The sequence below is a fragment of the Flavobacterium luteolum genome (assembly GCF_027111275.1).
GTDB lineage: Bacteria > Bacteroidota > Bacteroidia > Flavobacteriales > Flavobacteriaceae > Flavobacterium > Flavobacterium luteolum.
The window spans coordinates 1,268,773-1,326,443 of sequence record NZ_CP114286.1; the positions used below are offsets into that span (position 1 = coordinate 1,268,773).

Annotated in this window: 50 protein-coding genes (1 of these 50 running past the window's edge); 23 read left to right on the plus strand and 27 right to left on the minus strand. The window is 32.9% G+C overall.

The features are described 5' to 3' along the window. The 7 genes from OZP10_RS05245 to OZP10_RS05275 all read right to left on the minus strand — a co-directional run. On the minus strand, positions 1-945 hold the 5' portion of the coding sequence (locus tag OZP10_RS05245; RefSeq protein WP_281633799.1) for an endonuclease/exonuclease/phosphatase family protein. Its footprint begins 108 nt before the window's first position; 945 of the gene's 1,053 nt are visible here — the first part of the coding sequence; it begins with the start codon at positions 943-945; the stop codon falls past the left edge of the window. 18 nt (positions 946-963) lie between these two features. Further along, the gene (locus tag OZP10_RS05250) at positions 964-1,827 is read right to left on the minus strand and encodes a rhomboid family intramembrane serine protease (RefSeq protein WP_281633800.1); all 864 of its coding nucleotides are present in this window, start codon (positions 1,825-1,827) and stop codon (positions 964-966) included. Positions 1,828-1,869: 42 nt separating this feature from the next. Next, on the minus strand, positions 1,870-2,682 hold the full coding sequence (locus OZP10_RS05255) for a rhomboid family intramembrane serine protease (RefSeq protein WP_281633801.1): 813 nt from the start codon (positions 2,680-2,682) through the stop codon (positions 1,870-1,872). Beyond that, complete coding sequence (gene mutL, locus OZP10_RS05260; RefSeq protein WP_281633802.1) at positions 2,679-4,619, minus strand: DNA mismatch repair endonuclease MutL; 1,941 nt, start codon at positions 4,617-4,619, stop codon at positions 2,679-2,681. The genes OZP10_RS05255 and mutL overlap by 4 nt, the downstream gene beginning before the upstream one ends. A gap of 159 nt (positions 4,620-4,778) precedes the next feature. Beyond that, positions 4,779-5,459: a DUF6624 domain-containing protein gene (locus OZP10_RS05265; protein ID WP_281633803.1), complete on the minus strand. Its 681-nt coding sequence runs from the start codon at positions 5,457-5,459 to the stop codon at positions 4,779-4,781. 136 nt (positions 5,460-5,595) lie between these two features. Continuing rightward, entirely contained in the window at positions 5,596-6,168 is a 573-nt protein-coding gene (gene ribH / locus OZP10_RS05270; RefSeq protein WP_177212179.1) for a 6,7-dimethyl-8-ribityllumazine synthase, read from the minus strand. Between the two features lie 78 nt (positions 6,169-6,246). After that, the gene (locus OZP10_RS05275) at positions 6,247-7,026 is read right to left on the minus strand and encodes a tetratricopeptide repeat protein (protein WP_177212178.1); all 780 of its coding nucleotides are present in this window, start codon (positions 7,024-7,026) and stop codon (positions 6,247-6,249) included. Positions 7,027-7,268: 242 nt separating this feature from the next. Here OZP10_RS05275 and recF point away from each other — a divergent pair, with 242 nt between their 5' ends. The 11 genes from recF (at position 7,269) to OZP10_RS05330 (ending at position 17,416) form a co-directional block, all read left to right on the plus strand. After that, positions 7,269-8,348 carry a DNA replication/repair protein RecF gene (gene recF, locus OZP10_RS05280; RefSeq protein ID WP_281633804.1) on the plus strand — a complete coding sequence of 360 codons (1,080 nt, stop codon included), beginning with the start codon at positions 7,269-7,271 and terminating at the stop codon, positions 8,346-8,348. Positions 8,349-8,475: 127 nt separating this feature from the next. Further along, positions 8,476-9,153, plus strand: a complete 678-nt coding sequence (locus OZP10_RS05285; RefSeq protein WP_281633805.1) for a DUF2461 domain-containing protein — start codon at positions 8,476-8,478, stop codon at positions 9,151-9,153. A gap of 103 nt (positions 9,154-9,256) precedes the next feature. Next, positions 9,257-10,303 (plus strand): glycosyltransferase, encoded by a 1,047-nt coding sequence (locus tag OZP10_RS05290; protein ID WP_281633806.1) that lies wholly within the window; start codon positions 9,257-9,259, stop codon positions 10,301-10,303. Positions 10,304-10,461: 158 nt separating this feature from the next. Beyond that, on the plus strand, positions 10,462-11,565 hold the full coding sequence (locus tag OZP10_RS05295) for a pyridoxal phosphate-dependent aminotransferase (protein WP_281633807.1): 1,104 nt from the start codon (positions 10,462-10,464) through the stop codon (positions 11,563-11,565). Between the two features lie 109 nt (positions 11,566-11,674). Beyond that, positions 11,675-12,688 carry a UDP-N-acetylmuramate dehydrogenase gene (gene murB / locus OZP10_RS05300; RefSeq protein WP_281633808.1) on the plus strand — a complete coding sequence of 338 codons (1,014 nt, stop codon included), beginning with the start codon at positions 11,675-11,677 and terminating at the stop codon, positions 12,686-12,688. Positions 12,689-12,814: 126 nt separating this feature from the next. Then, positions 12,815-13,429, plus strand: a complete 615-nt coding sequence (locus tag OZP10_RS05305; protein WP_281633809.1) for an FMN-binding negative transcriptional regulator — start codon at positions 12,815-12,817, stop codon at positions 13,427-13,429. 84 nt (positions 13,430-13,513) lie between these two features. Beyond that, positions 13,514-14,620 (plus strand): glycosyltransferase, encoded by a 1,107-nt coding sequence (locus tag OZP10_RS05310; RefSeq protein ID WP_281633810.1) that lies wholly within the window; start codon positions 13,514-13,516, stop codon positions 14,618-14,620. Continuing rightward, entirely contained in the window at positions 14,611-15,162 is a 552-nt protein-coding gene (locus OZP10_RS05315) for an RNA polymerase sigma factor (RefSeq protein ID WP_281633811.1), read from the plus strand. Before OZP10_RS05310 ends, OZP10_RS05315 begins: the two co-directional genes overlap by 10 nt. A gap of 159 nt (positions 15,163-15,321) precedes the next feature. Further along, positions 15,322-16,146 carry an energy transducer TonB gene (locus OZP10_RS05320; protein ID WP_281633812.1) on the plus strand — a complete coding sequence of 275 codons (825 nt, stop codon included), beginning with the start codon at positions 15,322-15,324 and terminating at the stop codon, positions 16,144-16,146. An 89-nt stretch (positions 16,147-16,235) separates the two neighbouring features. Next, positions 16,236-16,973 carry a DUF4184 family protein gene (locus OZP10_RS05325; RefSeq protein WP_281633813.1) on the plus strand — a complete coding sequence of 246 codons (738 nt, stop codon included), beginning with the start codon at positions 16,236-16,238 and terminating at the stop codon, positions 16,971-16,973. A 62-nt stretch (positions 16,974-17,035) separates the two neighbouring features. Next, complete coding sequence (locus OZP10_RS05330; RefSeq protein WP_095929421.1) at positions 17,036-17,416, plus strand: PH domain-containing protein; 381 nt, start codon at positions 17,036-17,038, stop codon at positions 17,414-17,416. A gap of 57 nt (positions 17,417-17,473) precedes the next feature. On the opposite strand, the gene OZP10_RS05335 is transcribed toward OZP10_RS05330, so the two are convergent. Both OZP10_RS05335 and OZP10_RS05340 read right to left on the minus strand, forming a co-directional pair. After that, positions 17,474-18,349, minus strand: a complete 876-nt coding sequence (locus OZP10_RS05335) for a M48 family metalloprotease (protein WP_281633814.1) — start codon at positions 18,347-18,349, stop codon at positions 17,474-17,476. A 198-nt stretch (positions 18,350-18,547) separates the two neighbouring features. Then, positions 18,548-19,420 (minus strand): M48 family metalloprotease, encoded by an 873-nt coding sequence (locus OZP10_RS05340; protein ID WP_281633815.1) that lies wholly within the window; start codon positions 19,418-19,420, stop codon positions 18,548-18,550. 299 nt (positions 19,421-19,719) lie between these two features. On the opposite strand from OZP10_RS05340, the gene lipA reads away from it, so the two are divergent. The 3 genes from lipA (at position 19,720) to OZP10_RS05355 (ending at position 23,858) form a co-directional block, all read left to right on the plus strand. Next, the gene (lipA, locus tag OZP10_RS05345) at positions 19,720-20,586 is read left to right on the plus strand and encodes a lipoyl synthase (RefSeq protein WP_281633816.1); all 867 of its coding nucleotides are present in this window, start codon (positions 19,720-19,722) and stop codon (positions 20,584-20,586) included. 75 nt (positions 20,587-20,661) lie between these two features. Continuing rightward, positions 20,662-21,660: a type I glyceraldehyde-3-phosphate dehydrogenase gene (gene gap, locus OZP10_RS05350; protein ID WP_281633817.1), complete on the plus strand. Its 999-nt coding sequence runs from the start codon at positions 20,662-20,664 to the stop codon at positions 21,658-21,660. A 26-nt stretch (positions 21,661-21,686) separates the two neighbouring features. Continuing rightward, positions 21,687-23,858 (plus strand): tetratricopeptide repeat-containing hybrid sensor histidine kinase/response regulator, encoded by a 2,172-nt coding sequence (locus OZP10_RS05355; RefSeq protein WP_281633818.1) that lies wholly within the window; start codon positions 21,687-21,689, stop codon positions 23,856-23,858. Between the two features lie 16 nt (positions 23,859-23,874). Here the strand turns inward: OZP10_RS05355 and lpxK are convergent, their stop codons facing one another. Next, a complete protein-coding gene (lpxK, locus tag OZP10_RS05360) occupies positions 23,875-24,903 on the minus strand; it encodes a tetraacyldisaccharide 4'-kinase (protein ID WP_281633819.1) in 1,029 nt (342 codons plus the stop codon). 98 nt (positions 24,904-25,001) lie between these two features. Between lpxK and OZP10_RS05365 the strand changes: the two genes are divergently transcribed. The 5 genes from OZP10_RS05365 (at position 25,002) to rluF (ending at position 29,433) form a co-directional block, all read left to right on the plus strand. Continuing rightward, positions 25,002-26,096 carry a Nif3-like dinuclear metal center hexameric protein gene (locus OZP10_RS05365; protein ID WP_281633820.1) on the plus strand — a complete coding sequence of 365 codons (1,095 nt, stop codon included), beginning with the start codon at positions 25,002-25,004 and terminating at the stop codon, positions 26,094-26,096. 3 nt (positions 26,097-26,099) lie between these two features. Next, positions 26,100-26,879 (plus strand): zinc ribbon domain-containing protein, encoded by a 780-nt coding sequence (locus tag OZP10_RS05370; RefSeq protein WP_177212160.1) that lies wholly within the window; start codon positions 26,100-26,102, stop codon positions 26,877-26,879. Positions 26,880-27,053: 174 nt separating this feature from the next. Beyond that, the gene (locus OZP10_RS05375; protein ID WP_281633821.1) at positions 27,054-27,914 is read left to right on the plus strand and encodes an alpha/beta fold hydrolase; all 861 of its coding nucleotides are present in this window, start codon (positions 27,054-27,056) and stop codon (positions 27,912-27,914) included. An 83-nt stretch (positions 27,915-27,997) separates the two neighbouring features. After that, complete coding sequence (locus tag OZP10_RS05380; protein ID WP_177212158.1) at positions 27,998-28,342, plus strand: antibiotic biosynthesis monooxygenase family protein; 345 nt, start codon at positions 27,998-28,000, stop codon at positions 28,340-28,342. Between the two features lie 227 nt (positions 28,343-28,569). Further along, positions 28,570-29,433: a 23S rRNA pseudouridine(2604) synthase RluF gene (rluF, locus tag OZP10_RS05385; RefSeq protein WP_281633822.1), complete on the plus strand. Its 864-nt coding sequence runs from the start codon at positions 28,570-28,572 to the stop codon at positions 29,431-29,433. A 41-nt stretch (positions 29,434-29,474) separates the two neighbouring features. Here the strand turns inward: rluF and OZP10_RS05390 are convergent, their stop codons facing one another. From OZP10_RS05390 to OZP10_RS05440, 11 genes are all read right to left on the minus strand, one after another. Beyond that, the gene (locus tag OZP10_RS05390; RefSeq protein ID WP_281633823.1) at positions 29,475-30,866 is read right to left on the minus strand and encodes a DUF4153 domain-containing protein; all 1,392 of its coding nucleotides are present in this window, start codon (positions 30,864-30,866) and stop codon (positions 29,475-29,477) included. A gap of 59 nt (positions 30,867-30,925) precedes the next feature. Then, positions 30,926-31,216, minus strand: coding sequence for a winged helix-turn-helix domain-containing protein (locus OZP10_RS05395; protein ID WP_057114812.1), 291 nt, complete (start codon positions 31,214-31,216; stop codon positions 30,926-30,928). Between the two features lie 4 nt (positions 31,217-31,220). After that, on the minus strand, positions 31,221-31,835 hold the full coding sequence (locus OZP10_RS05400; RefSeq protein ID WP_281633824.1) for a hypothetical protein: 615 nt from the start codon (positions 31,833-31,835) through the stop codon (positions 31,221-31,223). 314 nt (positions 31,836-32,149) lie between these two features. Beyond that, complete coding sequence (locus tag OZP10_RS05405) at positions 32,150-33,076, minus strand: magnesium transporter CorA family protein (RefSeq protein ID WP_281633825.1); 927 nt, start codon at positions 33,074-33,076, stop codon at positions 32,150-32,152. Between the two features lie 255 nt (positions 33,077-33,331). Then, positions 33,332-34,219 (minus strand): bifunctional 5,10-methylenetetrahydrofolate dehydrogenase/5,10-methenyltetrahydrofolate cyclohydrolase, encoded by an 888-nt coding sequence (locus OZP10_RS05410; protein WP_281633826.1) that lies wholly within the window; start codon positions 34,217-34,219, stop codon positions 33,332-33,334. A gap of 137 nt (positions 34,220-34,356) precedes the next feature. Further along, positions 34,357-35,721: a signal recognition particle protein gene (gene ffh / locus OZP10_RS05415; protein WP_095929402.1), complete on the minus strand. Its 1,365-nt coding sequence runs from the start codon at positions 35,719-35,721 to the stop codon at positions 34,357-34,359. Positions 35,722-36,005: 284 nt separating this feature from the next. Next, complete coding sequence (locus tag OZP10_RS05420) at positions 36,006-37,688, minus strand: MBOAT family O-acyltransferase (RefSeq protein ID WP_281633827.1); 1,683 nt, start codon at positions 37,686-37,688, stop codon at positions 36,006-36,008. A gap of 1 nt (position 37,689) precedes the next feature. Then, a complete protein-coding gene (locus OZP10_RS05425) occupies positions 37,690-39,111 on the minus strand; it encodes a GDSL-type esterase/lipase family protein (protein WP_281633828.1) in 1,422 nt (473 codons plus the stop codon). Then, positions 39,108-40,586: an SGNH/GDSL hydrolase family protein gene (locus OZP10_RS05430; RefSeq protein WP_281633829.1), complete on the minus strand. Its 1,479-nt coding sequence runs from the start codon at positions 40,584-40,586 to the stop codon at positions 39,108-39,110. The genes OZP10_RS05425 and OZP10_RS05430 overlap by 4 nt, the downstream gene beginning before the upstream one ends. Positions 40,587-40,865: 279 nt before the next feature. Beyond that, positions 40,866-41,492 carry an HmuY family protein gene (locus tag OZP10_RS05435; protein ID WP_281633830.1) on the minus strand — a complete coding sequence of 209 codons (627 nt, stop codon included), beginning with the start codon at positions 41,490-41,492 and terminating at the stop codon, positions 40,866-40,868. A gap of 26 nt (positions 41,493-41,518) precedes the next feature. Next, a complete protein-coding gene (locus tag OZP10_RS05440) occupies positions 41,519-43,585 on the minus strand; it encodes a TonB-dependent receptor plug domain-containing protein (RefSeq protein WP_281633831.1) in 2,067 nt (688 codons plus the stop codon). A 105-nt stretch (positions 43,586-43,690) separates the two neighbouring features. Between OZP10_RS05440 and OZP10_RS05445 the strand changes: the two genes are divergently transcribed. Then, on the plus strand, positions 43,691-44,593 hold the full coding sequence (locus OZP10_RS05445; RefSeq protein ID WP_281633832.1) for a DUF6607 family protein: 903 nt from the start codon (positions 43,691-43,693) through the stop codon (positions 44,591-44,593). A 418-nt stretch (positions 44,594-45,011) separates the two neighbouring features. Here OZP10_RS05445 and argS read toward each other — a convergent pair whose 3' ends face one another. Continuing rightward, positions 45,012-46,790: an arginine--tRNA ligase gene (argS, locus tag OZP10_RS05450; protein WP_281633833.1), complete on the minus strand. Its 1,779-nt coding sequence runs from the start codon at positions 46,788-46,790 to the stop codon at positions 45,012-45,014. Between the two features lie 329 nt (positions 46,791-47,119). On the opposite strand from argS, the gene OZP10_RS05455 reads away from it, so the two are divergent. Continuing rightward, complete coding sequence (locus tag OZP10_RS05455; RefSeq protein ID WP_281633834.1) at positions 47,120-49,540, plus strand: TonB-dependent receptor; 2,421 nt, start codon at positions 47,120-47,122, stop codon at positions 49,538-49,540. 94 nt (positions 49,541-49,634) lie between these two features. On the opposite strand, the gene OZP10_RS05460 is transcribed toward OZP10_RS05455, so the two are convergent. Beyond that, on the minus strand, positions 49,635-50,306 hold the full coding sequence (locus OZP10_RS05460) for a copper homeostasis protein CutC (protein ID WP_281633835.1): 672 nt from the start codon (positions 50,304-50,306) through the stop codon (positions 49,635-49,637). 136 nt (positions 50,307-50,442) lie between these two features. Further along, on the minus strand, positions 50,443-51,450 hold the full coding sequence (locus tag OZP10_RS05465) for a 3-oxoacyl-ACP synthase III family protein (RefSeq protein WP_008464493.1): 1,008 nt from the start codon (positions 51,448-51,450) through the stop codon (positions 50,443-50,445). Positions 51,451-51,711: 261 nt separating this feature from the next. Between OZP10_RS05465 and OZP10_RS05470 the strand changes: the two genes are divergently transcribed. Then, positions 51,712-54,123, plus strand: a complete 2,412-nt coding sequence (locus OZP10_RS05470; protein ID WP_281633836.1) for an alpha/beta hydrolase family protein — start codon at positions 51,712-51,714, stop codon at positions 54,121-54,123. Between the two features lie 108 nt (positions 54,124-54,231). On the opposite strand, the gene OZP10_RS05475 is transcribed toward OZP10_RS05470, so the two are convergent. Then, positions 54,232-55,182 (minus strand): ABC transporter ATP-binding protein, encoded by a 951-nt coding sequence (locus OZP10_RS05475; RefSeq protein ID WP_281633837.1) that lies wholly within the window; start codon positions 55,180-55,182, stop codon positions 54,232-54,234. A gap of 179 nt (positions 55,183-55,361) precedes the next feature. Between OZP10_RS05475 and OZP10_RS05480 the strand changes: the two genes are divergently transcribed. After that, positions 55,362-56,207, plus strand: coding sequence for a thioredoxin family protein (locus OZP10_RS05480; protein ID WP_281633838.1), 846 nt, complete (start codon positions 55,362-55,364; stop codon positions 56,205-56,207). Positions 56,208-56,279: 72 nt separating this feature from the next. Here the strand turns inward: OZP10_RS05480 and OZP10_RS05485 are convergent, their stop codons facing one another. After that, positions 56,280-56,975: a YiaD family glycine zipper/OmpA-like lipoprotein gene (locus OZP10_RS05485; RefSeq protein ID WP_111424469.1), complete on the minus strand. Its 696-nt coding sequence runs from the start codon at positions 56,973-56,975 to the stop codon at positions 56,280-56,282. 19 nt (positions 56,976-56,994) lie between these two features. Next, the gene (locus OZP10_RS05490; RefSeq protein WP_177212132.1) at positions 56,995-57,501 is read right to left on the minus strand and encodes a lipocalin family protein; all 507 of its coding nucleotides are present in this window, start codon (positions 57,499-57,501) and stop codon (positions 56,995-56,997) included. Positions 57,502-57,671: the final 170 nt, after the last annotated feature.

The window sequence follows — 57,671 nt, forward strand, 5'->3', positions numbered from 1 at the left end:
ATAGTCAATTCTGGCTGGATAATACTTAAACTTATACGTTGCACCAAAACCTTCTCCAGCCTCTTCAAAAGCATCTTTAAGTTTTCCTTTTATGTTTCTGTAAACATAAGAAAACGGACTATTATTCATGTCTCCACAAATAATAATTGGGTAATTGCATTTTTTAATATGCTCTTTAAAAATTTCCGCCTGTTCTTGCTGCTGCGTGAATCCCTTGCTAATTCTAGCATAAATACGCTGTGATTTCTTCTGATTTACATTATCAATATCATCTGAAATTTCACTTACATCTGGAGATATCTTAATAGACTGCAAGTGCATATTATAAACACGAATAATATCCTTTCCACGCTTAATATCAGCATAAACTACATTATTATCCGACTTAGGAAAAATAATCTTTCCCTCGTCTATAATAGGAAATTTAGAAAAAATAGCCTGCCCTGTCTTAATTTTTTTGCCATCAATAAAAATATAACGGTGCGGATATACTTTTAAATCTAAATGTGCCGAATTTGAATATTCTTGAATACATAGAATATCTGGATCTTTTTCGTCTATAAAAGCTTTAATGTTTGACGGAATATCATCTCTATCCAACCATTTAAAAACATTAAACAGACGCACATTATAACTCATTACAGAGAAATCCTTTTCGTCTTTGACATACTCTTTTCCAGAAAACTTATAAAATTTACTAATAAATGTAATTCCGGTCAGTAGAACCAAACCAGACAAAATAAGACGTTTTTTAAATTGAATTCCCCAATAGACAAAAAAAAGTATATTGGCCACAAAAAAAGCAGGCATAAACAAGGTCAGCACCGATAAAAGCGGAAAACTTTTAGGTGCTAAAAAAGGTAAAACATAAATGCTAAATGTAAGCACAGTCAACACTATGTTCAAAAAGAACATTATTTTATTAAACCAAGAAAGGTTTTTCATATTTAGTCTCCTACAAGTTTATTTTCCAGCTTTAAATAAAAACTCTTTTTCTTCCTTTGTCAGGCAATCATATCCTGACTGGCTTATTTTGTCTAAAATCTCATCAATCTGCTGTTGCGTTTTATCTTTCGTAACAATTCTTGACGTAGTTTTTTCTGTAGGTTTTCTGTAATTTTTATGAACTTTTGTAAATGGGGTCGTAGGAGATTTTTTAAAAAGATTTACGAAGAAATCTAACGTTTTAGAAACAATGATACTTAAATCAGTGCCATTCTGAAGCAATTTAATATAGGCAAATCCGAAGAAAGCACCAGCAAGATGTGAAATGTGTCCACCCATATTTCCAAGACGAAACTGCATTAAATCTAAAATTATAATAACAGCAGTAATGTGCCAAAGTTTCACATTTCCGAAGAGAAATAATCGCACATTCATTAAAGGAGAATAAGTTGTTGCGGCCACCAAAATAGCCATAATAGCAGCAGAAGCTCCGACAATAGAACCGCTGATATTAGAAAAATAAAAACTCAGCGCAAAAACTACTCCTGCGAAAAGAGCGCTTAGAAGATATAATCCTAAATATTGCTTTTGAGTAAAATAAGTCAAGAATAAGGTACTTGCAAAATTAAGCACCATCATATTGAATAACAGATGAAAAAATCCGTCATGAAAGAACGCATACGTTAAAAAAGTCCAAGGTTTAAACATAAAAACCTGAGGATCTGACGACAAAGCCAACCAGTTCGGAAAAGCAAACTGACCTACTGAAAATTGATAGAAAAAGATAAGCGATACAATAAAACATGCTATGTTCCAATACATAACTCGCATAGCGATACCACCCAATCTATACTGTAATTTTAAATCGTCTAGAATATTCATAAAAATTCTTCTATTTTAGAATTCGTACTTTAAAGTTAAAAATTAATTCCAACGGTTGTTATTAAACTGATTTTTTTTCCAGTACAACATCATTAAAAAGCCAGCAATTGCACCGCCAACGTGTGCGAAATGTGCAATTCCAGTTCCGCCGCTTCCAAACAAAGAACTTCCTTTAAAACCTAAAAACAAATCGATTGCTAAAATTCCAGGAACAAAATATTTGGCCTTGATTGGAACAGGAATAAACAATAGCGCCAACTGAGCATTTGGAAACATAAATGCAAAAGCTGTAAGCAAACCATAAATTGCGCCAGAAGCTCCCAAAACAGGTGACTGAACAATACCACTAGCTTGCGCCAAAGCATTAAACTGTTCTTGTGTACAATGCGCTTTATTTAAGATTGTTGCAACTTCACCCTGAACCATTCTTCCGCTAGCGTCAAACAAAGAAGAATAATTCGCATTCAAAATCGTATGCAATTCCGATTTAGATAAATTTAAATCAGAAACCGAACTTAAAAAAGATTGCAATTGAAAATAATTTACACCCGTATGAAGCAATGCCGCTCCTAAACCACAAGAGATATAGAAAAACAAGAATTTTTTTCCTCCCCAAAAATGCTCTAAAGCCGAACCAAAACTGTATAATGCAAACATATTAAATAGAATATGAGCAAAGTTTGGCAATGGCGCATGCATAAACATATGCGTAATAATCTGCCAAAGCCTGAAATTATCACTTTCAGGATAATACAACATTAAATAGTCATAAGAAACTGGCACTAACTGAGAGCCAATAAAAAATATAATATTAATAATTAGCAGTTGTTTAACTACTGGCGTGATATTCATCATAAAGCAAACTTTTTATCTATATCTTCAACACGCATGGTAATGAAGGTAGGTTTTTGAAAAGGTGAAATATTTGGATCTTTGCAGGCAAACAAACCGTTTACCAAATTATCTTGTTCTTTTTCGGTTAAATAAGATCCTGTTTTAACCGCTAAACTTTTAGCCATCGACTTGGCAATTGTATCGTTCTGACTGTAGCTGTTTGCTGGAATTCCGTCTTGCAAATCACTTAATAATTGTTCAATTACCTGCGAAACTTCACTTTCCGTAATATTTACAGGGATTCCAGAAATTACAACGTGATCTGTTTTACTTTCGTCAAAAACAAATCCAGTAGTTTCCAAAGAAGGTTTCAATTCTTCAATCAGTTTCATTTCTGAAGCCGAATAAAACAAATCTAAAGGAAAAAGCAACTGCTGACTAGAAGCTTGATTTACGGTCATATTCAACAAAAATTGTTCGTACAAAATTCGCTGATGTGCACGCTGCTGATCCACAATAATCATTCCTGATTTTATTGGCGATACAATATATTTTTTATGTATTTGATACGTTTTCTGCGTTGCTTGTTCGAGATCTTCATCATCAAATAAAGAAGAAGTCACTTCTTCATTTTCAAATGTAAAAGGCGAACTTTCTATGCTTTCTGGATTTTCAACATCTAACCCAACATACAAACTTTCCCAACTTGCAGTTGGTTCCACTCTCTTAGAAAAACCAGAATACGACGATCCAGAAGATGATGATCCTGATGAAGACGAAAAAGAAGAACCCGAACTATATCCAGATGATCCCGAAGCCCCTTTGCTATAATGCTGATTGGTTTTATCATCTGTAAAAGGATTAAAAGTTCCATCAACCTGAATGGTTGGAATCCCCACTTCTACATCTTTATAATGATATGGCGTATCTAAATTAGCATCGCGATCAAAATCTAAAACTGGAGCAACATTAAACTGCCCTAAACTATGTTTTATTGATGCTCTTAAAATAGCATAAAGAGCCTGCTCATCGTCAAACTTAATTTCTGTTTTAGTTGGATGAATATTGATATCAATTGTATTTGGCGGAACCTGCAGATACAGGAAATAACTTGGTTGAGAACCATCTTTCAGCAATCCATCATAAGCAGACATAACCGCATGATGCAGAAAACTACTTTTTATAAATCGGTCATTTACAAAAAAGAATTGCTCTCCCCTATTTTTCTTTGCAAACTCAGGTTTGCAAACAAATCCTTGAACATTTATAATTTCTGTATCCTCATTTACTGGAACTAATTTTTCATTTGTTTTCCCTGACATAATACCAACAATTCTCTGACGATATCCTGCTGCTGGTAGATTATACATTTCGCTTCCGTTATGGTAAAAACTAAAATGAATATTTGGATGCGCCAATGCCACACGCTGAAATTCATCCATTACGTGACGAAATTCAACTGTATCTGACTTTAAGAAATTACGTCGAGCGGGAATATTAAAAAATAAGTTTTTAACGGCAAATGATGTTCCTTTTGGCAAAACTGCCACTTCCTGCGAAACAAATTTACTTCCTTCAATTACAATATGCGTTCCTAGTTCATCTTGATCTTGTTTTGTTTTCATTTCCATGTGCGCAATTGCAGCGATCGAAGCCAGGGCCTCTCCACGGAAACCTTTTGTACCAAGCGAAAATAAATCTTCGGCCTGACGAATTTTGGAAGTTGCATGGCGCGCAAAACACAAACGAGCATCAGTAACGGTCATTCCGACTCCATTATCGATAACTTGTACCAGCGATTTACCAGCATCTTTTATAATTAATTTGATATCAGTTGCTTTGGCATCAACAGCATTTTCTAACAATTCTTTTACAACTGAAGCTGGTCTTTGAACCACTTCTCCAGCAGCAATTTGGTTAGCAACGTGATCAGGAAGCAATTGAATAATACTCGACATTAAGCAATAATAGTTTTAAAGTTTAGATTAGGTTTTTGCAAACCAAGAAGTACAAATTTAGTGAATTTTGATTGGCTTTTAGAACAAGAACAATCATAAAAAAAACAAAAACCACAACAATCTATAAAACAGAATGATTGCGGGTTAGACACAAAAAAACTAGTTCATCTTCTTGATTTCATCTAAGGTATAAACCTTGTATTCCATTCCCATTACTTTTGCATTTTCTTCAACTGTGGTTGTAAAACCTGCTTTCTTTCTACGATCGTTAACTTTAGCAGGATTTTGAATTGGAGAAACATAATTGAAAAACTCTTTTTTTCCTGTCTCTTTATTTGTTATTTGTTTCATCTGACCCTGCGTTCCATAAATCTGCTCCTTTCCTTGTTGTGTTAGATAGCGGTCTTGCATTTTAGCAAAGTAGGTAAAAGGGATTTCCTTTTTTTTAGCTTCCTGCTCAATCATTAGCAAATATTCTCCAATTTTTGAACTGTGCTGAATAACATACCACGCCGCAATATTGGTTGGTTCGCCAACTAAACTTTTTCCTGGATAACCATACTGCTTAATAATTTCTTCAATCTTAATCAAGTTAAGAGAATCACGTTTTTTCATTTCAAGCCAAATTCCTTTTCTAAAATTCGGATCATTTTCACGTCCCAGTTCTTTTACTATTTCTTGTTTTCGACCCTCAGAAGTATCAAAATTGATATATTCCCTAAGAATCTGATCAGATTTCATAATTGAATCGAGCTCCCTTTTCAAATTTTCATTGATTTTTTTCTGAGCATAACTTTGAACAAAACATAAAACAAAAGCGTAAAGTAAATATTTTTTCATAGAAAGTAAATTAAAGATCAATTCAAATGTAATATAATTCTGAACTTGACATAACTTAAGACAATCACAAAAAAAACATAAAAAAAACCTATACATTTAACAGTATAGGTTTTAATATTTTTTAAAACAAACGTGCTTATTCGTTTTCTATTTTCTTCGGCGAATCTTCAATTTGAATCGCACCTGATGTCAATAACGGCTGATTAAAAACGTGCGCTATTGAAGCCTGCTGGCGAATATATGCCATTTTGATTGCCGCAATTGCTGCTTCAGTTCCTTTATTGCCGTGAGCTCCTCCGCTTCTGTCAATTGACTGTTGCATATTATTATCTGTCAATACACAGAAAATAACTGGAATATCGGTTTGAACATTTAAGTCTTTGATTCCTTGCGTAACACCTTCGCAAACAAAATCGAAGTGTTTTGTTTCTCCTTGAATTACACATCCAATTACAATAACCGCATCAACATTTTGAGTCTGAAGCATTTTTTTAGCTCCATAGATGAGCTCAAAACTTCCTGGGACATTCCAACGGATAATTTGCTGTGCAGGAACATCGCAATCAACCAAAGCGTCAAAAGCACCATTATAAAGTCCTTCTGTTATAGTATCATTCCATTCAGAAACAACAATCCCAAACCGAAAGTCTTTCGCGTTTGGGATTGTGTTTTTATCGTATTCTGATAGATTTTTATTTTCAGTAGCCATCTGTACTATTTTTGTTATTAAATTTCAGACTGCTAAAATACGAATCTAAAATCTAAAAACTGAACTCAAATAGTATAATTATTGTGCTAATCCAATCAAAGCATCAACAGATGCTGCTTCTGGAGTACTGTCGTAATTATCTTTAATGTCATTAAAATATTTCAATGCATCTTCTTTTTGTCCTAAAGCTAAAGCAGTTTTTCCAGCTTTTAATAAGAAACGAGGCGTTGTAAAATCGTTTTTGTTAGACTCAGCAGCTTTTACATAAAAATCTAAAGCTTCTTTTTGCTGATTTTTTTGAGAATAAGCATCTCCTGTCGCACCTTTTGCCAAAGCACTTAAGATTACATCTTCAGATTTAAATTCACCTAAATATTTAATTGCCTCATCAAATTTACCAGTATTTAAGTAAGCGATACCAGCATAGTAGTTTGCTAAGTTTCCAGCATCTGTTCCAGAATATTCGTCAGCAATTTTAATAAATCCGAATTTACCTTCAGAACCATTCAATGATAATTTGAATAATGAATCGCTAGAAACACCGTTTACAGCTTTTTCAAAGTTTTGCTGTGCAACAAACATTTCACTTGCAGCTTCTTCTTGCTTAGGAGTTGCAATGAATTTTTGGTAAGCCAAATATCCAATTGTTGCAACTGCAATACCAGCAACTAAACCAATAATGATTTTTTGATTTTTAGCCACCCAGTCCTCAGTTTTTGAAGCTGTCTCATCTAATTTTGAGAAAACGCCAGCTGTAGTACTGTCTTTTTCGTCAATAATTACTTGTTGTTCCTCAGTAACTTCTTTTACTTCCTTTTCTTTTGGTGTCTTATATCCTCTTTTATTGTAAGTTGCCATTTAAAATTTATTTAGTGAACGGCAAAAATAAAATTTTTATTGAAACTGAGGTAAAAAATTTCAATTTTATCACTATTTTAAAAAAAATATTTTTGCATTTCGCTTGTCCTTTCGCGAAAGCGCTAAAATAAATCAGTTTGAAACACCTCCAAAGCCAATTATATCGATAATTTTCGGTAATTTGCACCCTCAAATTTTTACTGCTCAAAAACAGCAATTTTTATACTTGGAGTCTCTAAAAAATGCATTTAAACAAAATCTCATTATTCAATTACAAAAACTTTTCAGAGGCAAGTTTTGATTTCGACATCAAAATCAACTGTTTTGTTGGAAAAAACGGCATTGGAAAAACCAATGTGCTCGATGCTATTTACCATTTAGCATATGGAAAAAGCTATTTTAATCCGTTGGCAGTACAAAATATCAAACACGGTGAAGAGTTTTTTGTTATTGATGCTGAACTCGAAAAAAATGAGAGAACAGAACAAGTTGTCTGCAGTTTAAAAAAGGGGCAAAAAAAAGTGCTAAAACGAAACGGAAAAGCGTATGATAAATTTTCAGATCATATTGGTTTTATTCCGCTAGTAATTATTTCGCCCGCAGATCGTGACTTGATTATTGAAGGAAGCGAAACGCGCCGTAAATTTATGGATAGTGTAATTTCACAATTAGACTCCACGTATCTGCACGAACTCATTCAATATCAAAAAGTAATTACGCAGCGAAATGCTCTTTTAAAATATTTTGCTTTAAATCATGTTTTCGACAACGACACCTTATCTATATATAATGAACAATTAAATGGTTACGGAAAGTCTATTTTTGAAAAACGAAAAGATTTTCTGGAACAGTTTATACCTATATTTAATAAGCACCATCAAGTAATAACCGGATCGGAAGAAAGTGTACAGCTCGTTTACGAAAGTCATTTGTTTGAAAAAGATCTTTTAGCGCTTTTACAAGAAAACATCAATAAAGATCGCGCACTTCAATATACCAGTGTGGGAATTCATAAAGATGATTTATCTTTTGAAATTGATTCGCATCCGATAAAAAAATTCGGATCGCAAGGACAGCAAAAATCTTTTTTGATTGCTTTGAAACTAGCGCAATTTGAATTTCTAAAAAAGCAAAGTGGCGTAAAACCTATTTTATTGTTTGATGATATTTTTGACAAACTAGACGAAACCCGTGTTGCCAAAATTGTAGAAATGGTAAATAGTGAAACGTTTGGACAGCTTTTCATCTCAGATACTCATCCTGAAAGAACCGAAGCGATTGTAAAATCGACACATCAGACTTATAAGATATTTAATTTGTGATTTTATCCGATTCCTTAAAAATTGATATAATTTGTATCAGCTTTTAGAATCAATTCCAAAATAGAAATCATTAAATTAGCCTAAACAAAAAACTTAAAAAATAACTGCAATAAAATCTATAAGAAATATGTTAGCGAAAGAATCATTGCAATTTTTAGACGATTTAAAAAAGAACAATAACCGAGAATGGTTTCAGGAAAACAAAAAACGATATGAAGTTTTCAAGAAAGACTACCATCAATTGGTAAACGATTTTCTAGATGCAATGAAACCGCTTGATCCTTCTTTAGAATTATTAGAAGTTAAAAACTGTACTTTTAGAATTAATCGTGATATTCGTTTTTCTAAAGACAAATCTCCTTACAAAGCGCATTTAGGAATCTGGATGTCTGGCGGAACCAAAGGTTTAAACCGCGCTGGATATTATGTGCATATTGAAAAAGGCGCCAGTTTTATAGCAGGCGGATTTTATTCTCCTGAATCTGAAGATTTGAAAAAAGTTCGTAAAGAAATTGCTTTTTTCTATGATGATTTGCAGGAAATCTTAAACAATAAGGATTTCAAAAAAGAATTCGGAAGTTTAGACATCAACGAAAACAATTCACTTAAAAGCATGCCTCGCGGTTACGAAAAAGATCATCCTGCAATTGAGTTTTTAAAACTGAAAAGTTTCACCGCAACTCAAAAATACGACATCTCCGAAGTTACCCAAAAAGACTTCGTGAAAAAGACAAGCCAGAAATTGATTGCTCTAAAACCTCTAAATGAATTTATAAACCGAGCTTTAGATACTGAAGAATTTTAGTTTTATTTGCCACAGATTTCACAGATTTGCACAGATTAATTTTTCGCAACAGCAAGAATCCTTTTAATCTTTTAATCTGTGGCAAAAAAAAAGCAACAATTAAATGAAAAGGAAAATACTCTTTCTTGGAGAATCTTATCGTGCCGATGCTATAACCTGGATAAAAGGTTTAAAAGAATTTGGCGATTTTGAAATTATCACGTGGGAACTTCAAACATCAAACAATTATAGATTCAAACGCATTTTAGAGTACCTTTTCTCTCCTCTTTCTATTCGAAAAATCATTAAAAAAGAGAAACCAGACATGGTGATTGCAGAAAGAACCACCAGCTATGGTTTTCTCGCCGCATTATCTGGATCTAAAACTATTGCGATTGCTCAGCAAGGCCGAACCGATTTATGGCCAGAGGAATCTAAATTATACCCTTTTAAAAAATTCATTCAGAAATATGCTTTCAAAAAAGCACACTTAATTCATGCTTGGGGACCTGTTATGACCATTCACATGAAAGAAGTTGGCGTTGACATGAACAAGGTTCTAGTCCTTCCAAAAGGAATTGATTTATCCCTGTTTACACCTTCAACAAATACTTCAGACAAAATTGAAGCAATCGTAACGCGGTCGCTTATGCCAGAATACAGACATGATTCTATTTTAAGATCTTTTGGAATTTTACATCAAAAGGGAATTGACTTCACGCTTACAATTGTCGGAGACGGAACAAGACTGCAATTTTTGCAAGATTTGGCTAAAGAATTAGATATAGAGAAGAAAGTGATTTTTACAGGAAGAATCCTAAATACAGAGCTTCCAAAATTATTACAGCAATCGAATATCTATATCAGTATGCCAATTACCGAAGGCGTTTCGGCATCTTTATTTGAAGCAATGGCATGCAAATGTTATCCTATAGTTTCAGCTATTCCTGGCAACCAAAGCTGGATCACTCATCGAGAGAATGGTCAGTTAATTGAAATTGATAATATCAAAATGCTGGCCGAAGAATTAATTTGGTCTTTTGAGAATTCTGAATATCGAAATCAGACTATTATTCGGAATAGAAAATTCGTGGAAGAAAACGCAAATTATGTTATTAATATGAAAGTCATTTCAGAGAAATATCATGAATTGATTGATTCTAAAAAATAATTTAACCGCAAAGTTCGCTAAGATCTACGCAAAGAACACAAAGCTTAGCGCACCTTGCGTAAACTTTGTGTCTTTGCGGTAAAAACTACATCGTAACTTTTATTGAAACTCAACGACATATTACTAAAATAAATTGTCTAATTTAATTCTTGAGTAATATGAGCAATAGAAGAAACTGGTTAAAACAAATAGGTTTAGGTGCAGTTGGATTAGGCCTCTGCCAATTTGAAACATTCGCAAATACTACACCAGAAACATATATTCTTCCAGATTTAGACGAATCACCCATATTATTACGATCAAATGAAAATCCTTACGGACCTTCTCCACTTGCTCGTGCTGCCATGCAAAAAATCATCAATAAAAGTAATCGATATGGCTGGAATCTTTCAGACGAATTAATTGCACTTATTGCTACAAAAAACAATGTTTCAAACCAGAATATTTTACTTGGCGCGGGCTCGACAGAAATTCTAGACTTAGTTCTTCAATATACTGCTTTACAAAAAGGCAATTTTATACTGGCCGAAACAACCTTTAATTATTGGGCATTTCCTTCTGAGAAATTAGGTTTGAAAAAAATCACAGTTTCGCTAACTATCGATAAAAAACATGATTTAACTGCAATGCTAAAAGCAATTGATTCTGATACAAAAATGATTTATATCTGTAATCCCAATAACCCGACAGGAACAATTTGCGATTATGAGCAACTGGTTTCTTTTGTAAAAGAGGCTTCAAAAAAAGCAATTGTTTTTGTGGATGAGGCATATCTTGATTTCACAAAAGAAAAATCATTAAGTAATCTCGTAATTGAAAATAAAAACTTAATCATTACAAAAACTTTTTCAAAAATGTATGGTCTGGCCGGTGCTCGTATAGGCTACGCCGTTGCATCTTCGGCAACAATTGAAGGACTTAGCGCTTTAAAATCTTCTCCAAATTTGTCTATCAGTGTAGTGTCAACAGCTGCGGCGATGGCGTCGTTGAATGATGATAAATTCATTCAACAAGTACACGCGGCAAATGAAGAAGTAAAAAAATATACCATCGACCAGCTTACTAAACTTAATTTAACGTGCATTCCTTCGCACGCAAACTTCATCTATTTTTCTTTAGACAATTATAAAAAAAATTTCTTCAAGCAATTGGAAGCCCACAATATACAAGGAACAAAAATCTATGAAGAAAACGGAAAATGGACCAGAATTACCATTGGTACAATGAAAGAAATGCAGCGATTTATTGAAGCAATAAAATAAAATCTAGAGAAAAGTCTTTTTATAGAAAATCTACTCAAATAAATTATTATCGTTACTTTTGATCTCAGAATTTTTCCGAAGTTTCGGAAGTTAAAAAGCCTTTTTATTTATGGAAATCCAATCCAATTTTTCTTTAAAAAAATATAATACTTTCGGCATTGAAGCCAGTGCTAAACAATTTGTTGCAGTTCATTCGATTGATGAATTGAAAACAGTTTTAACAGCAAACAAAAACGAGAAAAAATTCATTTTGGGCGGTGGCAGCAATATGCTTTTAACAAAAGATATTGAGGCGCTGGTTATTCATATCGACTTAAAAGGCAAAAAAATAATTAAAGAAGACGACGATTTTGTTTGGGTCGAAAGTCAAGCTGGAGAAACTTGGCATGATTTTGTACTTTGGACCATTGACAATAATTTTGGAGGATTAGAGAATATGTCTCTTATTCCAGGAAATGTCGGCACAACTCCAGTGCAAAATATTGGCGCTTACGGAACTGAGATAAAAGACACTTTTGTTTCTTGCGAAGCCATGAATATTGCAACTCAGGAAATGAAAACTTTCGACAATGTCGAATGTAATTTTGGCTACCGCGAAAGCATTTTCAAACATGAAGTAAAAGATCAATATATCATTACTTCGGTTATTTTTAAACTGACTAAGCGTAATCATAAAATCAACACCTCTTACGGAGATATTTTGGCAGAATTGGCTAAAAACAATATTACAGAGCCAACATTAAAAGATGTTAGCAATGCTGTAATTGCCATCAGACAAAGCAAACTTCCTGATCCGAAAGAATTAGGAAATAGCGGAAGCTTCTTTAAAAATCCGATTTTATTGAAATCTGATTTTGAGAAAATCCACCAGAAATTTCCAGAAATGAAATTCTACGAAGTTTCAGAAACTGAAGTAAAAGTTCCAGCAGGATGGCTAATTGAACAAGCAGGTTTTAAAGGAAAACGTTTTGGAGATGCAGGAGTTCATAAAAATCAAGCTTTAGTTTTGGTAAATTACGGAAACGCAACAGGGCAAGAAATTTTAGCCGTTTCTAAAGAAGTTCAGAAAACAGTTTTTGAAAAATTCGGCATTCAAATCGAAGCGGAAGTGAATGTGATTTAAAACATAAACTTCACCAACTCTGACAAATTTGGAATTCATTGTCAGACTGAGCGGAGTCGAAGTCCATTCAAAGAGTAAAACATTTCGACTACGCTCAATGTGACAAACGAAATAAAACATCAGAAAATGTATACACCAGATTTATACAAAAACGAAAATCAGGAAGAAATAAGAGCTTTTCTAAAAGAAAATAGTTTCGGAATCCTGATTAATCAAACTAACGGAAAATTATGTGCAACGCATGTTCCGATAGAATTGGAATTGAATGCTGATGGAAAAGAAATCTTGCAAGGACATATTTCAAAATTAAATCCGCAAGCAGAAGGTTTTGTGGCAAATGACCAAGTTTTGGCTGTATTTACTGGTCCGCACAGTTATATTTCATCTTCTTGGTATGATCATGAAAATGTTCCGACTTGGAATTATATAGCCGTACATGTTTATGGAAAAATCAAGATTGTTGATTACGAAACTTCGGTAGAACAATTAAAAAAGCTTGTAGACAAATACGAAGTAAATTCTAAAAATCCTGTACGTGTTGAAGATTTATCTGAAAAAACAATGCGTGAAGCCCGAGGAATATTTGGTTTTGAAGTAGAAATTGAAGAAATTCAAGCAACCAAAAAACTCTCCCAAAATCGAGACGACCATAATTACAAAAACATAATTTCGGAATTGGAAAAAACCGAAAACCCTCAGTCTATTGCTGTTGCAAAAGAAATGTCGAAATGCCGAAAGTAAATCGGTTTTAGCTATTGAATTTAGCGAATTGATAAGTACATTTGCAGTCGCAAAACGTGAAATTAATAGAATCAAATAAATCAGATGCTTATATACATATTTTACTTTTTTATTGCTGTAGTTGCAGTTCAACTTTTTTATTATCTCGGAGTTTTTGGAAAATTTGCATTTGCCAAACCTCAGCATGTGAAGCCTAAAAATCTTCCTGTTTCTGTAATTGTGTGCGCTAAAAACGAAGAAGAGAATGTAAAAAAATATATTCCGCTTTTGGCACAGCAAGATTATCCTGATTTTGAAATTGTCTTAATTGACGATGCATCCAGCGATGAAACTCTTGAGGTTTTTGAAGAATTTGAAAAAGAATTTTCTAATATCCGTTTGGTAAAAGTTGAAAATAACGAAGCATTTTGGGGAAACAAAAAATACGCCTTAACACTTGGAATAAAAGCTGCTAAAAAAGATTATTTACTTTTTACAGATGCTGATTGTTTTCCGAGTTCTAAAGATTGGATTACTTCTATGGCTTCGCAATTTACCATGAATAAAACAATCGTTTTAGGTTATGGAGGTTACGAAAAAGTAGAGCGTTCATTCCTAAACAAAATCATTCGTTTCGAAACAATTTTAACTGCGATTCAATATTTTTCGTGGGCAAAAATGGGTCTTCCATACATGGGAGTCGGCAGAAATCTTGCTTATAAAAAAGAAGAATTCTTTAATGTAAATGGCTTTATTGACCACATCCAGATTCGTTCTGGCGACGACGATTTGTTCATTAATCAGGCAGCCAATAAAACCAACACTACTATTTCTTATACACCTGAGAGTTTTACTTATTCAGAACCTAAGAAAACATACAAAGAATGGTTTACTCAAAAAAGAAGACATATTTCTACTGCAGAGCATTATAAGTTTTTTGATAAAATGCAACTGGGATTATTCTTCCTTTCACAATTATTCTTCTTTATATTAGTTATTATATTATTAGCATTTCAATTTCAATGGATCGCTGTACTGGCAATTTTAGCAACTCGCTATACTGTTGTATGGATCGTAATTGGATGTTCAGCAGGAAAATTAAAAGAAAAAGATATTAAAATTTGGTTTCCAGTTGTTGAGATAGCGCTTATATTAACGCAAATTAATATCTTTATAACTAATATCTTTTCAAAACCGGTATATTGGAAATAAATTCTAAAATAGAAAAAGCAAAAAAAGGCGATCAGATCGCCTTTACTTTTTTATTAGATCATTATTGGAATGAGGTGTATGCTTTTATGCTCAAACGTACCGAAAACGAAACCACCGCAGAAGATATTACAATAGAAACTTTCTCTAAGGCTTTTGACAAAATAGCCTCTTATAACTCAGAATTTCAGTTTAACACCTGGCTTATTGCCATTGCAAAAAATGTCTATATAGATTTACTTCGAAAAAAGAAAACCAATCTTTTTATAGAAATCACAGACAACGAAGATCAGCAGGCATACAACATTGCCGATCCTACTCCATCTGCAGAAGATGCTTTAATTAAAGAACAGAATCTTTCCCGTCTGCTCTTATGCATCAAAGAACTCAAACCACATTATCAAGAAGTAATTCAGCTTCGTTATTTTCAGGAAATGTCTTATCAGGAAATTGCTGCTAAGATTGACGAACCATTAAGCAGCGTTAAAGTAAAACTTTTGCGCGCTAAAAAATTATTAGCCGAAATTATCGAACGTAATAGATAATTTATTATCTTTAATCAAAGAATAAATTATTCTCATATTTATTCTTAAAAATAATACATTTTGACAAACATTAAAAACTACAACATTTACGTTGTTAGCTCAAACCTAAACCTTTTCTGCGTATGATTTAAAGTTACTTAACCTTAAAACCCAAAAATTATGTCTAAATTAAGCATTTATGAAAACAAGTGGACCGATCTTGTTTTCGAGAACAAAAACAAAGAATATGGCGCATATCAATTACGCCAGGAGAATTCCAAAAATTCTGTTACAGCTCTCTTTATGGGTTTATTGTTAATAACGGCTTTAGGAAGTGCACCTGTACTTATTAGCAAATTAAAGACTTCGTCTGTTGAAGTCGAACCAGAACCTAGGATTTACGAACCTACAATTGTACACGTTGATCCAACTGTTGTACCGCCGCCACCTGCCCCGCCTGCGCCTATGGTTGAACAAACTGCAGCAAGCCAAACAGAAGCGGTTCAACTAACCAATCCTGTAATAGTAACAACAAAAGAAGCTGTTAAGGAAATCGCTCCTAATACAGAAAATGCACCAGTTGTAGAAAATGCTTCTGGAACAGGAACTGCCACTAATACCTTACCTACAACAGGAGGCGGAGGAAATGGCGAAGTTGCTTCGGTTGCACCACCAAGCAATGATCCTGTTTCTACTGCGATTTTGGATAAACTTCCAGAATTCCCAGGTGGAATTGCTCAGTTTTACAAGTACGTTGGAAACAATTTCCATAGACCAGAACTTGACGTAGAAAAAACACTAAGAGTGTATGTTTCTTTTGTCGTTGAAAAAGACGGATCGATCACCGACATTATTGTTAAAAATGATCCAGGTTACGGAATGGGAAAAGAAGCCATTAGAGTTTTAAAATCATTAAAAACGAAATGGGCTCCAGGAATTCTAGACGGAAAACCAGTGAGAACGGCATATAACCTTCCTATCACAATAAAAACAGAAGTAGAATAATATAAATATTTTGAAAAGTAAAAGCAGAACTTAGGTTCTGCTTTTTTTGTTACATTTAATTTATTAATCAAAATTAAAAAACCAACTCAATGCCCTTCACTTTTTCCCATCCTGCAATAATTCTTCCCTTGAGATATTTACCAAAATCATGGTTTTCAATAACAGCATTAATAATCGGAAGCTTAACTCCTGATTTTGAATATTTTCTCCGAATGAAAGTTAAAAGCGATTATAGTCATACTTTAAATGGTATTTTTTGGTTTGATTTACCTCTTGCCCTTTTGCTAACTTTTCTCTTTCACAATCTAACCCGAAATCTTTTATTTGAAAATCTACCGTCATTCATAAAAAACAGAATTCTAGTTTTCACAGATTTTAATTGGAATATTTATTTTAAAAGAAATTGGCTTATCGTCTTAATTTCTTTATTAATTGGAATATTCTCTCATATTTTTTGGGATGCTTTTACACATAAACATGGCTTTTTTGTCAACCACATTGAAACTTTACAAAACACAATTCCAATTTTTGGAAATGAAATTCCGCTATGGAAAATAGCTCAGCATTCAAGCACCCTAATTGGAACTATTATCCTATTAATAATTTTCATTAAGCTTCCAACAAAATTTACTTCTCAAACCTCAATCAACAAACTTTATTGGATTTCTGCGATTTTGTTTACAATAGCAATTTTATTCACGAGATTCATAATAAATCCAAAAGCTCTGAACATTGGAAATTTAGTTGTGTCCTTTATAGCATCTTTTTTACTTTCAATAACAGTGATTCCATTAATAATTAAATTCAAATCAATTCAAAAAAAATAACAAAATCCACTACATTTACTCCTTCAAAACAGAAATCATTTTAACTAAATTAAAACAGAATAATGGGAATATTTTCAGCCATTCTTGGCAATGCAGGTTCAGTAAGCCAAGAAGATTTAATTAAAAAATACGGACAGCTTTTAACTGCAAATGAAGAAATCGAAATGGGATTCAAACTTATTCGTGACACCTTCATTTTTACCAATAAAAGATTAATCTTAGTAGATGTACAAGGAATCACAGGAAGCAAAACAGAATATAAGTCTATTGGCTACAAAAGCATTACGAGATTCAGCGTAGAAACTGCAGGAACTTTTGATTTGGATGCCGAACTAAAAATATGGATTTCAAGCGAACAACACCCAAGCATTGTAAAACAATTCAATAAATCGGTTAATGTTTATGAAGTGCAAAAGATTCTTGCTTTTCATGTATTAGGATAAAAAAAATAAACCCAGCAAACAGAAATTTGCTGGGTTTTATACTTTAAGAGACAACTCTTATTTCTTTTTCGTTGTAGTTGTTTTCTTTGTGGTTGTAGTTGCTTTTTTAGTGGTAGTTACAGGAACTGTATTTACAATTTTCTGTTGCACATACGGTTTATACAAACCATCTTTTTCTGCTCTTTTCTTAGCATCATCTGCTCTTTTTTTAGAATCAGGGTGCGAACTCATCATCTGATCAATAAATGAAGCCTGAGACCCTTCACTCATTTTTGCCAAAATTCTAAAAGCCGATTCTTCAGCATTTACATCATAACCGTTTTTCTTCATGAAGTTGTAAGCAAACAAATCTGCTTCCGACTCTTGTTTACGGCTGTACTTACTATCAATAATTGCGCTTCCAATTTTCCCAAGCTGACTGTCTGTAACTGTTGCCACAGTCGCCGATTGAGAAGCCGCTCCATCCATTAAAGCTTCTTTCTGATAAGCTGCACGAATAGCATCTCTAGAATCGTTGTTTGCTACGTGCCCAATCTCATGTCCGATTACCGCAACGAGCTCATTATCATCCATAATATCCATTAATCCAGAATAAACACGAACGCTTCCATCTGCGGTTGCAAAAGCATTCACTTCTTTCAATTTATATACTTTATAGTTTAAAGTAAATCCGTCTCCAGAAGCATGCTTTCCAAAAACACGATTTAATCTTAAAGTATAACCATCGGTTGGTCCAGCAATTTCATGCTCTGCATCTAATTTATCTACTGCTTCTTTAGATAATTTTGCCGCATCGGCATTACTGAAAGTAAAACCTGTAACTCCTTTTTGAACTGCTCCAATTGCTTTATCGCCAAAATTAATCTGTGCAGTCATTTTAGTTAAACCAAATGCTGTAAATAAAAGTCCTACTATTATAAATTTCTTTTTCATATTTTTTATAATTACAATTTAACAACAAATGTAGCATAACAAAATGCTATTTTAATTTCACACAAAACTTGTTTTTCAACAAATAAAGATAAAACATTTTTATGAGCTGATAATCAACCTACAGTGGATTTTGATTCTATCGTAAAAAGAAAAAACCGGTAAACTTTTTTGGTTTACCGGTTTTAAATCCTGTATTGCTTATTTCTTTTTTGCTGTACTTTTTTTCTTTGTTGTAGTAGTTGCTTTCTTCGTTTGTGTTACAGGAGCTGTATTATCAATTTTCTGCTGTTCGTAAGCATGATACAATCCATCTTTTGTTGCTTTCTTTTTTGCTGTATCTGCTCTTTTTCCAGAATCAGGATGAGAACTCATCATCTTAGTCATAAAAGATGCCTCTGCTCCTTCACTTAAATTTTGAAGAATTCTAAAAGCCGATTCCACTGCATTCACATCATAGCCATTTCTTTTCATAAAATCATAAGAAAAATCATCTGCTTCTGACTCTTGTTTTCTACTGTGTTTGCTATCTATCATAGCGCTTCCTAGTTGCCCCAATTGAGATTGAGTAAGAGTTTCTATTTTTCCTGATTGCGATGACGCTGCATCTAGCAAAGCTTCTTTTTTATAAGCCGCTTTTATAGCATCTCTTGTATCATGATTAACAACATGCCCGATTTCATGACCAATAACAGCTAGCAGCTGGTTATCATCCATAATATTCATTAAACCTGCAAATACACGAACACTTCCGTCGGCACATGCAAAAGCATTTATATCTTTTACTAGATACACCTTATAGTTTAAAGTAACTCCTTCGCTAGTAGTATGCTTTCCAAACAAACGATTTAAACGAATTGAATATCCATCTTTTGGATCGGCAACTGGATTGTTTGCATCCAATTCTGCAATAGATTGTTTAGCTAAAGCGGCTGCATCTGCATCACTAAAAGTAAATCCTGAAACACCTTTTCCTAAAGCCCCCATCGATTTATCTGAAAGTATCTGCGCATTTGTTTTGGTTAAACTTAAAATTGCAAATAAAACTCCTAATACAATAATTCTCTTTTTCATGGTTTTAAAGCTGTTAAATTAACAGCAAAATTACTACATAAATAATTTTACAAAATCCCAAGAAGCCAAATTTGTAACAGATTAAGCCTGAACTTTTATAATCCATAAAAACGAGACTCAAGATTAAAAATTTAAGCATAAATCAAAAAACAAATCTAAAATCACACTTAAAACCAAACTATTAACAATTGAATTAAATTATCATAAATATTAACCACAAACAAGATATGCAAACGAAAAGCAAATAAACATCTCAAAATAAACTACATTCCGTATCTTTGTACTTTGAACATTGATATATGGAAACAGTCGCTGAAAATATACCTACCACAAAACCAAAGTGGTTAAAAGTAAAATTACCTATCGGACAAAAATATACTGAACTTAGAGGTTTAGTTGATAAATATAGTTTAAATACCATTTGTACTTCGGGAAGCTGCCCAAATATGGGAGAATGCTGGGGCGAAGGAACAGCGACTTTTATGATTTTAGGAAATGTTTGCACTCGTTCTTGCGGATTCTGTGGTGTAAAAACCGGAAGACCTGAAACGGTAGATTGGGACGAACCTGAAAAAGTAGCTCGTTCTATTAAAATCATGAATATCAAACATGCTGTTATTACTAGTGTTGACAGAGATGATTTGAAAGATGGAGGCTCTATTATTTGGATGGAAACTGTAAGAGCTATCCGTAGAATGAATCCGCAAACTACTCTTGAAACTTTAATTCCAGATTTTCAAGGAATTGAAAGAAACATAGATCGAATTGTTGAGGCAAATCCTGAAGTGGTTTCTCATAACATGGAAACTGTACGCCGTTTAACTCGCGAGGTTCGTATTCAGGCAAAATATGACAGAAGTTTAGAAGTGCTTCGCTATTTGAAAGAAAAAGGAATTAACAGAACTAAGTCTGGAATTATGCTTGGTCTTGGAGAAACAGAAGAAGAAGTTTTCCAGACTATGACCGATCTAAAAAATGCAAATGTTGATGTTGTAACAATTGGACAGTATCTTCAGCCAAGTAAAAAACATCTTCCTGTAAAAGAATTTATCACGCCTGAACAATTTGCCAGATATGAAAAATTTGGTCGTGAGTTAGGTTTCAGACATGTAGAAAGCGGACCTCTTGTTCGTTCTTCATACAAAGCACAAAAACATATTTTATAAAAAAAGTTTAACCGTTTAATCGTTTAATTGTAAAACCGATTAAACGGTTAAACAATTAAACGAATAAATAAAACATTGAAAACAAGAATTGCCATTAATGGATTTGGAAGAATCGGGAGAAATTTATTCCGTCTTCTTTTAGATCACCCCGAAATCGAAGTCGTTGCTATAAATGACATTGCAGACAACAAAACCATGTCGCATTTAATTAAATATGACAGTATTCACGGCGTTTTGAAAGCCGAAGTAAGTCACGATGAAAATAGCATTATTGTAGATGGAAGGCATTTTTTCTTTTTTCATGAAAAAAACATTGCAAACATAGATTGGAAATCGCATTCGATTGATATTGTAGTCGAATCGACAGGTAAATATAAAACGCACGAAGAATTAAATGCGCATCTAGATGCTGGGGCAAAAAAGGTTATTCTTTCTGCTCCTTCAGAAGTTGATACCATAAAAACGGTAGTTCTTGGTGTAAACGAACATATTTTGGATGGAAATGAAGATATAGTTTCAAATGCAAGCTGTACCACTAACAACGCTGCCCCAATGATTAAAATCATTGAAGAACTGTGCGGAATTGAACAAGCTTACATTACTACCATACATTCTTTCACCACAGACCAAAGCCTTCATGACCAGCCACATAAGGATTTGCGCCGTGCGAGAGGTGCCAGCCAGTCGATTGTTCCAACAACTACAGGTGCAGCTAAGGCATTAACAAAAATTTTTCCTAAATTGCACAATAAAATGGGTGGCTGTGGCATTAGAGTCCCAGTTCCAGACGGTTCATTAACAGACATAACCTTCAATGTAAAGCGAGCTGTAAGCATTGAAGAAATTAATAAAGCATTCAAACAAGCCTCAAAAACAAATTTAAAAGGAATATTGGATTATACCGAAGATCCGATTGTTTCGGTTGATGTAATTGGCAACACACATTCTTGTTTATTTGATGCTCAGCTAACATCGGTTATCGATAAAATGGTAAAAGTTGTAGGCTGGTATGATAATGAGATTGGCTATTCATCAAGGTTGATCGATTTAATTTTACTAATAAGAAAAAAATAAGATTCATTGTAATAGCATTGCCATACATGAAATACTGTCTTTTTATTGTTGTTTGTTTTTTTAACTCGTTTTTGTATTCTCAAACCATAAGGAATACGGATAGCGTGACCTATTATAACAAGCTGGCTAACACCAATCTTAACAATAAAAAATACAATCAGGCAATTTTTTATACAGAGAAGTCAATTAATTTTTGCGAAGAAAATGGCAAAAAAGAAAATTTGGCCAATCAGACTTTTAAACTCGGTAAAATTTATTACAACCAGAAAAAATTTGAAGACGCTTTAAAAAACTTTCATAAAACAGTTTCTTTATTTGACACCCTAAAACCTAGCTGCACAAAAGCTTTAGCATTGCATTATATTGGCGTAACCAATACTGCCAAAGGCGATTACAAAACAGCTTCTGTTTATTATACAAAAGCTCAGGATTTATTAAAACAGCTAAACATCAAAGATAATGCGGAGGTATTAGATTATCAAAAAGCTTTGGCATTTAAGACTAACAACGATCTTAAATCTGCTGTAAAAACATTTAAAACTATTGCTAAAAAACCAGATAATAGTGCAAATATAAAAACAAAAGTAGACGCATATTATCAGCTTGGTTTAATTGAAGGACAGCTTAAACGAAATGATTCAGCAATTATATATTTTGACAAAGCGTTAGATTACAATTCTAAAATTAATGATTTCCCTAAAAAATCGAAAATCGTTTTAGCAATAAGCCAATACTATAAGCAGAATAAAAATTATGATTTGGCGTATTCTTATCTTGACGAACATTATCAGCTGGAAAATTATCTTTTAAGATTAAAAAATGCTAAAATTGATTTGAATGAATATGAAAAATTTAAAAAAAATCAATCTTTAAACAATACAATCAAAAGAGAAAGCGAAGAAAAATTTCAGCTTAAAACCTATCGTTATTCTAAGCTAGTCAGCATTTTGGCCATTGCCTTAATTTCGATTTTGTCGCTTTTGAGTTTGGCTTTGTACAAAAACAACATCATAAGAAACCAGAACAATTTACTGCTTCGCGAAAAAAACAAAGAATTGATTCTCGCCAAAAACAAAGCAGAAAAAGCATCAAAAGCAAGATCTGAGTTTTTGTCTACCGTAAGTCATGAACTCCGGACACCGTTGAATGCTATTAACGGAATTACGCATATTTTGCTCGAAGACAAACCAAAGAAAAAACAGCTCAAATATTTAGAATCTTTAAAATTCTCTGGAAACTATTTGACTACTTTTATCAATGAAATCTTAGAAATTAATAAAATTGATTCGACCAAAGTTGAAGTTGAAAATATTAGCTTTAACTTAAAAGAATTGCTTTTTAATATTCAAAGTTCATTAAAAGAACTAGCTACAGCCAACAAGAACTACTTCAACTTAGAAATAGACAAAGCGATTCCTGATAATTTAATTGGCGATCCAACAAAACTGTCTCAAATCATACTTAATTTAATCAACAATGCTTTAAAATTTACTCAAAACGGACATGTAAATGTTATTGCTAAATTATACTCGCAAGAAGGAGAAGAAGCAACAGTTTATTTTGAAATCGTCGATACTGGAATTGGAATTCCCGAAGATAAACTTCAGTCAGTTTTTGAAAGCTTTTCTCAGGGTTCTATCGAAGTAAACAGAAAATACGGCGGAACAGGTCTTGGTCTTACTATTGTAAAAAAGTTAATCGAACTTTTAGGAGGCGAAATAAAACTAAAAAGTGAAGTTGGTAAAGGTTCTACGTTTACCTTCAAATTAAATTTCAAAATCAACAACGAACCATTGGAAGTAATCGAAGAAGTAAAACCTTATAATGACAAACAATTGAAAAACAAATCTATTTTATTGATTGAGGACAACAAAATCAATCAAATGATCACTCGCAAAATGCTGGAAAACAAAAACATTACCTGCGAGATTGTTGACAATGGAGAAGATGCTGTTGAACTTCTAAAAATCAAACGTTTTGACATGATTTTAATGGACGTCCATCTTCCTGGCATTAATGGAACTACAGCAACTAAACTGATTCGTGAATTTGACAAGACGACTCCAATTATAGCTTTAACAGCTATTTCGCTCGATGAAAATCGCGACATGTTGCTTTCTTACGGAATGGATGATGTGATTACAAAACCTTTTGTTCCAGATGAATTCTATACTACGATTGCTAAGTTTTTTGATTAAAAAAGGTTCTGAGATGCTAAGAATAAGATTCTAAGTTTTCTTTTACATACTCTAAAATCGCAGCATCGAAGTCTTGCTGATGATTGATGAATGAACTTTTAATTGGAAGATAATATAATTGCGAAACTAACTTTGAGTCTTTTAATCGAACATAATCCTTCTCGGTTGTAATGATTTTTCTTCCGTTTGCTTTATTCTGAATCGCATCTAAATCATTATCCGAAAAATGATGATGATCTGGAAAAGTCAAACATTCATCATTTTCATTTTTTAAGAAGTCAAAAAATGGTTTTGGTTTTGCAATTCCGGCTAAAAGAATTTTTGATTCTGATTTGATTTCGTTAACGGCAATTTTTTCATTTTTACCATAAATGACCATATCGTAATCTATAAAGGTAAAAAAGACTTTTTGACTGCTTTTCAATTTCAACTTTAATCTAATCTCAGTTTGTTCTTCTTCCGTTAAGATTTTAGGACATTTTGTAACAACTACTATACTGGCTCTTTCTGCTCCACTTCTGCTTTCACGCAAATTCCCTGTTGGCAGCATAAAATCGTCTGCATATAAATCTCCGTAAGAAGTCAGTAAAATATAAAAACCTGCTTTTACTTTTCGGTGCTGATACGCATCATCCAAGAGAACAATTTCTGGTTTTTCTTTTTGAGAAAGTAATTGCTGAATTCCGTTTGTGCGATTGGCATCAACAGCAACCATTATATTTGGAAATTTTTGATAGAACTGGAAAGGTTCATCTCCCAAAATTTCGGCATTCGAATTTTCATTAGCCAAAACAAAACCTTCAGACTTTCTTTTATAACCGCGGCTTAAAGTGGCAATTTTATATTTATCAGATAATAACCGAATTAAATATTCTATTTGAGGTGTTTTACCAGTTCCACCAACACTTAAATTTCCAACAGCAATTACTGGAATATCAAATGAAGTTGATTTTAAAATTCCTTTATCAAAAAGAAAATTGCGGATTGAAGTAATGAATCCGTATAAAATAGCAAATGGAAAAAGTAATTTTCGAAGTAAGTTCATTCTACGAAAGTATAATTTTTTTCGTTAATTTGTTTAAGGTTTTGGCACAAGTCATAGAACTTGAAACATGAAACCTAAAACTTGAAACAAATCTTAAAATGAAAATCAAAAATATTATATCGGTTCTTGAAGAGATGGCTCCTTTGGCTTACGCCGAAGATTTTGACAATGTCGGTCTTTTAGTTGGAAATTCTGAAACCGATTGCACGGGAGTTTTAGTTTGTCACGACGCGTTAGAAAATGTAATTGACGAAGCCGTATCTAAAAACTGCAACTTAGTTGTTTGTTTTCATCCGATTTTATTTTCTGGCATCAAGAAAATTACGGGTAAAAATTATGTTGAACGAGCTATCTTAAAAGCAATTAAAAATGACATTGCTATTTATGCCGTTCATACAGCTTTAGACAATCATTCTCAAGGCGTTAATAAAATTTTCTGTAATGCATTAGGTTTAGTGAATACCAAAGTTTTAGTTCCAAAACAAAATTTCATTCAAAAACTAATTACTTATACTGTTCCAGACAATGCAGATAAAGTTCGAAATGCATTATTTGAAGCAGGTGCAGGAACAATAGGAAATTATGAAAATTGCAGTTTCAACTCTGAAGGAATTGGAACATACAAAGGAAATTCTGAAAGCAATCCTGTTATTGGTGAACGCCACAGCTTAACCGAAACGCAAGAAATAAAAATTGAAGTTACTTTTGAAAAGCACTTGCAATCCCGAATTTTAAAAGCGCTTTTTGCCAATCATATTTATGAAGAAGTCGCTTATGAAATTTATAATCTTGAAAATTCTCATCAGAATATTGGTTTAGGAATGATTGGTGAATTTGAAACTGAAATGGATGAAAAAGACTTCCTGCATTTCGTAAAAGAAAAAATGATTGCTGACGGAATTCGCCATTCTGCTTTTTTAGGCAAAAAAATAAAAAAAGTTGCTGTTTTAGGAGGTTCTGGAAGTTTTGCAATTAGAAACGCAATAAGTGCTGGAGCAGATGCATTTTTGACTGCCGATTTGAAGTATCACCAGTTTTATGAAGCTGAAAACAAGTTACTTTTGGCAGATATTGGTCATTTTGAGAGCGAACGCTATACAAAAAATTATATTGTTGATTATCTTCGAAAAAAAATTCTTAATTTTGCAATCATTTTATCGGAAGAAAATACAAATCCAGTTAAGTACTTATAAAATATGACGAATACGAAAGAATTAAGTGTTGAGGACAAGTTAAGAGCAATATACGATTTACAGCTTATTGACTCTAGAATTGACGAAATCAGAAACGTTAGAGGAGAACTTCCTTTAGAGGTTGAAGATTTAGAAGATGAAGTTGCAGGTTTGAGCACTCGTTCAGAGAAACTGAAAGGTGAACTTGAAGTGATTGAGGAGCAAATCAAAGCAAAGAAAATTGCTATTGAGGAGCATAAAGAGGTTATCAAGAAGTACACAAAACAACAAGAATCAGTACGTAACAACAGAGAATTTAATTCTTTGACAAAAGAGGTTGAATTTCAGGAATTAGAAATTCAATTGGCTGAAAAGCAAATCAAAGAAATGAAAGCTTCTATCGAGCACAAAAAAGAAGTTATTTCTAACTTAAAAGAAAAACTTGATGCTAAAAGCTCTCATTTAAAACATAAAAAATCTGAGTTAGATGCTATTATGGCTGAAACTCAGAAAGAAGAAACTTTCTTAACTGAGAAATCAGCTGAATTTGCAGCACAAATCGAAGACAGATTATTGGCTGCTTACAACAGAATCAGAAGCAGTGTTCGTAACGGATTGGCTGTAGTTTCTATCGAAAGAGGAGCTTCTGCTGGATCTTTCTTTACAATTCCACCTCAAACTCAGGTTGAAATTGCTTCAAGAAAGAAAATCATCACAGATGAGCACTCTGGAAGAATTTTAGTTGATACGCAATTAGCTGAAGAAGAAAAAGAAAAAATGGAACAATTGTTCGCAAAATTCTAAATATCAAGTCCCGATTAAATCGGGACTTTTTTTTTTACTTATTTTTTTTCTCTCCCGATAGCTATCGGGATAAAAGAATTAACACAGATTAAATTATTCTTATGCTGAATAAAATCTTTTTATCCTTTTAATCTGTGGCAAAACATTTTTTACCTTTAGAAAAAAATTTAAGTTTTGGGAATTAAAAAAGGAATTCGGTTCATAACATTAAAATCAGTTGGATCTTACATTAATTTTTTGAGCTATGTTCGTCCGCAAAAAGCGATGGAACTTTCTTATGCTCTTTTTAGCCAGCCTAGAATTGGCCGACTAAAAAAAGAGGAACTTCCAAAAGTTTTGCGACATACAGAAACAGAAATATTTCATCATAATGAACATCATTTTCAAACCTACATCTGGAAAGGAAATGAAACCAAAATTCTATTAGTGCATGGCTGGGAAAGCAATGCTGCACGATGGAAAAAAACCTTACCACATCTTCAAAAATCAGGAAGCACCATTATTGCAATTGATGCTCCTGCTCATGGACAAAGCAGCGGAAAAGAATTTAATGTGCCACTTTACGCTGAATTCATCAATAAAGCTGTAGAAAAATATCAGCCCGAAATTATAATTGGGCATTCTATTGGCGGTGCCGCCTGTGTTTATCATCAATATTTGTTTCCGAACACGAGCATTAACAAAATGGTTGTTCTCGGCGCTCCTTCAGATTTAAAAACTTTGATTAACAATTACATTTCGATGCTTAGTTTGAATAGAAGAATGCTGCCTCTTTTGGAAAGCAAATTCGTCAATCGTTTCAATTTTAAACTAGAAGATTTTTCGGGACAAAAATTTGCCTCACAATTTACTATTCCTGGCTTTATTGCTCATGATACGACAGATAAGATTGTAGCTTTTGAAGAAGGAAAAAAAATAGCCAGCAACTGGAAAAACAGTCAGTTTATTGAAACTAGCGGTTTAGGTCACGGAATGCATGATGATGAATTGTATGATAAAGTGATTGAGTTTTTGTTTAGCGAGCAAAGCTCTTAGGCACAAAGTGACAAAGATCCAAAGGAACAAAGCTTTTTTTATTTCACTTATAATTCATAACTCATAATTCATAACTCAAAAAGATGATTGCCGTAATTTTTGAAGTAATTCCGAACGAAGGGAAAAAAGAAGAATATCTAGACATCGCGGCAAGTCTGCGTCCAGAATTAGATAATATTGAAGGATTTATTTCGATAGAACGTTTTCAAAGTTTTACTGATCCTTCAAAAGTGCTGTCTTTATCTTTTTGGAAAGATGAAGAAAGCATTCAACAATGGAGAAATCTCGAGATGCATCGTGCAGCTCAGGCAAAAGGCAGAAATGAAGTTTTCAAAGATTATCATTTAAGAATTGCAACTGTGGTTCGTGATTATGGAATGTTTGATCGAAAAGAAACTCCAAGTGATAGTTCTGAATTTCATTCTTAAGATTCAAGCGTAAAAAGAGACAAAGGTTTTGCACAAACTTGTCATCCTGAGGAACGAAGGATCACACAAGAAACTCCGCAATCAAAATCGCCAATCTTTGTCGAGTTACGAGCGTGATCCTTCGTTCCTCAGAATGACAAAACAGTATGAGATTCAAAACAACCCAATAATCTAAAGTCTGAAATCTAAAATTCCAAGATGTCTAAACTTTTGTCTACTTTTGCAGTATGGAAGAAAATTTAAAACGTCTTAATAAATTTATTGGTGAAACGGGATATTGCTCTCGTCGTGAAGCTGATAAATTGATTGAAGAAGGACGCGTAACGATAAATGGCGCTGTGGCTGAAATGGGGACTAAAGTTTCGCCAGATGATGAAATACGTATTAATGGTAAATTAATCGTAGAGAAAAATGAAAAATTAGTTTATTTGGCTTTCAATAAACCTGTCGGAATTGAATGCACGACTAACCTTGAAGTTAAAAATAATATTGTTGATTATATTAATTACCCGAAACGTATTTTCCCAATTGGAAGATTGGATAAAGCCAGTGAGGGATTAATTTTTATGACTAATGATGGTGATATCGTAAACAAAATTCTTCGTGCTAGAAATAACCACGAAAAAGAATATACGGTTACAGTAAACAAACCTATTACAGAACGTTTTATTCAGCGTATGGGAAATGGTGTTCCGATTCTCGATACGGTTACCAAAAAATGTAAAGTCGAACAAATTAGCAAATTCACTTTCAAGATCATTTTAACGCAAGGATTAAACCGTCAGATTAGACGAATGTCTGAATATTTGGGTTATGAAGTTACGGCCTTAAAACGTATTAGAATCATTAATATTTCTTTGGATATTCCTGTTGGAAGATATAGAGATTTAACCGACGCTGAGATTAAAGAACTAAACCAATTAATTGAACCTTCTAGTAAAACAGAAGAAGCAAGTCTTCCGAAAGTAGAAAATACGAATAGAAATTCGAACAGAAGCTCAACTCAAGGAACTTCTCAAAATTCAAGTCGAAGAACAACATTTATTTCAAAACATGATCCTCGCTTTAAAAAAAGAGGAGATAATAAATAAAAAGAAATCCCATTCAGTTGAGTGGGATTTCTCATTTTATCCTATTTCTTTTCTTTATTCAAAAATTCATAATACAACGCTTTAGATAAAAAACTGGCGTCTTGATAATTCCAAATCAATTCTTCTCTTACCGCTTCTGCATATTTTCCGTTTAAATTATTTTTTTCAAAATATTCACGACGAGCATCATCATTAAAATTTAAACCGCTTAAGAAGACAGGTTCTACTCCTTTGTTAACTGAAATATTATAATTCGTAACAAGGTTTCCCCAATTGATATAACTGCATAAAAGAATTATTCCGTAGAAATACCAAACCATCTGGTTAAAAAGATAAGCATTGGTTTTTTGCTTTCTTATTTTCTGAAATGAAACTGCTAATCCGATAATAGCTAAGATTAAAAAAGCATAAACTCCAAGACGTTTGTATGTTAAACCATAAAAAGAAACATATTCTGTATTCTTAATCATGGCACTTACAATTAGAATGACATTTAGCACAAGCCAAACTTTTGCTAAATTCTTTAAAGTTTTGGCTTTTTCATCAAAATTAAAACCTCCTTTAAAGTAAAATAAGATTACGCCAACTGCCATTAAAATTGAAAAAATTACTGCGTTTACACGTTCATGTGTGTCTGCGCTTAAATTTGTTTTTTTGACTACTTCAAAAAATTGCTCATAATTGTAAGTTCCAATAAAAACTAAAAGCATGATGTTTAGCAGAAACAATGTGATTTCTCCGCTTCTTCTTTCAAAATCAAGATCTAAAAAAGAAAAAGTGCTTTGATTTTTTACTTCAGAAACATTTGTGAAATCATTGTTCAATTTCGGATTGTATTCGTAACAAACATCAGGAACCCAATAATTCCAGAAACTAAACGAGATGTAAAATCCTAAAACACACATTGCGATTAATTGCGGTAAATTGATATCTAGTTCATAATCTGTAAATAATGAAGAGAAATGATCGCTTCCGAAAGAATAAACAATAAAAAACAATCCGAGAAAGATAACCGGAATAAGAACAAAAGCTACTAGTTTTTTCGCAAAATCATTATGGATTTTTCGTTCTGGAAGCCATTGTTTAAAGATGAAAATTCGGCCGATGGAAGTAAATCCGTTTAAAAATATTAAAGGAAAAACCTGAATTATTTTGAGTTCATCATTTTGTGTTTTGAATTGCAAAAATAAAATTGATAATGCTAAAGCAAAAAATGATGCCGCATCTCCGTACCAAGCAAAAGCAAAACAAGACAAAATAGAGGTCATTACAAGAACAAGATGTGATCGCTCTACCATCTTTTCCTGAAAGAAATAACTAATTAAAAGCGTGAGTAAAACGCCAAAAATAGAAATATTGATTCCAACAGATTCGTTGTAAAAAAGCAGTATAAAAACCGCTGTACAAGCTAAGATAATTTGATGTTTTTTCATGATTGATAAATTTAAAAGTACTTTGTAACTCAAAGTTTTTAGATAAAAAAATAGCGTTATTACGATTTCATTAATTTTTCAAGGTACGACAAGTGCTCTTTGAAGGCAGCACGCCCCAAATCGGTTACTTGATAAGAGGTTTTAGGCTTCTTCCCTACAAATTCTTTTTTTACTTCTATATAACCTGCTTTTTCAAGCGCAGAGGAATGACTCGCTAAATTACCATCGGTGATATTTAAAAGCGTTTTCATCTCGGTAAAATCTACCCAGTCGTTAACCATCAGAACGGACATAATGCCCAGTCTGACACGGCTTTCAAAATCTTTATTTAGTTTATCAATAATTCCCATTGGGTTACTTGTATTTTTTGAACATCACTAATCCATATATGATATGCAGAATTCCGAATCCGATAATCCAGAAAATCAATCCATATCCAATATTAAAAAGTGCAATACATCCTAAAATCAGTTCCGAAAAACCAAGATATTTTATGTCCGAAAATGTATATTTTTCTGCGTTTACAACAGCAAGTCCGTAAAAAATTAATGTCGCAGGAGCCACTAAACCAAAGTTCCCATAATGTATTAAAGCCAGACAAAATATCCCGCCAGTTATAAGCGGTACTGCCAAATGAAAAAGCATCTTTTTTGTTGCCGAAGTCCAAATTGGCAAATTGTATTTTCGGCTTTTTCTAATGGTAAAAAAAGCAGCAAATACCAACGCAACGACCATAATTATGATGCCGATCCAGAATAATTCTGAAACCAGATTGGTTGAATATAATCTATGCCCATCGTTTAGATAATCGATACCGTTTACTTTGAAAAGCTGATATACATAGATTCCGCCAATTAAAGCTGAAAGACCAGCGAAAACTCCTGAAAGTCCGCTTAATGATATAAATCTTGAAGAGCGCTCCATCATGGAACGAATATGTGCTAAATCTTCTTGGTGCTTTTGATTCATAATTAAAGTACTTTGCAATACAAAGTTATTATTTATTTCGAATTGGCAAATTAAAAAGTGATTTTATTTTTAATATTTCGTCCCTCTGGGATTCTGCAAACTTTTTTAAAAACGAAACTTTCTTATGAAAATGATTGCGTGAAGGATAGAAGCTAGCTACCGAAGTAGCGCGGATAGCCCGACCCCGACCCGTTGAGAGGGCGCATCAGCATAAAGTATTTTTGCCCTCTCAACGGGTTGGGGTCACGCCCAAAATAAAAAAACGAAAAAGCCCATTCTTAACGAACAGGCTTTTACTATAATGAGTTTTCAAATTAAAACCATCTTCTTCTTTTGAATAAAAATACTCCAAAAGTGGATAAGATTATTGAAACTAGAAGCAGAATCCAGATTCCGTATTTACTTTCTTCTAATCCGTTTGGGACGTTCATTCCGTATAAACTGGCAATTAGGGTTGGAATCATTAAAATGATTGAAATTGATGTCATCTGTTTCATGATATTATTCATGTTGTTTGAAATTACAGAAGCATAAGCATCCATCATTCCTGTTAAGATGTTGTTGTAAATATTGGCTGTATCTTGTGCCTGATTTAATTCGATTTCAACATCTTCTAATAATTCTGGATCGTAACTGGCTTTATGTGCTTTTAAGTTTTTGATTCTTTGAAACAAAACGTCATTTGCTTTTAAAGAGGTAATAAAGAACACAAAGCATTTTTCGATTTGAAGTAGTGCTTGCAATTCCTCATTTTTGATCGATTTCTCTAAATTATCTTCTGCCAGTTTTATTTTATGATTGATTTGTTTTAGATATTTCAAATACCAAACGCTTGACGATAAAAGTAATCTGAGCACTAAATTGAAATTATCTTCAATTTCGATATTTTTACGCTGCGAATAGGCGACAAAATCTTTTATTATTTCCGTTTTATAAAAACTGATGGTAACACAGATATCGTCTTTAAAAATGATTCCTAGAGGAACGGTATGAAATGGAATTTTGACGTCTCCGCTTTTAATCGGAATACGCATAATGATAAGCGTCCAGCCGTCTTCTATTTCGATACGAGGTCTTTCGTCGATATCTTCGATATCATTGTAAAAGGCTTCAGGAAGTTGAAGTTCTTCTAATAAGTAATTTTTATCTGATTCTGTTGGAGATTCGATGTGAATCCAGCAATTTGAAGTCCATTTTTGGATTTCTACCAATCCGTTGTTGTTTGTGTAAAAGGCTTTCATTTCAAAATACAGGTTTTTAGCGCAGCATTTTGAAATTTTCAAAAGCTGCTTAATTTAATACTAACGAATAATAATAATCGTCCATTTGGAGAAGTGTTTTTTAAGTGGTGCAAAAGTATCCTTTATTTTTAAGAACCAAAACTTTAATCTATTAATAATATATTAAAATGGCACTTTTATATAGTTTTTCTAAGATATACGAATAAAAAAAGCCTGCTCAATCGAACAGGCTTTATAATATGTTTGGACGCGATTTTATTTATTTCTTGCGCTTCTCATTTTTCTCGCTAAAAGCGTATTCTTAAGCAACATTGCAATTGTCATTGGTCCAACTCCACCTGGAACTGGTGTAATGAAAGATGCTTTTTTGCTTACTCCGTCAAAATCAACATCTCCTTTGATAACATATCCTTTTGCGTTTGATGCATCTTCTACACGTGTAATTCCAACATCGATAACCGTTACTCCTTCTTTTACCATGTCTGCTTTTAAGAATTCTGGAACTCCTAAAGCTGTGATGATGATATCAGCATTTTTAGTGAATTCTGCTAAATCTTTAGTTCTACTATGAGTTAATGTAACTGTCGAATCTCCAGGATTTCCTTTACGACTCATTAAGATACTCATTGGACGTCCTACTATATGGCTTCTTCCTATTACAACTGTGTGTTTTCCTGCAGTTTCTACTTTGTAACGCTCTAACAATTCCATAATTCCGAATGGGGTTGCTGGAATAAAACTTTCCATTTCAAGTGCCATTCTTCCAAAGTTAGTTGGGTGAAATCCGTCTACGTCTTTGTCTGGATCGATTGCTAATAAGATTTTCTGCTCGTCGATATGTTTTGGCAAAGGCAACTGAACGATGTATCCGTCTAGATTGTCGTCTTCGTTTAACTCTTTAATTTTAGCCAATAATTCATCTTCTGTAATCGTTTCTGGTAAAGCAACTAAAGTTGAATCAAAACCAATTTCTTGGCATGATTTTACTTTACTTCCCACGTAAGTTAAACTTGCTCCGTTATTACCCACTAAAACTGCTGCTAAATGAGGCACTTTTCCTCCAGCTGCTTTAATAGATTGAACTTCGATTGCAATTTCGTTTTTAATGTCGTTAGATGTTTTTTTACCGTCTAGTAGCTGCATTGTGTGTTGTTTCAGGTTTTAATTTTTGTTTCAGGCTTCAAGAGTTCACGTTAAAACGAAACTCTTAATATATTTAAGTGAAAAAGTTTCAAGTTTTGGTCTCTTAACTTGAAACCTTAAACTTGAAACTCTTTTTATTATTTCGGCATTCCTCCTGGCATACCACCCGGCATCCCTTTCATACCTCCCATCATTTTCATCAGATTTTTTCCGCCTGGGCCTTGCATCATCTTCATCATCTTGCTCATTTGGTCAAATTGTTTCATCAGCTGATTTACTTGCTCGACTTTAGTTCCCGAACCTTTAGCGATTCTAGCTTTTCTTTTTACGTCGATAATAGCTGGTTTGCTTCTTTCTCCTGGAGTCATCGAATAAATGATCGCTTCAATATGTTTGAAAGCATCATCTTCAATTTCTACATCTTTCATGGCTTTTGAAGCACCTGGTATCATTCCAACCAAGTCTTTCATGTTACCCATTTTCTTTACTTGCTGAATCTGTGTTAAGAAGTCATCAAAGCCAAATTCGTTTTTAGCGATTTTCTTTTGAAGTTTTCTTGCTTCTTCTTCATCAAATTGTTCTTGAGCTCTTTCAACAAGAGACACAACGTCTCCCATTCCTAAGATACGCTCAGCCATACGTTCTGGATAGAAAACATCAATTGCTTCCATTTTTTCTCCAGTACCAACAAATTTGATTGGTTTGTTTACAATCGATTTGATTGAAAGTGCAGCTCCACCACGAGTATCACCATCTAATTTGGTTAAGATAACTCCATCAAAATTCAAGATATCGTTGAAAGCTTTTGCTGTATTTACAGCATCTTGTCCTGTCATAGAATCTACAACGAACAATGTTTCTTGTGGCTGAATTGCTTTGTGAACACGTGCAATTTCGTCCATCATTTCCTGATCTACTGCAAGACGTCCTGCTGTATCGACGATAACAACATTGAATCCGTTTGCTTTAGCATGCTTAATTGCATTTTGAGCAATTTCTACAGGATTTTTATTTTCTGGTTCTGAGTAAACCTCAACACCAATTTGATCTCCCACAACATGTAACTGGTTGATCGCCGCTGGACGGTAGATATCACACGCTACAAGAAGTGGTTTCTTATTTTTCTTTGTTTTTAAGAAGTTTGCTAATTTTCCTGAGAAAGTAGTTTTACCAGAACCTTGAAGTCCTGACATCAAAATAACAGTTGGATTTCCTGATAAGTTAACACCAGCAACATCTCCACCCATTAATTCTGTCAACTCATCTTTTACCAGTTTTACTAATAATTGTCCTGGCTGTAAGGTTGTAAGTACGTCCTGTCCAATTGCTTTGTCTTTTACTCTAGCGGTAAAATCTTTAGCAATTTTAAAGTTAACGTCGGCATCAAGTAAAGCACGACGAACTTCTTTTAAAGTATCGGCAACGTTTACTTCTGTAATTTTACCGTGTCCTTTTAATATATGGAACGCTTTATCTAACTTATCACTTAAATTATCAAACATATCATTTTCTTTATTTGAAGTGCAAAGATAATCTAATTAGATATTTCAGGCAATTTTTATTTAGCTGCATTTAATTGCGAAGTACGCGAAGTTTTACGCAAAGAACGCTATGTTTTTTTTGCTCGCAATCCCGATAGCTATCGGGAGCGAAGTCGCAAAGTTTTTTTATGCAGATTTAAAAATCATTTTAATCCTTTTAATCTGTGGCAAAACAAAAAAAGGCGCAAAGAATAAAATCTTTGCGCCTTTGTGCCTTTGCAGCTATAAACCTTTGAATCTTAAATCTAGAACTGGAAATAAATAAATGGCTGTGAACCTGCAACAGCAGTTGCGTAAACAATCCAGTAAACAAAACCTAGAATTATCGCTTTTACTAATAATGGCGTTTTGTCAAAAATAGATTTCATTCCGTTGGTGAATGATTCTGGTAAAAAATGCCAAACGTAACCGAACAACATTAATCCGAAAACATTTTTATATCCTAAAACAATTGTTTTCCAAAGTTCTGGTTCAAATGTTAATTGACCGATGTTATTAATTACTTGTAATGCCGTTTCAAAATCTCTTGCTCTGAAGAAAATCCAACAGAAAACTACAAAATGGAACGTGATTACGATTGAGAAAAATCTCCATAAGAAATTCGGACTTTTATCTTTCTTCGAAGGAAAGAATTCCATAAATATTTTATGAACCGCTAATGCTAATCCGTGAAGTGCCCCCCAAACAATAAACTGTGCTCCTGCTCCATGCCACAAACCTCCTAAAAGCATTGTAGTAAACAGGTTGAAATTGGTTACTAAAGTTTGTTTTATTTTGCTTGAAAGTAAAAATGACAAAGCGAAAATTAAAATACTGACTCCTGCAATAATAAGCGGAATTACACTCTCATTATAACAAGACATTCCCCAAAGCAATAATCCGAAGAAAAATAAACTTGGGAATAAATATCCCGCGAAAGATCCATTACGGTTTCCTCCAATAGAAATGTATAAAAAGTCTTTTAACCAAGTTGAAAGCGAAATATGCCATCTTCTCCAGAAATCGGTAATCGAAGTCGATTTGTATGGAGTTCTAAAGTTGACTGGCAATTTAAATCCAAGCAATAATGCAATACCAATTGCCATGTCTGAATATCCAGAGAAATCACAGTAAATCTGAATGGCATATCCGTACGAAGCCATTAAGTTTTCAAAAGAAGTATAACTCATCGGCGTATCAAAAACACGATCGACAAAGTTTACCGATATGTAATTTGAGATAACTGTTTTCTTGATTAAACCTCCAATAATCAAAAACAAGGCGTTGTTAACATCTTGCTTTGTCAGATTTAATTTTTGATAAATCTGAGGCAAAAAGTCTTTTGCACGAACAATTGGTCCCGCAACTAATTGAGGGAAGAATGACACGAAGAATAAATATTCGATGTAATTCTTTGTCGGTTTAATTTCTTCTCTATAAATCTCAATAATATAACTCATAGATTGGAACGTATAAAACGAAATTCCAACAGGAAGAAAAACATTATGAAGTTCAAAATTACCATGAAACATATCGTTGTACGTCACGATCAAAAAGTTCATGTATTTGAAATAGCCTAAAAGTGCCAAATTCAAAATGACACTAATTACCAAATAAAATTTCTTAACTCCATCTCTGCTTTCTCGGTAAATAATCTGGCTCAAACCATAATCTACGACTGACGAAAGCAATAACAGCAGAAAATAAATCCCGCTTGATTTATAGTAAAAGAATAATGAGAAGAGAATAACATACGTTAATCTCAAATAAAATGTTTTGCGTAAAAAACCATACACAAAATAGAAAACCAGAAATAAACCTAAGAATAAACCGGTATTGAATAAAAGTTTTTCGTCTTCGTTGTAAACAAACCAACTCTTAACTTGTTCTATTGTAATTGCACCAAAATTTTGAATGAACCAATTATTAATGCTATCTATTGTTGTCAACTTACTTCTTTAATTTAAAATTATCGTATGATCTTAAAAACGCTTGAGCAAACAGATTTCCTTGTTTCTCGTATCCTTTTTTTGAATAATGAACCCAATCTGGCCCTATTAATCCTTGAACTTTCAATTGTCTGATTCCGCTCATGCCTCCAAACTCATCGTATAAATCCCAAACAGCAAAATCCTCTTTTTGGGCTATATTAATAATTTGTCGAGTGTAATCATCAATATATGTATTTGGTTTTCTTCTTAGCAAAGATGGCGGTGGTGTCATTACAATTATTGGCGCATCTATTTTCTGTGCTCTTACATTCTGTATAAATTCTCGTAATTCTTTAATATAACCTCCAGCATCCAATTTCTCGTAACTTTCATTTGTTCCTAATGAAAAAACCAATAAATCTGGATGTAACGATTTCAGCTGTTCAAAAAATAAAGGATATTTATTGTAATCTGAATATTTAGCTCCGTTTACTCCAATACTGCTATAAATAACTCCTGGGGCATCTTTTTCTAAAACAATTCCGTTTAACTCGTAATCTTTTGCTTCTTTATTCGGAATCAAGAAAATTCGGCTTAAAGCATTTTCTGAATTATAATAATGTGAGAAAGAATCTGATTCGATTGCCAACGGAACAAACTCTGACATTGAAATGGTCTTTGGCCTTGTTTCATTTGTTGAGATTTTTAAAGTTCTTCCTGCACGGATATTATTCGACTTTAAACGATTTTCTCTTTTAATCTCGGCAACAGAAACATTGTATTTATCTGCAATGCTTCCAAGCACTTCCCCTTTTTTAATTTTATGCGTAATGACTCTTCGTTCTGTTGTCTGAATAGAATTGATCTTAGAAGAAATAGCCAAATCAAACATATTCTGATTTTGAGGCGTAATAATTTTTATTGTATTGAATTTGTACGCTGGATCTTTTATGTTCATCTCCATTACAAATCCGCCTGAATCTCTCCAAAGACCAATACCGCTTAATCCAATAGGGCATTGCTTTACTGGGTAAATATTTCTATAGCTTTCCCAAGTTCTGTTCGATTTGAAACGTTCGTTATAAGATCCGTTTGTTCTGGCTAATTGATACGGAAAAACCATACCACGTCCTGCATTGCCAAATTGCTGCTGCAGTTTTTTTCTGATTTCATTCGTCATCAAATCACTTTGAATATGCGAATCTCCAATATGTACAATATTGATTTTCTGATTTTTCTGATCTTCATTTTTTTCCAGTTTATGAAAAAAATCACTTATCGCTTTTGCGTTATAAATCTGACCATCAGAAGGCGCATCAATTGCTGCGGTATCCACTTTTTGAATCATGCTTTTTGGTATTGGCTGTACATCTGTTTTTGGAGTTTTTTCATTTGTTGTAAAAAAAAGACAACAAAAGAAAACCATTAATTTATTTATCATACACTGTCTTTTGTTACTGAAACGGAATCGGGTTTGGCTCTTTTTACTGGTTTTGGCTTAGTCCCTTCAGCATCTCTTTTTTGTCTGAGTTCCTTATATTCTTCGTATCCTTTATTTAACTGTCCATAAAGTAAATTACCGATTGCTTTTGCACCGCGCTGGTTAAAGTGTGTGTAATCTTTATTGGCTTTGGCTGGAGTTTCATCAACCCATTTTATCATAGAACCATCTCCTCCCATTAAAGTATATAGGTTAACAAATCCTGCATGAGTTTCTAATGCATAATGCTTTTGCGCTTTCATTAAAGGAACTACTGCCGAATCGGTTTTCATTTCTAAATCATATTTTGTTGACTTGTCAGCAGTTGAAACAATTAGAATCGAAACGCCTGGAAATGATTCTTTTATTTTATTAACGGTTTTCGTCATTCCTTTTTCATACCAAGAATAATTTTTTGTGCCGTAATTTAAAACGTTGGTTCCATAATGCAGAATGATCAAATCGTATCTTAAGCTATTATTAAAAGCTCTCATTACATCGGCATTAAACGTCGAAATTGGAAGTCCTGAATTTCCTCGCTGAGAGAAATTATCAACATGAACTCCGCTTCCATTATCAAAATTAAATCCATAAATCGGAATAGAGTCTGCTTGTACAAAATTTGCTTTAAAGGCTTTTAAACTTCCTGATGAAACTTTTAGTGTGTTAACTAAACTATTTGGAGAAAGACTTTTCTTAAGCGTATCTTTTCCTATAATGAAATTCACTTTTCCAACCTTAGATGAACGCCCATAAAATAATGTTGCATTATCTAATGAAGTCGAATATTTATTCAATCCAGCTTCGTACTGAACCCAAGTTGAATTGGATCTATCATTGGCAAAAAACACATGTCCGTTAACTCCAAAAGGGCTCGTTGGTCTTTTTACATTTAAATAAGACTGCGTTTTCCAGTTTTTAGAATAAGTTGATTTTACAGATCCTCTCGATGCTGCAGATTCTGATGTAATAGGAACAAAACCAACACCGTTTCCTCCAAAACGTTCCTGATAATTGGTACGAACATCTTGCACGATTAAATCTCCATCGGTCATAGAATCTCCGTAATAAGCAATTCGAACTTTGTTCTGCGGATTTTTTTCTAACTGATACAACTTCTCATAGAAAGAAATCAGGTATTGATATCCTTTATAGTTTTCGAATGTTTCTGCAGGAAATTCAATTCCTTCTGTTTCATCAAAAACAATTTTCTGCCCGTTTAGCGCTTGCTCACTTTTTGCAATACTGTCTTTGTCTAGCGATAATGAATCGTCGGCAACAGATTCTAAAAGCATACTATCTATCAATATATTTTTAGAATCTAATTTAGTCTCCGAAAATATTTTATCTGGAAGGATTTGTTTAAACCCAATAAAAGCAACCAGCGCTAAAGCCACGATTGCAAAAGACTGAAAAAAATAAGACTTTGTATTCACTTAATAATTATAATAAAATATGAGGAACTGCATTCAAAAATTAAACCAATTCAATAATAGTTAACTTACTGCAGAAAAAATTTGTGCAAAGATAGAATAACATTTTGTTTCTATTTGATTTTAACAAGAAAGTAGAACAAAAAAAGAGGTTAGAAAAATTCTAACCTCCTTATCAAAAAAAAAATAAAAAAAACAAAGCTAATGATTAACTAGATTTTTGATGTTTTTTATTTAAGAGTACATTTTATAAAATAAACTATTCTAGATTATTATTTTTTATTAGAATGTAGTAGTGCTGTTTGCTTGGTAAGCAAAATTAAAAGTATAGTAAGGCGACTCCGAAGTTTGTGTTGGACTTGCAGGTGCATCTTTATAATAACTTAATATTTCAAATTTTGCATATTTACCATCGTGTGTTTTTACAACAAATACTTTTCCTGCAATAGGAGAAATGATATGAGTTTCTGCATTGTAAGAATACCAGCCTTTTCCACTTCCTGTCGGGATTGAATAAACAGTAGATGCATCTTGAGCAAAAGTACTAGAAGCAGGAAATGCTGTTACGTTTGCAAAAATACCTGAAACAATACTTACTGCTCCTTGTCCTTTTCTTTCTGGTTCTCCTGTATCAGTAGCACTAATTTTTGCTCCTCCATTAACAATAATTGATGTACCACGGAAAGCGATATCCCAACTATCGTCAGTTACAATTTTATTTTGGGAAAAACTGAATTTTGTAAATTCACCACCAACTGGTTGTCCTTGTCCTCCAGTTTGCGGAGCATAAACATTAGAAACTTTTGTTGTTACTACTGGTGCTACTTCATTTTTATCATCATCGCTGCTGCAAGATGCTGTAAAAATAAATAATGCTAAAAGCGAAAGTTTTAAGAATTTTGTTTTCATTTTGAAAAGGTTTAAATAAATATTGATTAAAAATTATATTGAATTCGTACAAAAAACTGTCTGCCTGCCAAGTTGCTGATTTGGCTTGGATCTGTAAAATCAAATAAATTATTTGCTCCTGCCTGAAGCATAAATTTATCTCCGATATATTTTGAAATTGACAGGTTTGTTAAGAAGTAACCATCGACAAATGTGTCATATTTGTCAAGTATCTGATTACCGTTTGTATCAAACATTCCGTATTTGCTTCTGTAAAAAACACGTAAGTTGATATCGGTTTTTATCTTAGGGATCGTGTAGGCGAATTTAACATTGGCCGTATGTTTTGATCTGTTAAACAATCCGAAATAATCCGATTTTTTAATTTGAATCGTTTGTAAATCCGAGTTACGGATGTATTGGTAATCTTGAAAATTATCCAGAACTGATTTGTCTTTTGCTGTTAAAAACTGATAGCCAAATGATACTGATAATTGTTTTGTAAAATCATAAGTTGAATTAAACTCTAGACCGTAAGTAAAGATTTTACTAATATTAAAATAACTGAAGACATTCTGACCATTCGTTTTTTGGGCAACAACTCGAGTATCAATTAAATTTTCTATTGAATTATAGAACGCATTGACGTCTAGTCTTAATTTGTTTTTTTTGTAAAAAGTTCCAAGATTGACATTTATTGAACTTTCTGGCTTCAACGGTTCACCAAAATTTACTCCATCTACTCTAGACAAAAGTTGCCCCTGTTCTTCAAGTTGATTCAAACGATCTTCTGCAACATTATATCCCAAAACCGTATATCCAACCGATGGATTTGTAAAATCAAAGTACAATTGACGAAAATCTGGTGCTTTGTAGCCATAACCAACAGAAGATTTTAAAGAAAAATTCTCATTAACCTTATAGTTGACTGCTAATTTTGGACTAAACTGTGAAGCATACTCACTATGATTATCATATCTAAATCCAGCAAGAACGTTCCATTTCTCAGTTGGATTGTAATCATATTGCAGGTAAATATATTGCGAATTAAAATTTACTTGCTTTTCAAAATAAGTTCTGTCTAAAGTCTCATAATTTAATCCAACTCCAGCTGTTAATTTATCATTCTTTAACGAAAGTGTTGTTCGAATTTCTGGTCGAACTAACCATTGATTGTAATAAGCACTCTCATATAAAGCGTTATTTTTATCATTTAAAAAGGAATCATTTTTGTAATTTGTGGTGTAAAACTCATATTCAGAATACACTTTTGAGCTCCATTTATGCTCAAATTTAATTTGCGAATTCCATTCTTTTTCTTTTGCATCACCCTTATAGTTTTCAGAATCGATAATTGCCACATTATCCATTTTCATATCATAAAAACGATTATTTACAATTAACTTTAAATTCTCTGAAAAATCGTAATATATCTTAGGCTGGATTGTAAAATTATAAAATGGCTCCACATTTTTTAGTGGCGTGCTTTTATCTAAATCATAACCATCTGTAGAATAAAAATTAGCAAAAAGATTAGCTGAAAACTTCTTCTTCTTCCACAACAAATTCGTGTTAGCATCATTGGTGTTAAAAGTCGCATACCTATAAGAAAGACTTCCTGTAAACGTATCTTTCTTTGGTCTTTTTGTAATTACATTTATTACTCCACCCATTGCTTCAGATCCATACAATGCTGAAGAAGCTCCTTTAACAATTTCTATTCTTTCTATATTTCCCACAGAAACCCTTGATAAGTCCAAAACACCAGCACTCCTACCCACTAACGGCACTCCATCAATTAAAATCATAGTATAAGCCGCATCCAATCCTTGCATTTGAATTCCTTCAAAACCACTTTCGTCAGGAATTAAAATAATACCGGTTTGTTCACTTAAAATTTCATTTAATCTTGTAACACCAGACTTCATAATTGCTTCAGACGTAATAATTGTCATAGGCAAAGGCAAAGATGAAAGCACTCTTTCTGTTCTAGTTGCAGTAGTAACTTTTACTTCCGATAATTCATTTGTTTCCACACTGTCTTTTTTAACATTCTGAGAAACAGAAATTTGACAAAAAAGCACAACAGCAAAAAGAGTAATTTTAAAGTTCATTATTTTTATTCAGTCTTAATAATCGATGCAAATATATAACTATTTTTAATTGTTCTAAATTAAATTTATATATTTGCGAAGAATTTAAAAACAAAACAATAAGTTATGATTTCAAAAAGCCTTTTTTTGTCAGCCGCTATGGCTTTAACATGTGGTCTTGGATTTAGTCAGGACAAGAAACAACAAGACATAAAATCTATTAAATCGATGTGTGGTTGTTATGAGGTGAAGTTCAATTTCACAGAAACTTTCTCTTACCCAAAAGATTCTCTTACTTATAAACCTTCTGAGACTAAACACGAATCTGCTTTAGAATGGGTTGAGCTATTAGAAGATACTCCAAACAAAATTGTAATGCAGCATTTACTTATTGTAAGTCCTGATATGATTATTAAACACTGGAGACAAGATTGGCTTTACGAAAACACAGACTTATATACTTTTGACAAAGGCAATTCTTGGAAATACAAGAAATTAGATAAAAAAGCGGTTAAAGGTCAGTGGACTCAAAAAGTATATCAAGTAGACGATAGTCCAAGATATGAAGGATCTTCAACTTGGGTACATGTTGACGGACAAGACTATTGGGCAAACGTTGCCGATGCACCACTTCCAAGAAGAGAGCAGACAAAACGTAACGATTATAATGTTTTAAAAAGAAGAAACATCCACGAAATCACTGCTACAGGATGGAATCACGAGCAAGACAATGACAAATTAGTTCGCGATGATGCAGGAAAAGATGTTTTATTAGCGCAAGAAAAAGGATTTGATGTTTACACTAAAGTTCCTGATTCAAAATGTATTGCAGGACAAAAATGGTGGAAGGAAAATAATGCTCTTTGGAAAAATGTTCGTGACAAATGGCAAACTCTTTTTGACAGACACCAAGATTTAAATCTAGAGGCTAAAGTTGATAGAAAAGCACTTTATTCTCTTTTATTTGATTTGAAACCAGATGCTTCAAAAGCAGAATCTGATAAAATCATTGACAAATTTGTTAAGTAATTAGAATTAGTTGTTATAAAAAAGCCAGAAGTTTCTACACTTCTGGCTTTTTTGTTTGTAAAAGACTGATCTTTCAGCGTGAAAAGTTATTAATACTCATCTTCTAAGAAACCTGTTCTTCTATGACCTTCATAAAGAATATCATATCCGGTTTTATCATAATCGAAAAAGCTTATTAATTCAAAATAGTTAAAAATAATAATACTAGGAAAAATATCTTAAAAAGCTCATAAACAACAAACTATACTATTACTGAACATAGTTTAAGCAACAAACTATTTTTATAATCATTTCTACAGGAGCAAAAATAAAGAAGTATATTCCTGCTTTTTATCCCTAAAAGCCAAAAAAGTAATAAAAAAAGCCAATAGTCTAAAACTATTGGCTTTTTTCACTGTTAACTGTTTAATCTTTTTTCCTACATTCTTTCTGGAACTTCAATTCCCAACAATTGAAATGCAGATTTAATCACGTCGGCAACTTTCTGAGAAAGCTGCACTCTGAATATTTTTTTTGTCAAATCAACTTCTCCTAAAATATGCACCGACTGGTAAAAAGAGTTATATTCTTTTACCAAATCATAAGTATAGTTGGCAATTAACGCTGGACTATGATTTTGAGCAGCGTTCTGAATCACTTCTGGGAAAAGTTCAATTTGTTTTACCAATTCTTTTTCCTTTTCATGCAATTCTTCAATCTCGATTTTGTTTGAGAAATCAAAATCGGCTTTACGGATTATTGATTGAATTCTCGCGTATGTGTATTGAATAAAAGGACCAGTATTACCAGCAAAATCAACAGATTCTTCTGGATTAAACAAAATACGTTTTTTAGGATCTACTTTTAAAATGTAATATTTCAAGGCACCTAAACCAATTGTTTTGTACAGTTTTGCTTTTTCTTCGGCAGAATAGCTGTCTAATTTTCCTAAATCTTCTGAGATTTGTTTTGCCGTATCGGTCATATCTTGCATCAAATCATCAGCATCTACAACAGTTCCTTCACGGCTTTTCATTTTTCCAGATGGCAAATCTACCATTCCGTATGATAAATGATATAAACTTGAAGCCCAGTCGAAACCTAATTTTTTAAGGATTAAGAACAATACTTTAAAATGATAATCTTGTTCGTTACCAACTGTATAAACCATCCCACCCACATCTGGCATATCTTTTACACGCTGAATGGCTGTTCCGATATCCTGTGTCATGTAAACCGCTGTTCCGTCAGATCGTAAAACAATTTTTCTGTCAAGACCTTCATCTGTCAAATCAATCCAAACAGAACCGTCTGGATCTTTTTCGAAAACTCCTTTATCTAAACCTACCTGAACAACATCTTTTCCTAAAAGATAAGTGTTGCTTTCGTAGTAATATTTATCAAAATTAACTCCAAGATTAGTGTAAGTTGTTGCGAAACCTTCATAAACCCATTCGTTCATTTTTTTCCAAAGCTCAATTACTTTTTCATCACCAGCTTCCCATTTTTTCAGCATATCTTGTGCTTCGATAATAATTGGTGCTTGTTTTTTAGCTTCTTCTTCTGTTTTACCAGTTTCTATTAAACCATTTATTTCAGCTTTGTAAGCTTTATCAAACTCTACATAATATTTACCAACTAATTTATCCCCTTTTAAACCAGAAGTTTCAGGAGTTTCTCCGTTTCCGAATTTCTCCCAAGCCAGCATCGATTTACAGATATGAATTCCTCTATCGTTGATAATTTGAGTTTTGTACACTTTTTTACCAGAAGCTTTTAAAATCTCTGCAACAGAATATCCTAATAAATTATTACGAACGTGTCCTAAGTGTAAAGGTTTGTTGGTATTTGGAGAAGAATATTCTACCATAACTGCCTTTTCTTCAGGATTTGGAGCTACAAAACCGAATTGTTTTTGGTCTTTTATTCCATTAAAGAAATCTAGATAATAACTATCTGAAATCACAATATTCAAGAAACCAGAAACTACATTAAAGCGAGCAACTTCAGAAACATTTTCTACTAGATAATTTCCAATTTTATTTCCCAATTCAGCCGGATTACTTTTAATCACTTTTAGCAAAGGGAAAATTACCATCGTAATATCTCCTTCAAACTCTTTTCTAGTAGTTTGAAACTCGATTTTATCAACAGTAACATCAAATAATGCTTGTATTGCTTTTTGTATAGAAGGTGTAAGAATTTGTGATAATGACATGTAAACTTATTTTAAAGTGAGCAAAGATACTGCTTATTCATCAATTAGAGAAAATCAAAAACATATTAAATTCAAGAAAAGAGTTTCAATTTGACAAAAAGATAGAGATATTAATTATTAAAATTATCAAAAACCCAAAAGCGTAATCTCTTACAAAACAGTCTATGAGAAAAAAAATATACTTTTTTCTTGGATTTCTTGTAACATATCAACCGTAAAAGAGTCTTAATAGAGACTTTATTTTTTTTTGAAGTCAGGGAAAACAAAAAAGAAAAAGCTAACAAAACGAAATCATCATCAATCAAATCAAAAATAATCAGTAAAAAATCATGAAATTAAAACTCTTTCTGTTTGCGTTATTAGGTATAATCGCAACAGCACAGGCCCAGAATGCTGGAAGTATTTCTGGAAAAATTACAGAAAAATCGAACAATGCACCAATTTCTTACGCCACTGTTTCGCTTAAAGAAAATGGAAAAGTAGTTTCAGGCGTTAATACAGACGATAACGGAGACTTTTCATTTAAAAATATTGCTTTAAAAAGTTACACGATCGAAATTCAATACATTGGATTTAGAAAATATATCGGTTCTATCCTTTTGAGCGAAAACAAAAAAAATGCAACTGTAAATGTTTCTTTAGAAGAAGAAGCAACTCAGCTTAAAGGTGTTAACATTGTTAGCGAACGCTCTACTATCGAACAAAAAATTGACAGAAAAGTAGTTACAGTTGGAAAGGACTTAACAACTGCAGGAGCTTCGGCATCTGATATTATGAATAATATTCCTTCTGTAAATGTGGATCAAGACGGAAAACTTTCGCTTCGCGGAAATGATAATGTTCGTGTATTAATTGACGGACGCCCTACAAACATTGACCCTGCTCAGTTATTGAAACAGATTCCATCAACTTCAATTAAAAAAATTGAGTTAATTACTAATCCAAGTGCCAAATATAACCCAGAAGGAATGTCTGGAATCATTAATATTATTTTGCATAAAAATGCTAACACAGGTTTTAATGGAAGCTACAGTGGTGGTATTACTTTTGGTGAAACTGCAAAATACAATCAGTCTTTAGATTTGAACTATAAAACAGGGAAAGTAAATTTCTTTGGAAATGTGGGGCAAAACTTTGGAACATACCATAATAAAGGTTTTATCCAAAGATTTGATGAAGATATTACTCAAAATATAGATGTTTTGAATGATAATGAGTCTTATTTATACAAGATTGGTATGGATTATCTAATTGATGATCACAACACTTTATCTATTTATACCAACCAAAACAAATCTGACGGAAAAGGTTATGTAGATACTAATATCGATTACAATAATGTAACTGGTTCTGACATTTCAAATATTTTGCAAAAGTCAAAATATTGGGGACCAGACCGAGTTGGAACTTATAATTTAGCTTACAAACACATCTTTAAAAAAGAAGGCCATACTTTAGATTTTGAAGCAAATTATAGTGATAATAAAGAAACACAAAATGCTTCTTTTGATACAGAAACAACAAAAACAGACAATACTGCTGGAAATGTTTTCTATGAAGATTATTTAAAAGGAACCAGAAAATTAAGTACTGTAAACATTGATTATGTTAATCCATTAAACGAAAAAACAACGCTTGAAGCTGGAGCTGAAGCAAGAATCACAAGAACAGAAAACGATTATATTACCGGAAATCCTTTACTTCCTGTAGCAGATCAAACATCTCACTATACTTATGACACAGATATTTATTCTGCTTATGTAACATTTGGACAGAAATTTAAAAAGCTAAGCTATCAAGTAGGTGCACGTTTTGAAAGCTACAAAGTACAAGCAAATTTAAATTATGGAAAAGAGAAATTTGATGATGATTACATCACTTTATATCCATCGGCATATTTGACCTATAATTTGACTGAGAAAAATACTTTGCAATTAAGCTACAGCCGTCGTGTAGACCGTCCGAGTTTAGAGCAGACAAAACCTATTCGTGAATTTGCAACTCCACTAGTAACTTCAATAGGAAACCCAGAATTAAGACCTCAATTTACTAACTCTATCGAAGTAAATTATACTAAAACGCTTGAGAAAGGAAGCTTTACAGCGGGTGTTTTTGTGAGAAGCATTAATGATCAAATCAGCAGGATTTTATATCCAGATCCTAACGATCCAAGTGAGCAAAAGCAAATTATGAGTTATACAAATTTTGATCATAATACTGCCTACGGATTTGAAATGTCATTCAATTATAAAATTACAAAATGGTGGGATATTCAGCCATCGATTGATTTTTCAAGCATTGATCAATCAGGAGTTATATATGCCTTTATTCCAGAAGAAAATAAAATTGGACCAACAAATAAAACCGTTACTGTTGCCGCATTTAATGGACGTATGAACTCTAATTTTAAAGTAAACAAACGCTTAAGCTTCTTAGCTTTCGGATTCTATAGAGGCGCTACTGACGGGCTTCAGAACAATAGCCACGAAATGTACAAAATGGATATTGGTACGCGTTATACGTTGCTAGACAACAAAATGAATTTAAGTGTTCGTTTCAACGATGTCTTCAATACTATGAAATATGCTTTCGACACATTAAATCCTTATCCTCAAGCAGGTCAGTTTAAATGGGAAAGCCAAACTGTTTATTTTGGTTTAACTTACAACTTTGGAGGCGGAAAAATCAAAAATTTACAGCGTAAACAAAGAGATGATAACACTAATAAAGGCGGGGGCGGAATGTTCTAATCTCACCTAAGAAGATTTTTTTAATACTATTTTAAATAATTTCTTGTAGAAAAAGTCTGGAGATTGCCACCTCCAGACTTTTTTATTTTTAGTTCTATAAAAAGTTACACAATTCCTTTATTTCTTCTGGATTTGCAGTTTCTGAGTTATCTGTAATTGCAGACGAATGATAAAAAGTAAGATCTAATTTCTCTTGCAATAATTTTATATTTGAAGATCGTAAACCACCTCCCGGCATAATTTCTATTCGATCTCCTGCCAACTCTTGAAGCCTTTCTAAAGCCAAAATTCCTTCTTCTACATTTACACCTTGACCTGAAGTCAAAATGGTTTTGAAGCCACAGTCAATTACATCTTCAAGTGCTTTTTCAGGATTTTTAACTACATCAAACGCACGGTGAAAAGTACACGATAAAGGATGCGCAAGATGCACCAATTCTTTATTCTGCTTTTTATTAACTTTTCCGTTTTCTTTTAAAATTCCGAAAACAAAACCGTCAACCCCTAATTTTTTATATTGCTTAATATCTTGTTTCATTTCGGTAAGCTCTTCATCCGAATAAACAAAATCACCTCCACGAGGTCTTATAATAACATGCATTTTTATATTTATGCTTTCACGAACTTTTACTACCAAAATAGAATTTGGAGTAGTTCCTCCCAGTTTCATATTTTCACATAGCTCAATTCTATCCGCACCGTTTGCCTGAGCAATCAATGCCGATTCATAATTAAAACAAGCTATTTCTAGTTGATTTTTTTTCATTTAATAGAATAATTTCTTCGGTTTTGTTATTGCAAAGAACAACAAAAATTGTGCAATTTATTTTTCAATACTAAAGTATAAAAAAACCTGCTCCCAATAAGAAGCAGGTTTTAAATATAATGTAAGATGAATTAATTTACCATTTAATAATAGCGCTTGCCCAAGTAAATCCACTTCCGAAAGCTGCTAAAACTACAGTGTCTCCAGATTTGATTTTTCCCTGTTCCCAAGCCTCAGTCAAAGCAATCGGAATAGACGCTGCCGTTGTGTTTCCGTATTTCTGAATATTGTTGTGAACTTGGTCGTCTGTCAACTTAAATTTATTCTGAATGAATTGAGAAATTCTCAAATTCGCCTGGTGCGGAATCAGCATATCAATATCTGAAACCTGAAGACCATTTGCTTCTAATCCTTCATTGATTACTTCTGCAAAACGAACAACAGCATTTTTAAATACAAATTGTCCGTTCATATAAGGATAATAACTTTCGTCGTTTGGATCGTTATCTGCAATAATATCAGTTACCCAGCGAGCTCCCATTCCTGGTGCTTGTAATGCCAATTCTTCTGCATGCTCTCCTTCAGAGTGCAAATGCGTAGATAAAATTCCTTTTGTCAAATCTTCTTCACGGCTTAAAACTGCTGCTCCTGCTCCATCTCCGAAAATTACAGAAACTCCACGTCCACGAGTGGTCATATCTAATCCTGTAGAGTGAACCTCAGAACCAATAACCAAGATATTTTTATACATTCCAGTTTTAATGTATTGATCTGCAACAGATAATGCATAAACAAAACCAGAACATTGATTTCTAACATCTAATGCTCCAACTGTCCTTAAACCTAAATCTCTTTGAACCAAAACTCCAGGTCCTGGAAAATAATAATCTGGACTTAATGTAGCAAAAACTACAAAATCAATATCTTCTTTGGCAACACCAGAACGTTCTATTGCAATTTTAGCTGCTTTTACTCCCATTGAAGTCGTAGTGTCTTCTCCACGAATGATGTGTCTTCTTTCCTGAATTCCAGTTCTTTCCTGAATCCATTCATCATTGGTATCCATTATCTTAGACAAATCATCGTTAGTCACTACATTGGAAGGAACATAATATCCTAAACCAGCTATTTTTGAATGATACATACTCTATTATTATTTATTAAAAAATTGGATTGCAAATTTACGCATACTTTAAAATATACGTACACAAAATACTATTTTTTTCGTTATTAGCAATTTAATATATTTTAATTCTAAAGTGACTTATGACCATTTACTTCTTGAAAAGACAATATTAAGACACAAACATTGAAAAAAATTAAAAATAAGGCCCAAGATGTAACAACATAAAAGTATTTTAGACAAACATTTTGAATACTATCACGAATCCATAAAATTTAAACTATGAAATTAAAGGTTACGCTGTTTTTATTTTTAAATATAAGCTTTTTCTCTTTTGCTCAAGAGAATCTAACTTATCAAAAACCTTCTAAATCCATTTTAGATTTGGCAGATTATCAAAGAGCGCCTTCTGTGTCTATGGATACAAAAAAAGAAAACATGCTCTTGATGTATCGCAATACTTATAAAACGCTCGATGATCTCAATCAAGACGAAGTTCGTTTAGCAGGTTTAAGAATTAATCCTGTTACTAATATTTCAAGCACTGTAACCTACCTAAACAATCTAAAACTAAGAAAAATAAGCGGAAAGGAAGAAATTCAGGTTAAAGGACTACCTGAAAATCCAAAAATAACAAACATTCTTTGGTCGCCAAACGACAAAAAAATCTTATTCTCTCATACTACAAATTCTGGCGTTGAACTTTGGGTTTTGGATGTCGCAACAGCACAAGCAACAAAACTTACAGAGGCTAGAGTAAATGCAAATCTAGGAAATCCGTTTAGCTGGTTTTTGGACAGTGAAACTATATTAGTGAAAATGCTTCCTAAAAACAGACAGCCGCTTTTAGACTCTAAAAAGGATCTGCCTACTGGGCCGATTATTTCGAATACCTCAGGAGAGAAATCGCAAAACAGAACGTATCCTGATATGTTGAAAAACAAAAATGACGAAGCTAATTTTGAAAACTGCATAACTTCTGAATTATACAAAGTAAAACTAAATGGTGACGCAGTTTTGTACAAAGATGCTGCTATGTTTGCAGGAGAAAGAATCTCGCCAGATGGCAATTACATTATGCTTACTACCATTCAAAAACCATTTTCTTATGTAGTTCCATTGAATAGATTTCCATTCAAAACTGTTGTTTATGATTTAAGCGGAAGAGAAATTAAAACGGTAAATGAAGTTCCTTTAAATGAAATTATGCCAAAAGGTTTTATGGCTGTTCGAAAAGGAAAAAGAGAAATGGCTTGGAGAAACGACAAACCTGCAACATTATCTTATGTTGTAGCTTTAGATGAAGGAGATCCTGCTAACAAAGTTAATTTTAGAGATGAAGTTTTTCTTTGGGATGCGCCTTTCGACAAAGAAGCATCTTCATTAGCAAAAACACCACAGCGTTTCAGTGATATTACTTGGGGGAATGACAATTTAGCGGTTCTTTCAGAAGAATGGTACGATACGAGAAACACCAAAACGTTTTTAATAAATCCATCAAATCCAAGTCAGCAGCCAAAATTGATTACAGATAGAAATTCTCAGGATGTTTATTCAGATCCTGGAGTTTTCGAAACAAGAAAAAATGCCTATAATAAATATGTTTTAGCTGTCGAAAAAAACAACTTGTATAGAATTGGCGAAGGTTACACCAAAGATGGACAATTTCCTTTTGTTGACGAATTCAATCTGGAAACTTTAAAATCAAAACGTATTTATACTTCTCCATATAAAGATAAAAAAGAGGATATTTTAGAAATTGAAGATTTTAAGTCTGGAAAAGTCTTAGTTCAAATTCAGTCAAAAAGTGAATATCCGAATTATTTTTTCAGAAATATAAAAAAACAAAACAGCCTAACACAAGTTACTGATTTCAAAAATCCATTTGAAAGCATTAAAAACGTTAGTAAAGAAGTTATTAAATACAAACGTAAAGACGGATTGGAACTTTCGGGAACTTTATATCTCCCTGCCGGTTATGATAAAACTAAAAAAGAAAAACTGCCGCTATTAATTTGGGCATATCCTGCAGAATATAAAGATCGAAACAGCGCTTCGCAATCGACTCAAAATTCGAACGAATTTACATTCCCGTATTATGGATCGTTTGTATATTGGGTTACAAAAGGATATGTTGTTTTAGACGATGCTGCCTTTCCAATTATTGGTGAAGGAACTACAGAACCAAACGACAACTTCATTTCGCAATTAGTAGACAATGCGGAGGCGGCGATTGACGCGGTTGATGCTTTAGGCTATATTAACCGTAAAAAAGTTGCTGTTGGAGGCCACTCTTACGGAGCATTTATGACAGCAAATTTATTGACACATTCTGATCTTTTTGCTTGCGGAATTGCAAGAAGCGGTGCTTACAACAGAACTCTAACACCATTCGGATTCCAGTCTGAACAAAGAAATTACTGGGAAGCTCCAGAAGTTTACAATGCAATGTCTCCATTTATGAATGCAGAAAAAATGAAAACTCCAATTTTATTGGTTCACGGAGAAGCAGACAACAATCCTGGAACTTTTACTTTGCAGACAGAACGTTACTTTCAAGCATTAAAAGGTTTAGGAGCGCCTGCAAGAATGGTTATTCTACCAAAAGAATCTCACAGTTATGTAGCTAAAGAAAATATTCTTCATTTGCTTTGGGAACAAGATCAATTTTTAGAAAAATATCTGAAAAACTAAATTCATAATTTGATTCCAAAAGTAAACCCGACAGATTTTTAAAACCTGTCGGGTTTATTATTTTAACAATTAGAAATTATCTAATTTTCTAATTGACACATTCCTTAATTATAAATAATTTAATGCCAGAAAAACTTCCTGTTCGAGCGGTAAATCTATTTCGCTTTCAAAGAAAATCAGCTGTCTTTTATAAACAGTTTCAATTAAATAGTGGCTTCCTCTAAAATAAGTTCTTCTAATTTTTACCATTAATTTTGATTCCGAAACCATTTTAAACTGATGCGGATAAACTAACGTTTTATGATTTTCATCTTCATAAGAAAGTAATAAATGAGTCGGAATTTCATTTACTTCACCAAACAAAGAAGCGACATATTTAATTTGCGGATCTTCATATATTTTTGCTGGATCATCTTTTACCAAGACTTCTCCATTTCGCATCACGATTGCCTGATCTGCAAAAGACAAAGCATCGGTACTATCGTGAGTTGCAATAATACAAGTGATTCCTTTTTGCTTTAGGTAACGAAATAAATTACGGCGCAATGCATTTTTTCTAAAAGCATCAATCTGGCTAAATGGCTCATCTAGTAAAATTACTTCTGGTTCTAAAGCCAAAACTCTTACCAAAGCGACTCTCTGCTGCTGTCCTCCACTTAAGAATTTTGTCTTTACATTAGAAAACTGATCCATTTCTACCATCTCTAATAATTCCTGAACACGAAGTTTTTTCATGTTTGCAAAACCATTGGATAGAAATTTACCAACATTTTCTGCAACTGTTTCGTAAGGAGACAAATCAAAATCCTGCGCCAGATATTTCATATAAGGCATTCCTGGAATCAAATTAAACTTTGGTCCCAAAACTGGTTTATCTCCATAAAAAATCTTTCCCTCGTTTAGATCGTAAAGTCCATATATAAGTTTGAGTAGCGTACTTTTTCCGCAGCCACTCTCACCAATAATGGCTATGTTCTGACCTTTTTCAATAGAAAAAGAGATGTTTTTGATAACAGGGTTTTCGGTGTACGAAAAAGATATATTTTGTATGTCGAGCATGAGTTGTAATATGAGACGTCAAATTTACAATGTTTAATTTCTAAAGTCAAAAAAAAGCTGCTTCAATTATGAAACTCTTCGTTAGTAAGTTTATTGTAAGAAAAATTATTAAAAATTAACACTATAATTTCATCTGTAATCTTTTTTTTACTTTATTTGTTTGAAATTAATAATAACCTATGAAAAAATTGCTCCCTTTAATAATATTGCTTTTTACATCATATAGAATTGAGGCAGCGTGGTTTACTTCTATGGAAGATGCCCAAAAGGAGGCTTTAAGCACACACAAACTGATACTTGTAGATTTTACTGCAAAATGGTGTGGTCCTTGCAAGCAAATGGATTTAAATGCTTGGAATGATGTCCAGATTCAAACAATTCTTGAAGATTTTGTAACCTTAAAAATAGATGTCGATGTGAATGGGGACATTGCTTTTAAATACCAGATTAGACTTCTTCCCAGTATATTTATTATTGATCCTAACGGAAAAATTATTCATCAATTTACAGGTTATCAAACTGCCTCTGATTTAAAAAGAGAATTAATACAATATAGTTTATCTACAGAATATTTAGCCACAGAATTAATTGGTTTCTACCAAAATCAAAAATACAATACAGCTATTCGGATAGCACAGAAATATTACAATTATTCTCTATTAGTAAATAAAAATATTAAAGGAAGAATAGTTCGTGTTGCTAGTGAATATTTAAAAGATGCTAAAGATGAATTAAAGAAAAGTGACGAAAACTATTTGCAAAAGAAACAAAAACTTGAACTTTTCGTCCTTTACGAATTAGCATATCGCTTTGATTTTGAAAAGCTAAACAAAAAAATCTCAGCAATTAAAGCAGAAGAAATTAACGAATTGAATGATTATCAATATTGGTTTTTAAAGTATTTAGCTATTAAGAGCAATTCCGAAGAGGCAGTTGTAGTAGAAAAATTTCTAAGAGAAAATGATTTAGAAAATGTCCTTGAAAACTGCAATCAACTTTATGCTTTTTATGAAAAATCAAAATAAAAGAATCATTAACAAAAAAAAAGCTGTTTCATAAATGAAGCAGCTTTTTTTATATTTTATTTTATTGTGAAATTATTTTCCAGCTTCCGCTTTAGCGTCATTTACCATTTTGTCGTTTGCTGTAATAGAGAATTCAACACGACGGTTTTGCGCTCTTCCTTCTGGAGTATCATTTGTTGCAATTGGATCTGCAATTCCTAAACCTGAAGTTTTGAAACGGCTTGCTTTTAATCCTTTAGCAACTAAATAAGCTTGAACAGACGCAGCTCTTTGTCCTGAAAGTGTCAAATTATATTCTGGTTTTCCTGTATTGTCAGTATAACCAAAAATTTCAATATTAGTATCTCCATACTCAGTGAATACAGGAATCAATTTATCTAAATTAGCTTTTGCCTGAGTAGTCAAAGATGATTTATTAGTATCAAAACGAACTGCATTTTCGTTCAAAGTCAAGTGAATACCTTCACCAACTCTTTCAACATCAGCACCAGGAAGCGCCTGATCGATTTCACGAGCTTGTTTATCCATTTTATTACCAATCAAAGCTCCAGTTCCACCTCCAACAGCAGCTCCAATTACAGCTCCTAATGCAGCGTTACCGCCTCGACCAATATTATTTCCTAAAATACCACCAATAACACCACCTGCGACAGCACCAATCCCTGCTCCTTTTTGCGTGTTATTTGCATTTTTTACTGAATCGCAACTTGTAAAAAAGCTAGCTAATACCAATAAACTGCTTAAACCTAAAACCTTTATCTTTCTCATTTTTTATACCTTTAAAATATTAATTAGCTCTTTGAAATTGGTAAGTCACATCTTTTACTTGACCTCCAACATTTATATTATCTACTAACTGAAATGAACTTTCAGTCACCCCAGCAACTTTTAGTAAATATCCATCTCTTACTTTTTTCGCTTTTTCACCTGCGTTAAGAATTTTAAGCACAAACAAACCTTGGCTGTTTATACTCCATACAATTGGAGAAGAAAATCCAGTACAACTTGGTGATGTTAAAGCCATATTTCCTTTATTATTATTAGAAATAAAACTCCAAGTACTTCCAATGAAACATTTAGAATCGGCAAGATCAAAAGAATTTACTTTGATATAATCTGAACCTGGATAAGATACGTTAGTTAGAACCCAATTCCCTTTTAGAGCTACCTGAGTTTTCTTGTCAAGTTTAGTTGAAAGCGTAGTAGCCTCAGAAGATGAAGCTGCAGTGGACGAAGATGATTTACACGCAAAAAACAGAGCGGCAATCATACACATTAAAATACTCTTCTTCATTTTGTACAATTTTTTTAGATTAATATTTGTCTTTTTAACAATTATTGTACCACAAATATACGATTCGTTCAGTTATTTTTTGTTTTACAATCCATTTATTTTCTTTCAAAATTAACATTTGCGACATTTTGTCACCCAAAAAACAATTGGTATTCTATTTGAACAAATGA

What these genes read in the sequence shown, in the direction of transcription:
- OZP10_RS05285 (WP_281633805.1), top strand. Translation starts at nt 8,476, where the DNA reads ATGTTAGCGAAAGAATCATTGCAATTTTTAGACGATTTAAAAAAGAAC.
- argS (WP_281633833.1), bottom strand. Translation starts at nt 46,790, where the DNA reads ATGTCATTATCACAAATTCTTACACCTTCTATACAAAAAGCAATACAA.
- OZP10_RS05440 (WP_281633831.1), bottom strand. Translation starts at nt 43,585, where the DNA reads ATGAACTTTAAAATTACTCTTTTTGCTGTTGTGCTTTTTTGTCAAATT.
- OZP10_RS05460 (WP_281633835.1), bottom strand. Translation starts at nt 50,306, where the DNA reads ATGAAAAAAAATCAACTAGAAATAGCTTGTTTTAATTATGAATCGGCA.
- OZP10_RS05370 (WP_177212160.1), top strand. Translation starts at nt 26,100, where the DNA reads ATGACGAATACGAAAGAATTAAGTGTTGAGGACAAGTTAAGAGCAATA.
- murB (WP_281633808.1), top strand. Translation starts at nt 11,675, where the DNA reads ATGGAAATCCAATCCAATTTTTCTTTAAAAAAATATAATACTTTCGGC.
- OZP10_RS05355 (WP_281633818.1), top strand. Translation starts at nt 21,687, where the DNA reads ATGAAATACTGTCTTTTTATTGTTGTTTGTTTTTTTAACTCGTTTTTG.
- OZP10_RS05275 (WP_177212178.1), bottom strand. Translation starts at nt 7,026, where the DNA reads ATGGCAACTTACAATAAAAGAGGATATAAGACACCAAAAGAAAAGGAA.
- OZP10_RS05380 (WP_177212158.1), top strand. Translation starts at nt 27,998, where the DNA reads ATGATTGCCGTAATTTTTGAAGTAATTCCGAACGAAGGGAAAAAAGAA.
- lpxK (WP_281633819.1), bottom strand. Translation starts at nt 24,903, where the DNA reads ATGAACTTACTTCGAAAATTACTTTTTCCATTTGCTATTTTATACGGA.
- OZP10_RS05405 (WP_281633825.1), bottom strand. Translation starts at nt 33,076, where the DNA reads ATGAAAGCCTTTTACACAAACAACAACGGATTGGTAGAAATCCAAAAA.
- OZP10_RS05485 (WP_111424469.1), bottom strand. Translation starts at nt 56,975, where the DNA reads ATGAGAAAGATAAAGGTTTTAGGTTTAAGCAGTTTATTGGTATTAGCT.
- OZP10_RS05320 (WP_281633812.1), top strand. Translation starts at nt 15,322, where the DNA reads ATGTCTAAATTAAGCATTTATGAAAACAAGTGGACCGATCTTGTTTTC.
- OZP10_RS05465 (WP_008464493.1), bottom strand. Translation starts at nt 51,450, where the DNA reads ATGTATCATTCAAAAATAGCTGGTTTAGGATATTATGTTCCTTCCAAT.
- OZP10_RS05390 (WP_281633823.1), bottom strand. Translation starts at nt 30,866, where the DNA reads ATGAAAAAACATCAAATTATCTTAGCTTGTACAGCGGTTTTTATACTG.
- OZP10_RS05410 (WP_281633826.1), bottom strand. Translation starts at nt 34,219, where the DNA reads ATGCAGCTACTAGACGGTAAAAAAACATCTAACGACATTAAAAACGAA.
- OZP10_RS05425 (WP_281633828.1), bottom strand. Translation starts at nt 39,111, where the DNA reads ATGATAAATAAATTAATGGTTTTCTTTTGTTGTCTTTTTTTTACAACA.
- OZP10_RS05475 (WP_281633837.1), bottom strand. Translation starts at nt 55,182, where the DNA reads ATGCTCGACATACAAAATATATCTTTTTCGTACACCGAAAACCCTGTT.
- OZP10_RS05435 (WP_281633830.1), bottom strand. Translation starts at nt 41,492, where the DNA reads ATGAAAACAAAATTCTTAAAACTTTCGCTTTTAGCATTATTTATTTTT.
- OZP10_RS05305 (WP_281633809.1), top strand. Translation starts at nt 12,815, where the DNA reads ATGTATACACCAGATTTATACAAAAACGAAAATCAGGAAGAAATAAGA.
- OZP10_RS05255 (WP_281633801.1), bottom strand. Translation starts at nt 2,682, where the DNA reads ATGATGAATATCACGCCAGTAGTTAAACAACTGCTAATTATTAATATT.
- recF (WP_281633804.1), top strand. Translation starts at nt 7,269, where the DNA reads ATGCATTTAAACAAAATCTCATTATTCAATTACAAAAACTTTTCAGAG.
- OZP10_RS05400 (WP_281633824.1), bottom strand. Translation starts at nt 31,835, where the DNA reads ATGAATCAAAAGCACCAAGAAGATTTAGCACATATTCGTTCCATGATG.
- OZP10_RS05470 (WP_281633836.1), top strand. Translation starts at nt 51,712, where the DNA reads ATGAAATTAAAGGTTACGCTGTTTTTATTTTTAAATATAAGCTTTTTC.
- OZP10_RS05455 (WP_281633834.1), top strand. Translation starts at nt 47,120, where the DNA reads ATGAAATTAAAACTCTTTCTGTTTGCGTTATTAGGTATAATCGCAACA.
- OZP10_RS05330 (WP_095929421.1), top strand. Translation starts at nt 17,036, where the DNA reads ATGGGAATATTTTCAGCCATTCTTGGCAATGCAGGTTCAGTAAGCCAA.
- OZP10_RS05335 (WP_281633814.1), bottom strand. Translation starts at nt 18,349, where the DNA reads ATGAAAAAGAAATTTATAATAGTAGGACTTTTATTTACAGCATTTGGT.
- OZP10_RS05290 (WP_281633806.1), top strand. Translation starts at nt 9,257, where the DNA reads ATGAAAAGGAAAATACTCTTTCTTGGAGAATCTTATCGTGCCGATGCT.
- OZP10_RS05310 (WP_281633810.1), top strand. Translation starts at nt 13,514, where the DNA reads ATGCTTATATACATATTTTACTTTTTTATTGCTGTAGTTGCAGTTCAA.
- OZP10_RS05340 (WP_281633815.1), bottom strand. Translation starts at nt 19,420, where the DNA reads ATGAAAAAGAGAATTATTGTATTAGGAGTTTTATTTGCAATTTTAAGT.
- ribH (WP_177212179.1), bottom strand. Translation starts at nt 6,168, where the DNA reads ATGGCTACTGAAAATAAAAATCTATCAGAATACGATAAAAACACAATC.
- mutL (WP_281633802.1), bottom strand. Translation starts at nt 4,619, where the DNA reads ATGTCGAGTATTATTCAATTGCTTCCTGATCACGTTGCTAACCAAATT.
- ffh (WP_095929402.1), bottom strand. Translation starts at nt 35,721, where the DNA reads ATGTTTGATAATTTAAGTGATAAGTTAGATAAAGCGTTCCATATATTA.
- OZP10_RS05250 (WP_281633800.1), bottom strand. Translation starts at nt 1,827, where the DNA reads ATGAATATTCTAGACGATTTAAAATTACAGTATAGATTGGGTGGTATC.
- rluF (WP_281633822.1), top strand. Translation starts at nt 28,570, where the DNA reads ATGGAAGAAAATTTAAAACGTCTTAATAAATTTATTGGTGAAACGGGA.
- OZP10_RS05325 (WP_281633813.1), top strand. Translation starts at nt 16,236, where the DNA reads ATGCCCTTCACTTTTTCCCATCCTGCAATAATTCTTCCCTTGAGATAT.
- OZP10_RS05265 (WP_281633803.1), bottom strand. Translation starts at nt 5,459, where the DNA reads ATGAAAAAATATTTACTTTACGCTTTTGTTTTATGTTTTGTTCAAAGT.
- OZP10_RS05445 (WP_281633832.1), top strand. Translation starts at nt 43,691, where the DNA reads ATGATTTCAAAAAGCCTTTTTTTGTCAGCCGCTATGGCTTTAACATGT.
- OZP10_RS05480 (WP_281633838.1), top strand. Translation starts at nt 55,362, where the DNA reads ATGAAAAAATTGCTCCCTTTAATAATATTGCTTTTTACATCATATAGA.
- lipA (WP_281633816.1), top strand. Translation starts at nt 19,720, where the DNA reads ATGGAAACAGTCGCTGAAAATATACCTACCACAAAACCAAAGTGGTTA.
- OZP10_RS05395 (WP_057114812.1), bottom strand. Translation starts at nt 31,216, where the DNA reads ATGGGAATTATTGATAAACTAAATAAAGATTTTGAAAGCCGTGTCAGA.
- OZP10_RS05490 (WP_177212132.1), bottom strand. Translation starts at nt 57,501, where the DNA reads ATGAAGAAGAGTATTTTAATGTGTATGATTGCCGCTCTGTTTTTTGCG.
- OZP10_RS05295 (WP_281633807.1), top strand. Translation starts at nt 10,462, where the DNA reads ATGAGCAATAGAAGAAACTGGTTAAAACAAATAGGTTTAGGTGCAGTT.
- OZP10_RS05365 (WP_281633820.1), top strand. Translation starts at nt 25,002, where the DNA reads ATGAAAATCAAAAATATTATATCGGTTCTTGAAGAGATGGCTCCTTTG.